This is a genomic window from Streptomyces sp. ISL-99, assembly GCF_018614005.1.
Lineage (GTDB): Bacteria > Actinomycetota > Actinomycetes > Streptomycetales > Streptomycetaceae > Streptomyces > Streptomyces flavidovirens.
On sequence record NZ_JAGGPC010000036.1, the window covers coordinates 1 to 56,168 of the forward strand.

Below are 56,168 nucleotides of genomic sequence, written 5' to 3' on the forward strand. Positions count from 1 at the left end.
GCGCACGCGCCGGCACTCAGCGCAGACCGGCCCCCAGCGCCGCCCACGGCCCGGCCGCACCGGCCCGTGTGGCCGCACCGGGTCGCCACCGGCCACACTGGCCCCGCGCGGCCCCACCGGCCCCGTCGGCCCGGTGGTCGCCCCTCCCGGGCGCAAGATCGAAAGGACGACGCCACGTGACCCACGACCACGACCTGGTGCTGCGGCCCACGGCCGCGCAGACGACGGCCGCGCTGAACCCGCCCCCCGGCCGCAACGGCGGCGACCTCGTCGTCGAGACCCTGACCGGCCTCGGCGCGACCACGGTCTTCGGGCTGCCGGGCCAGCACGCGCTCGGCATGTTCGACGCGCTGCGGCGCTCCTCCCTCTCGTACGTCGGCCTGCGCGTCGAGAACAACGCGGGCTTCGCCGCCGACGCGTACGGCCGGATCACCGGGGAGGCGGCCCCGCTGCTCCTCTCCACCGGCCCGGGGGCCCTCACCTCCCTCGCCGCACTCCAGGAGGCGGCGGCGGCGTCGGCGCCCGTCCTCGCGATCAGCAGCCAGATCCCGTCGGCCGGCATCGGCGGCGGCCGCCACGGCTACCTGCACGAACTCCGCGACCAGAAGGCGTCGTTCCGCGACATCGTGAAGTCGGTCTACACGGTCCGTACGGCGTCGCAGATCCCGTCGGCGATCGCCGAGGCGTGGGAGTCGGCCCTGACGGCCCCGCACGGCCCCGTCTGGATCGAGATCCCCCAGGACGTACTCCTCGCGGAGACGACCCTCCCCGTCGTCGCGGCGATGGACGCGACCCCCCGCGAACTGCCCCCACGCCCCGAACTGACAGCTGTGGCAGCCCACTTGCTGTCGAATGCCGCCCGTCCGGCGATCATCGCGGGCGGCGGTGTCGTACGGTCCGACGCCTCCGGCAAGCTGCTCGCGCTCGCGGAGAAGCTGAACGCGCCGGTCGTCACGACGTTCGGCGGCAAGGGCGCGTTCCCGTGGACGCATCCGCTCTCCCTCCAGTCCTGGCTGGAGGACCGCCACACGACGGACTTCCTGGAAGATGCCGACGTACTCCTCGTCGTCGGCTCGGGCCTGGGCGAACTGTCCTCGAACTACCACACGTTCAGCCCGCGCGGCCGGATCATCCAGATCGATGCCGACCTCGGCAAGCTGGAGTCCAACCACCCGGCACTCGGCATCCACGCGGACGCCCGCCTGGCGCTCTCGGCGCTGATCGAGACGGCGGAGGACCGCGAGGACGAGCGGGCACGCGAGCGCGTGCGCGAGGTCCTGGCGAAGGTACGCGAACGCATCGCCTCCCAGGACCTGCCCCTGGAGCAGCAGCTGCTCGCATCGATCCGCGAGGCCCTGCCCGCCACCTCCCCCAGCTTCTGGGACATGACGATCCTCGCCTACTGGGCCTGGTCGGCGTTCGACCCCCGCCACCCCAACACCATGCACTCGGCGCAGGGCGCGGGCGGACTCGGCTACGGCTTCCCGGCGGCGCTCGGCGCGGCGGTGGCGGACCGTACCCGTCCCGTACTCGCGGTCTCCGGCGACGGCGGCGCGATGTACTCGATCGCGGAACTCGCCACCGCGCGCCAGCACAACCTCCCGGTGACCTGGCTGATCGTGGACGACGGCGGTTACGGCATCCTCCGCGAGTACATGACCGACGCCTTCGACGAGGCCACCGGCACGGAACTCGCCCGCCCGGACTTCGTCGCCCTGGCCGAGTCCTTCGGCGTACCGGCCCACCGGACGACCCCGGAGACCCTGACCGAGGACCTGTCCAAGTCCCTGTCGACCCCCGGCCCTTCGGTGCTCGTACTCCCGGCCCTGCTCCGGATGTTCGCCCCGACGCACCTGTGAGCCTGAGAGGGCCACCGTGCGACCCGTACAACCTTTCCGTCCCTCGTGGGTCATTTGAAGCAGACGCACAAGGGGACGGGGACACCACACCATGACGCACAACCGAATAGCCCGCGCCGCGATCGCCGCCGCCGTCGCCGGGGGCGTGCTCGCGCCGCTCGTCGCCGCGGCGCCCGCCGCTGCCGCCACCGCGCCGACGGTGGCCTGCACCTCGCAGAAGGCGGGGCTCGCGGCCAAGCTGGTCAACGACATCACCGCGGCGCTCAAGGGACGGAAGTCCACGACCGCGATATCGCTGTACGACCGCACCACCAACACCACCTGCACCCTGCGCGCCACGCAGAAGTACGACTCCGCGAGCGTCGTCAAGGTGACCGTCCTCGCCGCGCTGCTGTGGGACGCCAAGAAGACCAACCGCTACCTGACGGCGCGTGAGACGAAGCTCGCCACCGACATGATCACCAAGTCGGACAACAACGCCACCAGCACCCTGTGGCGCCAGCTCGGCATGACGAAGATCAAGGGATTCCTGGCGGCCGCCAGGATGACCGACACCGTCCCGGGCACCGGCGGCTACTGGGGCCTGACCCAGATCACCGCGCGCGACGAGCAGAAGCTGCTCGCGCTGCTCACCGCGAAGAACACCGTCCTGAGCGACAATTCGCGCGCGTACACCCTCGGTCTCATGGGCAAGGTCATCGCCTCCCAGCGCTGGGGCACGCCCGCCGGCGCCCCGTCCTCCGCCAAGATCCAGGTCAAGAACGGCTGGTTGCCCCGCTCCACGCACGGCTGGCGGGTGCACTCCATCGGCGCGTTCACGGGCCGCGGCCACGACTACGCGATCACCGTGCTCACGCACGACAACCCCACCATGAACGACGGCGTGAACACCATCCAGGCCGTGTCCCGGGCCATCCACAAGGCCCTCAACCCGACGGCCTCCGCATCCACCCTGTACGCCCCCACGCAGACCCCGCGCGAGGCGATCCCGGCGGTGCCGGAGTCCTGACCGGGCGGCGGGGCACCTCCGCCCCAGGAGTCCATCGAAGGGGTCTGTGGTCCCAGGAGTACTGGGACCACAGACCCGTATTCGCCCCGGAGGGATGAAATCCGCACCTCACCGCGTTGGTGACTTCCGGCAGACCAGGACGACCGGGAGGCAGCAGTGGCGGCGGCAGATCAAGGGTGGGCACGGCGGCTGGCGGGTTATGCCTGGAGGTACCGGCGCAATGTCGTGCTCGCACTCGGATCGTCGCTGGGCGGCATGGCCGTCATGGCGCTCGTCCCACTGATCACCAAGGTCGTCATCGACGACGTCATCGGGACCAAGACCCGGTCCCTCGCCGTATGGACCGGGCTGCTCATCGCCGCCGCCGTCGTCGTCTACGCCCTCACCTACGTCCGCCGCTACTACGGCGGACGCCTCGCACTCGACGTCCAGCACGACCTGCGCACCGAGATGTACGGGACCATCACCCGCCTCGACGGACGCCGCCAGGACGAGCTCTCCACCGGTCAGATCGTCGGCAGGGCCACCAGCGACCTCCAGCTCATCCAGGGCCTCCTCTTCATGCTCCCGATGACCATCGGGAACTTCCTGCTCTTCCTCATCTCCCTCGTGATCATGGCGTGGCTCTCGCCGCTGCTCACCCTCGTCGCCGTCGCCGTCGCCCCCGCCCTGTGGTTCATCGCGAAGCGCAGCCGCATCCGGCTCTTCCCGGCCACCTGGTACGCCCAGGGCCAGGCCGCCGCCGTCGCGGGCGTCGTCGACGGGGCGGTGTCCGGCGTACGCGTCGTGAAGGGCTTCGGCCAGGAGGACCAGGAGACCGGCAAGCTGCGCGAGGTCAGCCGGCGGCTCTTCGCCGGACGCATGCGGACCGTCCGGCTGAATTCGCGCTACACCCCCGCCCTCCAGGCCGTGCCCGCCCTCGGCCAGGTCGCCATGCTGGCGCTCGGCGGCTGGCTCGCGACGCGCGGCCAGATCACCCTCGGTACGTTCGTCGCCTTCTCCGCCTACCTCGCCCAGCTCGTCGGGCCCGTGCGCATGCTCGCCATGGTGCTGACCGTCGGCCAGCAGGCGCGGGCCGGTGTGGAGCGCGTACTGGAGCTGATCGACACCGAGCCGTCCATCGAGGACGGGACCAAGGTGCTTCCCGCCGACGCCCCCGCGACCGTCGAGTTCGACGACGTGTCCTTCGGGTACGACGACGACCGGCCGGTTCTCGACGGCTTCTCCCTCGAAATCCGGGCCGGCGAGACCGTCGCCGTCGTCGGCTCCTCGGGAAGCGGCAAGTCCACCGTCTCGCTGCTCCTGCCCCGCTTCTACGACGTGTCCCGCGGCGCCGTCCTCGTCGGCGGGCACGACGTACGCGAGCTCACCCTCGACTCGCTGAGGGCCGCCATCGGGCTCGTACCGGAGGACAGCTTCCTGTTCTCGGACACCGTGCGCGCCAACATCGCCTACGGACTGCCGGACGCGACCGACGAGCAGGTCGTCGCCGCCGCCCGCGCCGCCCAGGCCGCCCGCTTCATCTCCGAGCTGCCGAACGGCTACGACACCACCGTCGGCGAACACGGCCTCACCCTCTCCGGCGGCCAGCGCCAGCGCATCGCCCTCGCCCGCGCCATCCTCACCGACCCCCGCCTGCTCCTCCTCGACGACGCCACCTCCGCCGTCGACGCCCGCGTCGAGCACGAGATCCACGAGGCGCTGAAGTCCGTCATGGCCGGGCGTACGACGCTGCTCATCGCCCACCGCCGCTCCACCCTCAACCTCGCCGACCGCATCGCCGTACTCGACGGCGGCCGGCTCGCCGACATCGGCACGCACGAGGAGCTCCAGGAACGCTCTCCCCTCTACCGGCGGCTGCTCACCGACCCCGACGAGCTCGGTGGCGTATCGCCCGGACACGTCCTCACCAAAGCACCGGAACCGGCCGACGACCGGACCGTGCAGGCCGAGCTGGACGCCGAGTTCGACGCCGAGCGCGGCATCACCCCCGACCTGTGGGTACGGGACGAGTCCTCCCCGGACACGGCGACCGACCACGCGCCCGGCATGCCCGCCACCCCCGAACTGCTCGCCCAGGTGGACGCGCTGCCGCCGGCCAACGACGTGCCCGACATCGACGAGACGCGCGCCGTCCAGCCCGAGGAGTCGTACGGACTGCGCCGCCTCCTGCGCGGCTTCGGTCTCCCTCTGCTGGTCAGCCTCGCGCTCGTCGCCGTCGACGCCGGCATGGGGCTGCTCCTGCCGGTCCTGATCCGGCACGGCATCGACGAGGGCGTCACCCAGCTCGCGCTCGGCGCGGTCTGGGCGGCGGCCGGGCTCGCGCTGCTGTCCGTCGTCGTGCAGTGGGTCGCGCAGACCGCCGAGATCCGGATGACCGGCCGGACCGGCGAGCGCGTGCTCTACTCACTCCGGCTCAAGATCTTCGCCCAGCTCCAGCGCCTCGGCCTCGACTACTACGAGCGCGAGCTGACCGGCCGCATCATGACCCGCATGACGACGGACGTCGACGCCCTGTCGACGTTCCTCCAGACCGGCCTCGTCACCGCCTTCGTCTCCGTCGTCACCTTCTTCGGCATCATGGTCGCGCTCCTCGTCATCGACGTGCAGCTCGCGCTGGTCGTCTTCGCGACCCTGCCGGTGCTGATCATCGGTACGTACTTCTTCCGCAAGTCGAGCGTCAAGGCGTACGAGCTGGCACGCGACCGCGTCAGTGTGGTCAACGCCGACCTCCAGGAGTCCGTGTCCGGACTGCGCATCGTCCAGGCGTTCCGGCGCGAGCGCACCGGCGCCGAGCGGTTCGCCGAGCGCAGCGACAGCTACCGGCAGGCGCGCGTGCGCGGCCAGTGGCTGATCTCCATCTACTTCCCGTTCGTCCAGCTGCTGTCGTCCGTCGCCGCCGCCGCGGTGCTGATCGTCGGCGCCGGGCGGGTGGACGCGGGCACACTCACCACCGGTGCGCTCGTCGCGTACCTCCTCTACATCGAGCTGTTCTTCGCCCCCGTACAGCAGCTCTCCCAGGTCTTCGACGGATACCAGCAGGCCACCGTCTCCCTGCGGCGCATCCAGGAACTGCTCAGGGAGCCCACCTCGACCGCCGCCGCCGACCGGCCCAAGGACGTCCTGTCGCTGCGCGGCGAGATCGCCTTCGAGGACGTGCGTTTCCAGTACGGCGGCAAGGGCGAGGAGGAGGAAGCGCTCAGCGGGATCGACCTGCGCATCCCGGCCGGCCAGACCGTCGCCTTCGTCGGTGAGACGGGGGCGGGCAAGTCCACCGTCGTCAAGCTCGTCGCCCGCTTCTACGACCCGACCTCGGGACGGGTCACGGCCGACGGCACCGACCTGCGCGACCTGGACATCACGGCGTACCGGCACCGCCTGGGCGTCGTACCGCAGGAGGCGTACCTCTTCGCGGGCACGGTCCGCGACGCGATCGCCTACGGGCGCCGCGACGCCACCGACGCCGAGGTGGAGGCGGCGGCCCGCGCGGTCGGCGCGCACGACATGATCGCGACGCTGGAGGGCGGCTACCTGCACGAGGTGGCCGAGCGCGGCCGGAACCTGTCCGCCGGTCAGCGCCAGCTCATCGCGCTCGCCCGCGCCGAACTCGTCGACCCGGACATCCTGCTCCTCGACGAGGCCACCGCCGCCCTGGACCTCGCCACGGAGGCCCAGGTCAACCAGGCGACGGATCGCCTCACCGGCCGCCGCACCACCCTGGTCGTCGCGCACCGCCTGACGACGGCGGCGCGCGCGGACCGGGTCGTCGTCATGGACCACGGCCGGGTCGTCGAGGACGGCACGCACGACGAACTGCTGGCCCTGGACGGGACGTACGCCCGCCTGTGGCGCACCTTCGTGGGCGAGGACGAGCCGGCGGCTGTCTGAGCACTGAGACTCGCCGCCCAGGCCTTCACGAGCTGTCCCGCACCTGCGCCCGGATGCTCCGCAACCACGCCGTACCCTCTGAGCGTCGTACGCACGTACGTACGCTCAAGTGGGGGAAGGGGATACGCGTGTTCGGTGGTGCGAGTGGGGCAAGTGCGGGCAAGGCGATGAGAAAACACCTGATGTACGGACTTGCCATCGTGATTGCGGCGGCGGGCCTGACCCTCGCGGGCCCCGGCACCGGCAGCGCGGAGGCCGCAACTGCCTGCTCGGGCCGCAAAGTGAAGACAGTCACCTTCACCACCGGCGAACTGCGCATCTACAAGAGCCGCCGCTACGCCTGCGCCATCACCGTCTCCAAGCGCCCCGGCGTACGGCAGATCATGTCGGTCACCATCCAGGCCCGCGGCAGCCGCGCCGCGAAGGACAGCGGCCGCTTCACCCACCGCGCCGGACCGGTGACGGTCTACGCCCTCAACCGGTGTGTGCGGGCGCACGGTTTGGTCGGGACGCGGAAAGCGTCCACTGGCTGGATTCTCTGCTGAGGCTGGTGGTACGGGAGTTGCCCCGCTAGGTTCGCCCCGTCGTCTGTGACTACAGGGGAGGGCGAATGCGCAAGGCGCGCAGCTTGCTGCTGTCGTTCGCGGTGCTCATAGGCACCGTAGGACTCGGCAGCGCACCGGCCGGGGCGGTCACCACCGCGGAGCCGGAAGCAGAGCAGCAGGAGCAGCAGCAGGACATCAAGGAGCGAATACTCGCGATACCGGGCATGAGCCTGGTCGAGGAGAAGCCGTACACCGGCTATCGCTATTTCGTACTGAACTACACCCAGCCGGTCGACCACCGGCAGCCGTCCAAGGGCACCTTCAAGCAGCGGATCACCTTGCTGCACAAGGACACGAACCGCCCGACGGTCTTCTTCACCAGCGGATACAACGTCTCGACGACACCGCGTCGCAGTGAGCCGACGCAGATCATCGACGGCAACCAGGTGTCGATGGAGTACCGCTTCTTCACTCCGTCCCGGCCGTCGCCCGCGGACTGGTCGAAGCTCGACATCAAGCAGGCCGCGAGCGACCAGCACCGCATCTTCACCGAGCTGAAGAAGATCTACCCCAAGAAGTGGATTTCGACGGGTGGCTCCAAGGGCGGCATGACCGCGACGTACTACGAGCGCTTCTACCCGCGCGACATGGACGGCGTCGTCGCGTACGTCGCCCCCAACGACGTGGTGAACAAGGAGGACGCGGCGTACGACCGCTTCTTCCGGGGCGTCGGCACCAAGGAGTGCCGCGACGCGCTGGGCGCCGTACAGCGCGAGGCACTTGAGCGGCGCGGCCCGCTGAGCGCCAAGGTGAAGGAGTGGGCGGACGCCAACAACGCCACCTTCGACACCATCGGCAGCCTGGACAAGGCGTACGAGTCCACGGTCCTCGACTTCGTGTGGGCCTTCTGGCAGTACAGCAAGGAGAGCGACTGCGCGGACGTGCCCGCGGCCGACTCCTCCGACCAGGTCATCTACGACTACGTCGACGCCATCTCCGGCTTCGCCGCCTACAGCGACGAGAGCCTGGCGACGTACACGCCGTACTACTACCAGGCGGGCACCCAGCTGGGCGCGCCGCAGGTCAAGTACCCGCACCTCGACGGCCTGATGAGGTACGGCCCGGACTTCTTCCAGCCGCGCGTCTACGTGCCGCGCGACATCCCGATGAAGTTCAGCCCGAGCGCGATGCGGGACGTGGACAGCTGGGTGCGGCACAACGCCACGCGGATGCTGTTCGTGAACGGGCAGAACGACCCGTGGAGCGCCGAACCGTTCCGCCTCGGCAAGGGCGCGCGCGACTCGTACGTCTACACCGCGCCCGGCGCCAACCACGGCGCCAACGTCGCGGGCCTCGTCCCGGAGGAGAAGGCGAAGGCGACGGCGGAGATCCTCGAATGGGCGGGTGTCGCTCCGGCCGCCGTCCAGAAGGACCCGGCGAAGGCCAAGCCGCTGGCGAAGTACGACGCGAAGCTGGACAAGCGTGACGTGGAGCAGAAGCAGACCCTGCGCCCGTAACGCCCAGCCGGCTGCGCCCGCCGACGGGGAACCGCGAACCGCGGAACCTCACACCCGGCGGGCGCAGCCCACCGCCTTGTCCCCGCCCAGCTGGACGTACAACTGCGTCGCGGGCGGGCACTGCGCCCGCCGCTGCACGGCGGCCACGACCTCGTACTCCGCCGCCATCTCGCCCGACCCGTCGCACGGCGTCTCCTTCACCTGCCCCTTGCGCGCGGTGTAGAGGCAGTCCCCGACGACCGTCCGCGGCCCGCCGCCCTTGCCCGGATCACCGGGATGCGGCTCCTCCAGATTGCGCATGCACGCGAACCCGCGCGGCACGGACCCGTCGCCGTCCTCGTCGAAGGCGGGCCTGCTTTCGGAGATGTGCAGGACGAAGTCCGTACGGGGCGGACACGCGGGCCCGTCGGCCTGGAGCCCCTCGTGCCGGGCCAGCACGCGGGCAGCGGCCTTCTCGCTCGCGCAGGACACCTCACGGAAGGCGCGCCCGCGCGAGCTGCATTCACCGATGCCGAGGAACGTGGCGCCGTAACCCGACGGGGTGACGCTGCCGGCGAGGTCGCTGCCACCGGCCGCACCTGATGACTTCTGGCAGCCGGTCAGCGTCGCCGCGACGCCCACCGCGACGAGCAGCAGCGCGCACGCCACCCCCCTGGACCGATCCGTGCGACGCATGCGAAACCCCCCGGTACGTCCACCCAGCGTGACCCGCCGGAGCGGGCGCACGCCAGACGCGCGGGGGGCTTTGCGCCACTTGGAGGTGGTGCGCCGGTGGTCCGGGCGTACGAGCGCGTACGCCTCATGCCTGAGCTAATACGTGAGCCCGTACCCGACCGGATACAGCACCTTCGCCGGATCGTCCGCACGCTGCACCGGAACGGGCAGTTTCCCTTCCGGCGCCTTCTGGCCGGCGAGGACGCGGACGGCCGCGCGCAGTTCGACATCGGTCCAGGAATACGCCGCCACGCTCGCGGCGAATCCGGTCCCCTTGAGCTGGGCGATGTCGTACGGATTGCGGATAGCGAGGGTGACGACGGGCACCCCCGTCGCGGCCAGCTCGCGGACGAGCGTGCGCTGCGGACTGCTCGCCGTGACGTTGTACGTCCCGACGACCACCACGTCCTTGCCCTTGGCCGCCGCCACCGCTTCCTTGATCTTCGCCTGGGTCGGGGTGATCCCGGTCGACAGGGCGGTGGCGGTGAAGCCGAGCTCCCTCAGGGCTCCGGCGACGGCGGTGGTGGGCGGCCCGGTGGTCCCGGTGGGGGACGCGGGGTCGGCCCCGACCACGAGCACGTTCCGGTGCGTACGACGACTGAGCGGCAGCAGACCGCCGTCGTTGGTGAGCAGGGTGGTCGTCGCCTCGGCGATCCTGTCGGCCGCGGTGAGGTGCGCGCGTACGCCGACGGTCCGGTCGACGCCCTGGTGGGAGACGTAGGGGTCGCGGAACAGCCCGAGCTTGGCCTTGAGCAGCAGGATGCGCAGGATCGATTCCTCGATCCGCTCCATGCTCAGTTCGCCGTCGCGGACCGCCTTGAGGACGGCGTTCCAGGCGACGGGCAGGTTCGGCGGGTTCAGGAGCTGGTCGCACCCGGCGAGGAGAGCGAGGACGGGCACGCGGTCGTCGCCGTACTTCTGGCGTACGCCGGCCATGGCGAGGGAGTCGGTGACGACGACTCCGTCGTAGCCGAGGCGCTCGCGCAGAACGCCGGTCAGGATCGGCTCGGAGAGTGTCGCCGGGGCCTCGTTCTTGTCGAGCGCCGGTACGACGATGTGCGCGGTCATGATCGAGTCGATGCCGGCGGCGATGGCGGCGCGGAACGGCGGGGCGTCCAGCTCCTCCCACTCCTCGGCGGTATGACGGATCGTCGGGAGGGAGTAGTGGCTGTCGTCCTTGGTGTCGCCGTGCCCGGGGAAGTGCTTGGAAGTGGCGGCGATTCCGGCGCTCTGGTAGCCCTTGACCTGCGCGGCGACCATCCCGGCGACGGCCTGTGGATCGGCCCCGAAGGACCGTACGCCGATGACGGGGTTGGCGGGGTTGACGTTGACGTCCGCGACGGGCGCGTAGTTCTGCACGATGCCCATGGCCGCGAGCTCGGCCCCGGCGATCTGCGCCGCCTTCCGCGCGTCGGAGCGCGACCCGCCGGCCCCGAGCGCCATCGCACCCGGCATGAGGGTCGCGGGCCTGCCGACGCGGGCGACGATGCCGTGCTCCTGGTCGGTGGAGATGAGGAGGGGGACGGGGGTGTCCTGCGCGAGGCCGGCGCGCTGGATTCCGTTGGAGAGATCGGCGATCTGGTGCGGGTCGCGGGTGTTGTGCGCCCAGGCGAAGTAGATGATGCCGCCGACGTGGTACTTCGCGACGAGTTCGGCGGCGGTCCTGACCCCCATCTCCTTCAGGTTGAGGTCGATGTCGACCTGGTCGGGCTCGGTCGCGGAGTGCCCGTAGGCCCGCATCACGAAGAGCTGGCCGACTTTCTCCTCCAGGCTCATCCGGGAGATGAGGTGCTTGAGACGGTCCCGGGTGGAGGCCGTGACGGACGCGTCGGACGCTTCGGACATGCCCAGGGCAGGCGTCGTGCTGATGGCGGTCGCGGCCACTGCGGCGGCGGTCGCGGTGAGCAGGGTGCGTCTGGAGGTGCGGTGGTCGTGCACGTGAGCTCCTTACGGCCGTACTCGACAAGGGAGTTGAAGGAAACTTCCAAGGAGTCACGGATATCCGGAAACTAACTGCCAGGTCAAGGGTGCGGCAGCACAAAGGAGCCCGTGTCGGAAAGGGGGCGAGGTGGCCGGAAAGTGCGACGGGCCGGGGGAGGGCGCCGCCACTGGCGCATTCGAGGGGGCGCACCAGTGGCGGCTGTGCTGCCGGCCGCAGGCGGTTGGAGAGGGGAGTCAGCGATCGCAGCCAGCAGCGAGTGCCGACACCGCTCTGCGGAGACTCACCAGCAGTACGCCGGTTTGACGGAACCGGCTGCCGGCAGGTTCCCCCGGATGCGCGGGTCTCCCGGAAATGGTGCGGATGCGTGGGGAGCGGGTCAGGTGGGGTGACGGGGAGCAGGGCTTCGCGGTGGTCTGGGGGCGTTGGTTGCGTCTGGGGTGGGGGTCGCCTTTGCCAAGGTTGGCGTCGGAGGCCCGCCCCTCAAGGGCGCTCCTGCGTCGCGTCGCCTGCGGCGATTGCGCTTCGCTTAACCCTTGACCGCCGGACCTCCGCCGCAATGCTTCTGGGGGGGCGGCCCCCGGGGGGAGCCCACGGCGACGGCCCGGCAAGTGGTTGCTCGTGCGCTGCCGGGCGACGGGTCCGGTGAGTGGGGCGCGTGAGGTCTAGGGGGTGGTGCGGCCCCTGGCTCAGCGGGTGCGGGAACGGCCGTTGGTGGGACCATCTCCTCATCCCAGCGGCTGGTCGTCCGCGCCTCCCATGCGGCGGACGCGGGAGGAAACGCTCCCGTGAGGGCTGAAAGCGATACGGCTGTGACGGGTGGGGTTCGTGGGGCGTTGGGGCGCGTCAAGTGCGGAGTTCGTTGCGTTTCCGCGGACGGCTCGCAGTTGCCAAGGGAACGCCCCGCCCACGCCCGGCCAGTGCCCCTGCCCCCTCTCAGCCTCGCAGTTGCTCTACGTACTCCCGGCCCGCCGCCAGCATGCCCGGCAGGTCCGGGGCCTGCGGGTACCAGCGCTTCTCGTACTCCCAGCACACCCACGCGTCGTCGTCGAGCAGCCCCACGCACTCGTCCAGCGGCAGCACTCCCGCCCCCAGCGCCACCGGCGTCGTGTCGTCGGCCGACGCGATGTCCTTGACCTGGGTGTATCCCAGGTGCGGGGCCAGTACGGCGTGTGCTGCCGCCGGGGCCTCGCCGCCCAGCCAGGTGTGCATCACGTCCCACAGCGCGCCCACGTTCTTGTGCCCCACCGGCCCCAGGACGCGCGCGGCCGCCGCGCCCGTGCGATGGGAGTCATGCGTCTCCAGCAGAATGCGTACGCCAAGGTCGGCCGCCGTCTCCGCCGCCAGGCCCAAGCGGCGGGCCGCCGTCGCGTCCGCCTCCTCCTGGCTCTGCTCGTCACCGCCGCCGGGAAAGACCCGTACGTACGGTGCTCCCAGGTCCCGCGCCAGCGCCAGCAGGCCGCGAAGCTCCTCGTGTACGGGCTCGTCCTCGCCCGGGGCCGCCACCCGCGCGTACCCCGCCACTGCCAGGATCCGCACGCCCGCGCCGTCGAACCGCTCGACCACGTCCGCCCGTTCCTCCACACCGATGCCCGGATGCACCGGCTCCTCGGGGTGCGCGCGCAGTTCCACGCCGTCGTAACCCGTCGCGTTCGCGAGCCGTACGACATCGCTCATCGGCATGCCCGGCACCCCGAGGGTGGAAAAGGCGTACTTCACAGTCATGCTCCTTAGATCTTCCGCGCCGCCGCCGGCACATCATTCGTCCACAGCACGACTTCCCGATACCCCGCCTCGTAAGCGAGATCGATCACCGTACGGACCAGCAGGTCGCCCGGATCGCGGACGCACGCGCGGACTGGACGGTCGCGTACGGAAGCTCCCTGCGGGGCAGGACTCGCCCATGACAGCAGCAGAAGCCATATGGCAGTTCACCGACGACCGCGGGCAGTTGTCGTCGGCCCCCACGTGGCCCACCAGGATCGTCGCCTACATCCAGGCCGGAGCCACCCTCTGGGACCACGGCTTACTTCCCCTGGGCATCTTCGGCTCCTACCACGACGGCGACGCTCCCGACCGTGCCAAGTCCGGGCACCTCCCCCTCGGCGCAGTCACCTACTTCGGCGCGGGCGCCTCCCTCGACCCCGACCGCCTGCTCTCCTCCGGAGCGGACCTCGTCGTGGCCGTCAGCTACGGAGGCGGTCACGTGTACGGAATCGAGCCGGACGCCGCCAAGCACCTGGAGGCGCAGGTCCCGGTCGTCGTACTGGACGTCGGGCAGGGCCGCTCGCTCGACGAGATCCGGGGACGCTTCGCCGCGCTGGCGGCCGCGCTGGGCGGTGCGGAGCCCCCGGTCGCCCTGGAGGCCGCGCGCGAGCGGCTCCGTACCGTCGCGACGGACGACGCACCCAGGGTCCTGGCACTCTCCCCGGCCGGTGACGACCAGGTCCACCTCGCGCGCCCCGACTCCTGGCCCGACCTGCGTGCCCTGGCCGCACTGGGCGTCCGCCTGGTGGAGCCGCCCGCCGGGGGCGGCGCGAACTGGTCCACCGTCGCCTGGCCCGAGGCTGCGGCGCTCGCCCCGCAGATCATCCTGGCGGACACCCGCGCCAACGCGGCCACGCTCGACCGGACCCGCACGGGCAACGCCCGCGTAATCCCCTGGAATCCGGAACTCCCGGCCAGCAGCGCAGCACATGCGGCCTTCTTCGGGCAGGTGGCGAAGGCGCTGGCGGCTGATCACTGACCCCCACCGGGGCGCCGGTTCACCGCCCACCCACGCGAGGGGGCGGGACGCGCAGGGGGTGGTGTTCGGGACGTAGAGCGTGATGTGTGCGCAGGGAGTGGGCGTCGTACAAGGAACGCCGGTCCGCGGCTGAATCATGCAGTCCCGAACGCCGCCCCCGGAGCGGCCCGCCCCCGCCCGAGACCCACCGGCGTCACCCCCGCGGAGCCCCCGTAGACCCCCGCACCATCAACTCCGCCGGCACCGAAGCGATACCCCCCGGCGGCGCCGCCTCCCGCCCCATCGCGAGCCGCCCCGCCCGCGCCCCCGCCTCGTACAGCGGCAGCCGTACGGTCGTCAGCGCCGGCATCGCGTCCGCCGAGAACGGCAGGTCGTCGAAGCCCGCCACCGACACGTCGTCCGGGATGCTCCGCCCCCGCTCCCGCAACGCCGCACACGCGCCCAGCGCCACCGTGTCGTTCGCGGCGACCACCGCCGTCAGCTCCGGCTCCCGCCGCAGAAGCTCCAGCGTCGCGTCGTACCCGGACTGCCGGTCGTACGGCCCGTGCACCGTCAGGTGGTCGACCGTTCCGCCCAGCCCCGCCGCGTCCATCGCGTCCCGATGCCCCTCCAGCCGATGCCGGGTGGTCGTACGCTCCACCGGCCCGGCGACGTACCCGATCCGCCGATGCCCCAGCGCCAGCAGATGCTCGGTCAGCCGCCGCGCCCCGCCCCGGTTGTCGAAGGCCAGCGCCGCCGCAACCGAACCCCCACCCCCCGGCACAGCCAACGGCGGCCGTCCGCACAGCACCACCCGCGCGCCCCCGTCCGCCAGCTTCGCGAGCTTCGCCGCGACCGCCGTCGAGTGGCCGGGGTCCTCGAGCGCGCCCCCGGTCAGAATCACCGCGGCGGCGCGCTGCCGTTGCAGCAGCGTCAAGTAGGTGAGTTCCCGCTCCGGCGATCCCCCCGTGTTGCAGACGATCGCGAGCTTCTCGCCGCCCGCCCGCCCCGCGCCCGCCCCCTCCGGCCCGCCGATCTGCGACTGGGCCGCCCCGGCCATGATCCCGAAGAAGGGGTCGGCGATGTCGTTCACCAGGATCCCCACGAGATCCGACGTCGCCGCGGCAAGCGCACTCGCCGGCCCGTTCAGTACGTAGTCGAGGTCGTCGACGGCGCGCAGCACCCGCTCCCTGGTCGCAGCGGCGACCGGGTAGTTGCCGTTGAGCACACGGGAGACGGTGGCCGGCGACACCTGGGCGCGGGCTGCCACGTCCGCCAACGTCACTGTCATCTGGTCGTCCTCCGGATGGGGTCTTGTACGAGCCGCGGTACGCAGGCTAGCTTCATAGCGCATAGAAAGCGCTTGCTATGGCCGTACGGAGGAAACTTACGTGACACGCAAGACAGTGCGCATCGCCATGAACGGCGTCACCGGCCGGATGGGATACCGGCAGCACCTCGTCCGCTCGATCCTCGCCATCCGCGAGCAGGGCGGCCTGGACCTGGGCGACGGCACGGTCCTGTGGCCGGAGCCCGTCCTGGTGGGCCGCCGCGAACACGCGCTCCAGGAGATCGCCGAGCACCACCACCTCACCCACTGGTCCACAGACCTTGACGCCGTCCTCGCCGACGAGACGATCGACGTCTACTTCGACGCGCAGGTCACGTCCGCCCGCGAGGAGGCCCTCAGAAAGGCCATCGCCGCGGGCAAGCACATCTATACGGAGAAGCCGTCGGCCACCGGCCTCGACGCCGCCCTCGCCCTGGCCCGCCTCGCCCGTGACGCCGGCATCAAGCACGGCGTCGTACAGGACAAGATCTTCCTTCCGGGCCTGCTCAAGCTGAAGCGCCTGATCGACGGCGGCTTCTTCGGCGAGATCCTGTCCGTCCGGGGAGAGTTCGGCTACTGGGTCTTCGAGGGCGACTGGCAGGACGCCCAGCGCCCCTCCTGGAACTACCGCGCGGAGGACGGCGGCGGCATCGTCGTCGACATGTTCCCGCACTGGGAGTACGTGCTGCACGAGCTGTTCGGCCGCGTCACGACCGTCCAGTCGCACGTCACGACGCACATTCCGCAGCGCTGGGACGAGCAGGGCAAGCCGTACGCCGCCACCGCCGACGACGCGGCGTACGGCATCTTCCAGCTGGAGGGCGGCGCGGTGGCGCAGATCAACTCCTCCTGGACGGTACGTGTGAACCGCGACGAGCTCGTGGAGTTCCAGGTCGACGGAACGCACGGCTCCGCAGTCGCCGGCCTGCGCAACTGCCGTATGCAGCACCGCAGTGCGACCCCCAAGCCGGTGTGGAACCCCGACCTCCCGGTCACTCACTCCTTCCGCGACCAGTGGCAGGAAGTGCCCGACAACGACACGTACGACAACGGCTTCAAGGCGCAGTGGGAGCTGTTCCTGCGCCACGTGGCGCTCGACGAGCCGTACACGTGGGACCTGCTGGCCGGGGCGCGCGGCGTCCAGCTCGCGGAGCTGGGCCTCAAGTCGTCGGCCGAGGGCCGCCGTTACGACGTACCGGAGCTGTCGCTGTGACGATCAGGCTGCCGCACGGTACGTACGAGCCCCGCTCCGAACCCCTCGCCCTCGCACCGCACGGCGCCCCCCTCACCTCCCGCGCGGTCTACTCGGCGGCGCATGTGGTGGCCGACCCGTACGCCGACGTATCGCCGGACTCGCCCGCCGCGGTCGACTGGGACGCCACGCTCGCCTTCCGCCGGCACCTGTGGTCGCACGGCCTGGGGGTGGCGGAGGCGATGGACACGGCGCAGCGCGGCATGGGCCTCGACTGGCCGGGGGCGGCCGAGCTGATCCGCCGCTCGGCCGCGGAGGCGGTGTCGGTGGGCGGGCAGATCGCTTGCGGCGTGGGCACCGACCAGCTCGCGCCGGGAGCCACCCACACGCTCCCGGAGGTCACCGCCGCGTACGAGGAACAGCTCGCCCTGGTCGAATCGACCGGCGCCCGCGCCATCCTCATGGCGTCACGGGCGCTTGCAGCCGCCGCCCGCGGCCCCGAGGACTACCTGGCGACGTACGGTCACCTCCTGCGCCAGGCGGGCGAGCCGGTGATCCTGCACTGGCTGGGCCCGATGTTCGCCCCGGCGCTCGACGGCTACTGGGGCAGTACGGACCTGGATGCCGCCACGGAGACCTTCCTGGAGGTCATCACCGCGCACCCCGACAAGGTCGACGGCATCAAGATCTCCCTCCTGGACGCCCAGCGCGAGATCGACCTGCGCCGCCGCCTGCCGAAGGGCGTGCGGTGCTACACGGGCGACGACTTCAACTACCCCGAGCTGATCGCGGGCGACGACCACGGCTTCAGCCACGCGCTGCTGGGCATCTTCGACCCGCTGGGTCCCCTGGCGGCGGAGGCGGTCCGTACCCTCGACACAGGCGACGCGAAGACGTTCCGCGCACTCCTCGACCCCACGGTCGAGCTGTCCCGCCACCTCTTCGAGCCCCCCACCCGCTTCTACAAGACGGGTGTTGTCCTCCTCGCCTGGCTCGCGGGCCACCAGTCGCACTTCACGATGGTCGGCGGCCTCCACTCGGCGCGCTCGCTGCCCCACCTGTCGCGGGCGTACGAACTGGCCGACGGCCTGGGCCTGTTCCCGGACCCGCTTCTTGCCGAAGCACGTATGAAGACCTTCCTGACCCTGCACGGAGTGGACCAGTGAGCGCCGTAACACCGAGCGACCTCTCCCGACTCTCCCTCAACCAGGAGACCATCAAGCAGTGGTCGCTGCCCGAGCTGGCCGAGGGGTGCGCGAAGGCGGGCGTCCCTGGCGTGGGTCTGTGGCGCGCCCCGGTCCAGGAGTACGGCGTCGAGCGTGCCGCCCGGCTGATGCGGGACGCGGGGCTGGCCGTCACCAGCCTGTGCCGGGGCGGGTTCCTCACGGCGGTCGGACGCGCCGACCGCACCGCCGCCCTGGCCGACAACCGCCGGGCCATCGACGAGGCCGCCACCCTCGGGACGGCCACCCTGGTCCTGGTGTCCGGCGGGCTCCCGGCGGGCAGCCGTGACCTGCACGCGGCGCGCGAACGCATCGCGGACGCGCTGGCGGAGCTGGCGCCGTACGCCGCCGAGCGGGGCGTACGCCTGGCCATCGAACCGCTGCACCCGATGTTCGCCTCGGACCGCTGCGTGGTGTCGACCCTGGGCCAGGCGCTCGACCTCGCCGAGCGCTTCCCCTCCGGCCGGGTGGGCGTGGTCGTCGACACGTACCACCTGTGGTGGGACGACCGGATCGCGGACGGCATCGCCCGCGCGGGCGACCGCATCGCCGCCTTCCAGCTGGCGGACTGGATCACTCCGCTGCCCGCCGGTGTACTGCTGGGGCGGGGGCAACTGGGAGACGGCGCGGTCGACTTCCGCCGTTTCCGGGAGCTGGTGGACGCGACCGGCTACGCGGGGCCGATCGAGGTGGAGATCTTCAACGAGACTCTCTGGTCCCGCGACGGCGCGGAAGTGCTGGCCGAAGTGGCGGACCGCTACGTCACGCACGTACTCCGTTCATGACCGAAACGCTGCGGCTGTGATCAATCTCTGATCATCCGGAGCCATCTTGTGTCCTTGCCAAATAAATCCAGATCTCCGTGCAACCGTCCTGCCCCTTCGCGGGTCCTACTTTGCATCAGGGCCTCTGGGGAGGGATCCGGGGGGATTCAGGGAGGCCTGTGCGGGAGGGGAATCTGAGAGGCCCGGTCGACGGACCGGGCCTCCTTGGTTTTCCGCTCACTCGGGCAGTGGCGCGGTGAGATCCACTTCAACGAGCTGTCCGCAAAAGCCGAGTTGTGTGACGCTCAGGAGCGTGCTGGCAGTGGTGAACGCCGGACCGATGACCGAGCCGGTGAGACGGCGCCACGCGGCGCCCAGGACGTCGGTGTCGTCGCTGCACACGTAGATCACCGAGCGAACGACATGCTGCGGTTGGGCTCCAACCGCGGCCAGTGCGTTTGCCGCGACCTGATCGATCTGCGCGTCCGGGGAACCCGAACCGACGAGGGATCCATCGGGGTCGAGTGGGCACTGTCCCGCCAAGTACGCCGTCCGGCCGGCCTCGACCACGGTGATGTGGTGATAGCCGGGCGTTGGTGACGGTCGGGGAGTTCGCCGGCCCGGCAGAGCGCAGACCCTCAAGACCGTCCTCGCGCCAGGCCCGGCGCCAGCGTTCCACCGACCGCACACTCACCCGCAGATCCTCCGCGACTGCAGCGGTCTTCTCACCCGCCGCGAACCGCTCGCCTGCCTGGAGCCGGATCTTCTCCCGAAATGCCCGACGCTCAGCGGTCAGGCACCCACCCTCCGGATAACGCATACCACCGGCATACCGCAGAGATCATGAACCGTCACTACCCGACGACAACCCGAAAACCTCAGTAGGAGTTCTTAGCCGGCCGTACCCGGGTTGTACGTCGGCATCGCGGATCCCCCGTCGCCGCGCGGGTCGCGCGCGGTGACGTCGAAGTCGCCAGCGGGCGGCGGCCCGAACTCATGGGTGGGGGAGGTGTCGCTGGGATTCCACTGGCCATCGGGGAGCCGGGCCGTGGGCGGTGCGACGCCGCCCGAGGCGGGCGCGGACATGGTGCCGACGGTGTCCATGCCTTCGAAGTCCTTCGCCGTGGCACGGTCGTTCCACTCATGGCCGTTCGCGGACGAGCGCAGATTCGTGGCTCCCGTACGCATCCGCTGGTCCAGCCCGGCCAGGGCCGGCTTCCAGCTGTCCGCGATGGTCTGCAGGGCTGCGCTGACCTGCCAGCCCGCCAGCGACGCCGCCGCTGTGGCAGATTCGCGTACGGCGGTGCCCGAAGGCCCCTTCATGTCCTGGGCCGTCCCGTCCTCCGCGTGCGCGGAGGCGCGCAGCTCGGCGGGGTCGACCTTGGGCTCTGACGACATGGGTCAACCCCTTTCAGAACTGCTGCTGCTCGGCGTCCGGCGGGAGCATGCAAGGGACGTTGGCGGAGAAGGACATGGAGTCGGGCGAGGTCTTCTTCGGTTTGTTCGTGTCGGCCATGACGGTGTACCCGTGCTCCTTGTGGCGCGCGGAGAGCGAGGCGCTGTAGTAGGCGTCCTGGTATTCGCGGTACCCGGCCATCTCGTAACCCTCCTTCTCCAGCCGGCTCTTCAACGCCCGGACTGCGGCGGTGTGCTGGGTGTGCGGCACCTCGGCGAAGACGTAGTAGGTGAGGGTGAACCGTCCGTCCTCGGCCACTTCGTCGTTCTTGCCCACGCAGTTGCGGAAGCGCGGGACCTCGGTGGAGCGGTCGATGTCGACACCCGCGATCCCGCCCATGTAAGCGGTGTAGTCCTGCGCCCACTTCAGCGCGGCTTGCCTGGTCATCCGGGGCAGCGGTGCGTTGATGTCCTTGCTGTCGTCGTCGGCGGGCATGCAGCCTCCTGTGATGAGTACGGCGACCGCGGTGATCGCGGCCCGGAGCGGAGTCGCTCTACCAGGGGAGGAGCGGAACATCGTTGTCCTCCTTGGGGGTCTCCGTCGGCGGCACACCGGCGATGATCTTCCCTTGGTTGTCCAGTGAGACGCTGCCCTCGTCCCAGTAAGCACTGTGGTCGCCCTCGTTGCTGACTTCGAAGTTGTGGCCGCCGAACGGTTCCTCCATCGGGTTCTCGCCCAGTGTCAGGTCGGAGGCGCCGTCGATGATGCCGTCGTTCCTCGATCCCCCGACCCATACGTGGTCCGGGTTCATCTGTAGGTCGGACGCCCTGTCGACGGTCATGCCGGGGCTTCCCGCCACGACGATCTCGTCCGCGCCGAGACCGTCGCCGCCCGCCGCGGCGGCGCCGACGACCGTCGATCCGTAACTGTGGCCGACGACGGTGGTGTGACTCGGCGGCCCTTCGTGGGAGGCCCGGGTGCCCTCGATGAACTGCCGCAGATCGGGGGCGGCATCCTCGGCGCGGCCCGTTCCACCGACGCTGTTGAAGTCGGTGGCTGAGGCTTCGGGGGCGTCGTAGCCCAGCCAGCTCACGGTCGCCACTGATTCATCCCGGCTGTGTTTCGTGCCGGCATCCTGGAGTGCTTCTATGCGGTTGAGCTGCCCCGGTACGCTGTCCATCTCGGTGTTGGTGCCCGGTACAAGGACCGCGGTGTGGTCGGCGGTGTCGGGGTTGCCCATCGCGATGATGGCCCGCCCGTCGCCCTTGGTGTCGTAGCCGAGGAGGTACAACTCCTTGCCCTTGGGAGCCGCGTCACCCTCGTCGAGCCGGTTCTGCAGGACCTCCATGTTGTGCATGCGCTTGCGCAACTCCTGCGGGTTGTCGTCGGGGTAGAGGTCGCTGGGGTGGCCCGCGAAGTGGAGGTAGGCGTTCTCCTGCGTGAGCGCCGTGCGGTTGGCGTCGTTGCGTACGGTGGTGGGCAGGCCGTCGGTGGCGCCGATCTCCCGCGGATAGAGCGTGGTGTACTCGCGCTGCTCCTCCGGGCTGAGGGCGTCCCACCACGTGGCGGCGGCCTTCGGGTCGTTCTCGGGGATCTGCGGCCCCTCGACGCCGATGGCCTTCATGGCCTCCTTCACGTCCTTTGTGGACTCCATGGTGCCGTTCGGCCCCTGGCCGTCCATGACGTCCCCGTTGAGCAGGGTCAGCGCCCGGTGCCCGTCGGCGCTCCCCTTGCGGGCCTCTTTCAGCGCCTCGTCGATCCACGACCGGTACTCGCCGAGCGGGCCGCTGCGGCCGTTGATGACCTGCTGGCTGTCCGGGTCGTTGCGGGGGAGCGAAGAGGTGGTGGGGTCACTGACCCAGCCGTCGTCGTCGACCTTGTAGTGGTTTTCCTCGGCCCGCTTCACGGCGTTGCGGAGCTTGTTCTGTGCGCTCTCCATCTCGAAGCGCACATCGTCCAGTACGACGGCTATCGCCATGCCTTCCGTCTGGACGATTCCCAGCCGCGCCTCCACATTCTCGAGAAACCGCAGGGCGCTGTCGGCGTCGTCACCCTTCCAGGTGGCGTGGAGCGGCCCTGTCACTTTGGTGCGGTGCCGGTCGACGGCCTCGTCCGCGCAGGTGGCGAGCTTCCGCCAGGCGGCTGCTGCTGCCTTCAGGTCGCTGAAATCCTGCTTCATCAGGCGTGCGAAATCCGATGCCATGCCCACCCCGCCTTGCGGGTGAGGGTGGTGGCGCGTGGCTGCGTTCCGGAGTTCCGTGAACTTCTCACCAAAAATACCCCCGTATTGACCCAACTACCTGGTGCAGGGCGGCTGGTTGAGGAATGAGTGTATCCGTGTTCGATGGGGCTGGTGAGACTGGTAGGGCGGTTGGATATTTGCTGCCGACGCGGTCCGCGCGGCACCGAACTGTGGGCCGGCCGTCAGCTGTCCAGGAAGGACAGGTCCAGGCGGCGGAGGCGTTCCGGGTCGTTGAGGGTGTCGATCGCGGTGACCTTCCCGTGCGCAATCGGAACGACATGACCGAGAGCGCCCGGCCCTCCGAGGTCGCGACGACTCCCACTGTCCCGTTGACCAGCGCGGGGTGTGCGTACTGCGCGAAGCGGGCGAAGGCGATGGCCTGCCCGGCCACCGTCCGCGCGCCGTGGCGTACCAGGCTCCCCAGCGCGCCACCGTCGGACCGCACCACCACATCCGGGTCGAGCACCGAGACCAGCGCCTCGCGCGAGATGTTCAAGATGAGTCTCGGCCTCCCGCAGCCGGCTCTGCAGTTCCTCGATCTGCGTGTTGATACGGGTGATCTTCGTATTCATGCCCGTGAGTCTGGTGGTCTCGCCACCAACACGCACGTGATTAGCCTGCTCGGTTCGGGTCTGAGCTTTCTCGTGACGGCCCAGGACCCGCAGGCCGGGCCGTGACGAGCGGACGTGTCAGGCGCCGATGCGGCCGTCCCTGACTGCGGTGACGAACGACGACCAGCCGTCAGCCGAGAAGACGAGCGCCGGGCCGTTCACGGCTTTGCTGTCCCGTACGGGCACGTCGGCGTAGCCACGCGCGACCTCAAGACATTCACCTTGGTCGCCGCCGCTGTAGCTGGACTTGTACCACCCGGCGAGGACGGACGAGTCGGAGACGGTGTGCTCACTGTTGACCATGTTTGTGTTCCTCTACTGCCGCCCTGACGAGGGCCAGTGACTCCTGCTGCGACATCGCATCGCTCAGTGCAAGAGCGTAGGCCGTCTGACTGGCGCTCACCAGGGCCGGATCGTCCATCAGGTGCCCGGTGAGCAGCCCTTCGACGTAGGCCGCCGGAGCGGAGTCCTCAAAGCTCATGATGGTGAGCAGACTCTGCTGGAGTGCGTGCGCCCCGACCCCGAACGGCAGCACATGCAGCCGCAGCCGGCCGGTCTCGGCCATGTCCGCGATCTTGCGTAGCTGTTCAGTCATGACGTGGGGTCCGCCGACCCGGCGCCTGAGCACGGCTTCGTCCAGCAAGGTCCATACGACCGGGTTCAACGGGCCGTCGAGAATCCGGGAGCGCTCTGTTCGGATGACAACGTCTCTGTCAAGTTCTTCCCGCGTGTGATTCGGCCGGTAAGCGCGGAACAGCGCACGCGCGTAGCTGTCCGTCTGAAGCAGGCCAGGGACCAGGGAGAGCGCGAATTGCTGGATCAACTTAGCCTGTTGCTCCAATTCGGCAACGGCCGCGAAGTGATCGGCGTACTTCGTCTCCAGATCCTGCAACCAGCGCGCGAAGAACCCTCCGTCCCCAGCGCCCGGTCGATCCGCTGCGCGTCATCAGGGTTCGGGAGCCGCCTTCCTGCCTCGAAGTGGCTGATCAGTGTCGGTGAGCACACCACCTGATCGCCCAGGGCCTCCTGGGTAAGGCCCGCCGCTGTCCGGCGGAGTCTCAGTTCCTCTCCGTACTTCTCACGTGGCGTACGCGACTTGCGGCTTTTCTCCATGCGGCCAACTCCCCGACCTGACGGGCGCGCTGTCAAGCTCCGACTACTGGCAGCGTAGCCAGGGGTGACGCCACTGTGTGAGGGGGTCGCTACAGAAAGCAGCGATCGCGCGTCAATGCGCAGACCAGTCCCCCGCGGCCGATGTGAACGGCCCGGGGGCATGGCCAACCTGAAGAAAGCAGGTCGACATGAAGGACTGTATCGCCCGTATCTTCGAGCCGCTGTCGCGGTTTCTGTTCCCCCTGCACGGGGAGGGCGGCGCACAACAGCGGGCGAGGCGGCGGGCGCTGTGGCTCGCGGTGCACGGGGTGGACGTCGGGCCTCGGCTGATTCATGGGGTGGAGGTCGCCGCGTGAAGAGTGAGCACCGGACGGTGCGACTGCTGCCGTGGGCCGGCCCGGAGGGTAAACCGTGCTACGTCCTCGGCGACGGCACCGGGTATGTGTCCCGCGTTGCGGACAACACCGAGAGCGTGCAGCTCGGCATGGCGGGCGATCTGCTCCGTCACGCGGCCGATCTGCTCGCCGACCGCAGGGCGACCGGCAGGCAGCTGCACTACCTCGCCAGCAGGCTGACCGAGTCGCTGCGTGACGTCAAGCGCGTCGCGGAAAGCAGGGGAGGGCTGCTGAGTCAGTTGATGCCCGACGAGGATGGAGGCCCCGAGGCTGAGCGAGGGCACGGCGACAGCTAGGTGATTGAGGGGAGGGCGACTCCCAACGGGAGTGAAGCACTCCTTCAGGGGCGGCCCATGCGGTTCACGGGGCGGGTGGTTCCGGTCGGCTTTAGCATGGGCGCTCTCGTCCGTACCCACCACCGAAGGAGCTGATCATGGTCCTCGAAGTGGACCCGGAGGCCTGCGAGAGAACCCCGGAGGCCGTCCGGGTGGCGCTGCAGCGACGCCCGGACTGGCTTCAGGCGTTCGAGCAGGAATGGCTGAGTGCGGCGGCCGATTTCGATCACGCGGCCCTGGACGGTGTACTCGACAAGTGGTTCCCCTTTGCCTGTGCCTGCGCGACTCCCGGCTACCTGGACGATGTAGAGCACACCATCAAGCGCATGGCGGAGGGCGACACCGAGGGGATGGTTTTCCGCGACGAGGAAGGCAACGCGTACGACGCGGACAATCATCCGGTGAATGCGAGGGGCGAGGGGTGAGCGCCTACGCGATCCGTTACGCGGACCGGGCTGCTCGGCGAAAAGCGGCGCTCTCCGCGCCTCAGCGCACTTCACTCGCAGAGCTTGAAAAGCGTCTCGCACTCAACCCATTTGGTCCGCCCGCTACGAGCAACAGAGACAACAGCTGGTCGGCGGCGTTCACCGGCGGATTTGTGACGTACGTCGTTTCGAACCGCCATATCGTGATCAATGTGGTCGACCTGGTGGCGCTCTGAGCGCCGCCCGCCCTCTGCGTACCGGGAGTGACAACCGAGTCGTCCACAGGCTTCCCGCCCTGTCGGACCCCGGCGGTACCGTCGGGTCATGTCCAGTCCAGCAGCAGCGGTTCCGGCGGCTCTCGCAATACTCGAAGGCGTCCTGGAGCGGATCACCTACGCCAACGAGGAGAACGGCTACACGGTCGCCCGCGTCGACACGGGCCGTGGCGGCGATCTCCTCACCGTCGTGGGGTCACTGCTCGGCGCGCAGCCCGGCGAGTCGCTGCGCATGGAGGGACGCTGGGGCTCCCACGCGCAGTACGGCAGGCAGTTCACCGTCGAGAACTACACCACCGTGCTCCCCGCCACGATCCAGGGCATCCGCCGCTATCTCGGCTCCGGGCTGATCAAGGGCATCGGGCCGGTCATGGCGGACCGGATCACCACGCACTTCGGTGTCGACACCCTGGACGTGATCGAGTCCGAGCCGAAGCGGCTGATCGAGGTGCCGGGGCTCGGCCCGAAGCGGACGAAGATGATCGCGGCGGCCTGGGAGGAGCAGAAGGCCATCAAGGAGGTCATGATCTTCCTCCAGGGGGTGGGCGTCTCGACCTCCATCGCGGTGCGCATCTACAAGAAGTACGGCGACGCCTCCATCTCCATAGTGAAGAACGAGCCCTACCGTCTGGCCGCCGACGTCTGGGGCATCGGCTTCCTCACCGCCGACAAGATCGCTCAGTCCGTCGGCATCCCGCACGACAGCCCGGAGCGCGTCAAGGCAGGCCTCCAGTACGCGCTGTCGCAGTCCACGGACCAGGGCCACTGCTACCTCCCGGAGGAGCAGCTGATCAGCGACGCCGTGAAGCTGCTCCAGGTGGACACCGGCCTGGTCATCGACTGCCTGGCCGAACTGGCCGCGGACGAGGGCGTCGTACGGGAGAAGGTGCCGCCCGCGGAAGGCGGCGAGGGCTACCCCGTCACCGCCGTCTACCTCGTCCCCTTTCACCGGGCAGAGGTGTCCCTGGCCGCGCAGACCCAGCGCCTTCTGCGCGCCCCGGAGGACCGGATGCCGGCGTTCCGGGACGTGGCCTGGGACAAGGCGCTGGCCTGGCTCGCGGGCCGTACGGGGGCGGAGCTGGCGCCCGAGCAGCAGGCGGCCGTCAAGCTGGCGCTGACCGAGAAGGTCGCCGTGCTGACCGGCGGACCCGGCTGCGGCAAGTCGTTCACCGTCCGCTCCATCGTGGAGCTGGCCCGCGCCAAGAAGGCCAAGGTGGTACTGGCGGCCCCGACCGGCCGGGCGGCCAAGCGCCTGGCCGAGCTCACCGGGACCGAGGCGTCCACCGTGCACCGCCTCCTGGAGCTGAAGCCGGGCGGCGACGCGGCGTACGACAGGGACCGCCCCCTGGACGCCGACCTGGTCGTCGTCGACGAGGCGTCCATGCTCGACCTGCTGCTCGCCAACAAGCTGGTGAAGGCCGTGGCGCCGGGCGCGCACCTGCTCCTTGTCGGGGACGTCGACCAGTTGCCCTCGGTGGGCGCGGGGGAGGTGCTGCGCGACCTCCTCGCCGACGGCGGCCCGGTTCCCTCCGTCCGCCTGACCCGGATCTTCCGCCAGGCCCAGCAGTCGGGCGTCGTGACGAACGCGCACCGCATCAACTCCGGGGTCCACCCCCTCACTCAGGGCCTCCCGGACTTCTTCCTCTTCGCCGAGGAGGAGACCGAGGACGCCGGGCGGGTCACGGTCGACGTGGCCGCCCGCCGCATCCCCGCGAAGTTCGGTCTCGACCCGAGGCGCGACATCCAGGTGCTGGCCCCCATGCACCGCGGCCCGGCCGGCGCGGGCGCGCTCAACGGGCTGCTCCAGCAGGCGATCACGCCCGCCAGGCCGGACCTCCCGGAGAAAAGATTGGGCGGCCGGGTGTTCCGCGTCGGAGACAAGGTGACCCAGATTCGCAACAATTACGAGAAGGGACAGAACGGGGTTTTCAACGGCACCGTGGGCGTAGTGACCTCGCTCAGCCCGGACGACCAGCGCCTGACGGTGCTGACCGACGAGGACGAGGAGGTTTTGTACGACTTCGACGAGCTGGACGAGCTGGCGCACGCGTACGCCGTGACGATCCACCGCTCGCAGGGAAGCGAATATCCGGCGGTGGTGATCCCGGTCACCACCGGGGCCTGGATGATGCTGCAGCGCAATCTGCTCTACACGGCGGTCACCCGGGCCAAGAAGCTGGTCGTGCTCGTCGGCTCCCGCAAGGCGATCGGCCAGGCCGTTCGTACCGTTTCGGCAGGCAGGCGGTGTACGGCGCTGGATCACCGGCTCGCCGGGCGGATCGTGAGGAGCCCTTCCGTGGCGCAAACCGCCCCATAGAGGGACTGTTCATGGCAAACGTCTCGCTCGACTTCCAGAACCGGGGGTAAGGGGGCAGGATGAGCAGGTTGGCGGCACTGAGTGCCGCGAATGGGCCTAATGGCCGACCCCGAGTGCACTCTGCTGAGCCAAATGGGGGATGGTAGAGACAGTCAGGGCACCTCGAAGAAGAGGCACTACGTCGGTGAGGGATGACGTGAGCGACAACTCTGTAGTACTGCGGTACGGCGATGGCGAGTACACCTACCCGGTGATCGACAGCACCGTCGGTGACAAGGGCTTCGACATCGGGAAGCTCCGGGCTCATACCGGGCTGGTGACTCTCGACAGCGGATACGGCAACACGGCCGCCTACAAATCCGCGATCACCTACCTCGACGGTGAGCAGGGCATTCTGCGCTACCGCGGATATCCCATCGAGCAGCTGGCCGAGCGCTCCACCTTCGTCGAGGTGGCGTACCTGCTGATCAACGGTGAACTTCCCAAGGTCGACGAGCTCGCCGCCTTCCGGAACGAGATCACCCAGCACACGCTGCTGCACGAGGACGTGAAGCGGTTCTTCGACGGCTTCCCGCGTGACGCGCACCCGATGGCCATGCTGTCGTCGGTGGTCAGCGCGCTGTCGACGTTCTACCAGGACAGCCACAACCCGTTCGACGAGAAGCAGCGTCACCTTTCGACGATCCGCCTCCTCGCCAAGCTTCCGACCATCGCGGCGTACGCGTACAAGAAGTCGATCGGCCACCCCTTCGTCTACCCGAGCAACGACCTCGGGTACGTCGAGAACTTCCTGCGCATGACCTTCTCGGTCCCCGCGCAGGAGTACGTGCCGGACCCGGTCGTGGTCGCGGCGCTGGAGAAGCTGCTGATCCTGCACGCGGACCACGAGCAGAACTGCTCCACGTCCACCGTGCGTCTGGTCGGCTCCTCGCAGGCGAACATGTTCGCCTCGATCTCCGCCGGCATCAGCGCCCTGTGGGGCCCGCTGCACGGTGGCGCCAACCAGTCCGTCCTGGAGATGCTGGAGGGCATCCAGGCCGACGGCGGCGACGTCGACAACTTCATCCGCAAGGTGAAGAACAAGGAAGACGGCGTGAAGCTCATGGGCTTCGGGCACCGCGTCTACAAGAACTTCGACCCGCGGGCGAAGATCATCAAGGCTGCGGCGCACGACGTTCTCTCCGCCCTGGGCAAGGACGACGAGCTGCTCGACATCGCGCTCAAGCTCGAAGAGCACGCGCTGGCCGACGACTACTTCGTGGAGCGCAAGCTCTACCCGAACGTCGACTTCTACACCGGTCTGATCTACCGGGCCATGGGCTTCCCGACCGAGATGTTCACGGTGCTCTTCGCGCTGGGCCGTCTGCCGGGCTGGATCGCCCAGTGGCACGAGATGATCAAGGAGCCGGGTTCTCGCATCGGCCGCCCGCGCCAGATCTACACGGGCGAGGTCCTGCGCGACTTCGTTCCGGTCGAGAGCCGCTGACCCTCTCAGCCCTCGCACAGGCGCAGTGCAGAAAGCGCCCCGCCGCCGATCCCCCCACGGGTCGACGATGCGGGGCGCTTCCCTTTTCCCGGATCGGATTCCCCCCACGGGATCCGGCCGGGCGTCTGTTGGGTGCGCAAGCTCCACACGCGGTCTGCCGGGACGCGTACGTACGGGAGGGCCGCTCATAGCTCCCCGGTGCACGTGTCCCGGCCAACGCTTGCCCGGAACGTCCCCCAAGACAGTTCCGCGAACGTCCCCCAAGACGTTCTTGGCATCGCCCACTTAGACTCGCGAGCGGGCCGAATGGTTACCCACAAATCTCAGTGACGTGCCTCACTTTGTGTGTGTCCTGTGAAGGTACGCAGCCGCAGGCTGTTTGTCACTACGAACACCGAGGAAAACGCCATCGCAAATCCGGCGATCATGGGGTTGAGCAGCCCGGCGGCCGCCAGCGGCAGGGCCGCGACGTTGTAGCCGAAGGCCCAGCAGAGGTTGCCCTTGATGGTGCCCAGCGTCCGGCGCGACAGCAGGATCGCATCCGCCGCCACCCTCAGATCTCCACGTACGAGCGTCAGATCGCCCGCCTCGATCGCGGCGTCCGTACCCGTGCCCATCGCGAGCCCGAGATCGGCGGTGGCCAGGGCCGCCGCGTCGTTCACGCCGTCACCGACCATCGCCACGCTGCGCCCCTCGGCCTGCAACCGCCTCACGACGTCGGCCTTGTCCTGCGGCAGCACCTCGGCGTACACATCGCCCGGGTCGATCCCGACCGCACGTGCCACCGACTCGGCGACCGCCCGGTTGTCGCCGGTCAGCAGGACCGGGGTGAGGCCGAGCTCCCGCAGGCGCGCCACCGCCTCCGCGCTGGTCTCCTTCACCGCGTCCGCCACGGCCAGGACACCGCGCGCCGACCCGTCCCAGGCCACCGCCATCGCCGTACGCCCACGGGCCTCCGCCGCCTCCTTGGCGTCGGCCAGCTCGGGCGGCAGCTCCACGCCCGCTTCGGCGAGCAGCGCCGCACGCCCGACGAGCACCTCGTGCCCGTCGACCAGGCCGCGCACGCCGAGACCGGGGACGTTCTCGAATTTCTCCACCTCGGGGAGCGGTCCCGTCCGCTGGGCGGCGCCTGCCGCCACGGCCTGCGCGACCGGGTGCTCGGAGGCGTGCTCCAGCGCGCCGGCCAGGCGCAGCAGCAGTGACTGGTCGGTGCCGGGCGCCGTGACGACGTCCTGAAGCTCCATCCGGCCGGTCGTGACCGTCCCCGTCTTGTCCAGTACGACGGTGTCCACACGCCGGGTCGACTCCAGCACCTCGGGCCCCTTGATCAGGATGCCGAGCTGGGCGCCGCGCCCGGTGCCGACCATGAGCGCGGTGGGCGTGGCCAGGCCGAGCGCGCACGGGCAGGCGATGATCAGCACCGCCACGGCGGCGGTGAAGGAGGCTGTCGGGTCGTCCGTGACCAGCAGCCAGGTGACGAGCGTGCCCAGGGCGATCAGCAGCACGACCGGTACGAAGACCGCGGAGACGCGGTCGGCCAGGCGCTGCACCTGCGCCTTGCCGTTCTGCGCGTCCTCGACGAGGCGGGCCATCCGGGCGAGCTGGGTGTCGGCGCCGACGCTGGTGGCCTCGACGACGATCCGGCCCGAGGCGTTCACGGTGGCGCCCGTGACGGTGTCCCCGGCGGTCACGTCCACGGGCAGGGACTCGCCGGTCAGCATGGACGCGTCGACCGCGGAGGTGCCCTCGATGACCGTGCCGTCCGTGGCGATCTTCTCGCCGGGGCGTACGACGAAGTGGTCCCCGACGGTGAGGGCGTCCACGGGGATGCGTACCTCCGTACCGCCTCTGAGTACCGTCACGTCCTTTGAGCCGAGTTCCATCAGCGCCCGCAGCGCGGAGCCGGCCTTCCGCTTGGCCTTCGCCTCCAGGTAGCGGCCGAGGAGGATGAACGTGACGACTCCGGCGGCGACTTCGAGGTAGATCGTCGAGGCGCCGTCGGTGCGCTGCGTCGCGGTCAGCTCGAAGCCGTGGCGCATGCCGGGCATGCCCGCGTGCCCGAAGAACAGGGCCCACAGCGACCAGCCGAAGGCGGCGAGCGTGCCGACCGAGACGAGGGTGTCCATGGTGGCGGCGCCGTGCCGGATGTTGGTCCAGGTGGCCCGGTGGAACGGCAGCCCGCCCCAGACGACGACCGGCGCGGCGAGGGTCAGCGAAAGCCATTGCCAGTTGTCGAACTGGAGGAAGGGGACCATCGCGAGCACGACGACGGGGAGGGAAAGGGCGAGCGAGACCAGGAGGCGCTGCCGCAGCGAGACGAGCTGGGGGTCGTCGCCGTGCCGGCGCTCGGCCGCCGTGTCCTGCGTCGGCGGGGCGGCGGCGGGCGGTGCGGGGCGCTCGGCGGTGTAGCCGGTCTTCTCGACGGTGGCGATGAGGTCCGCGACGGCCACCCCGTCGACGTAACTGACCTTGGCCTTCGCCGTGGCGTAGTTGACGGTGGCGTAGACGCCGTCCATCCGGTTGAGCTTCTTCTCGATGCGGGCGGCGCAGGAGGCGCAGGTCATGCCGCCGATGGAGAGCTCGACCTGGGAGGTGTCCACGGTCGGCGCCGGTGCCTCTTGCGCTGTGCTGGTCATGTGCTCGCTCCAGGGAAACAGGCTGGGCCGTACGGGAGCCAGTATGAACTGGTCCGGTACGGCCCGGCCGAAGAAGGTGATACGGGTGGTTCGGGCGGGCCTCAGACCTGGCCGACGAGTTCGTAACCGGCCTCGTCGACGGCGGCGCGTACGGCCTCCACGTCCAGCGGCGCCTCGGAGACGACCGTCACCTGCCCGGTGGAGGCCACCGCCTTCACCGAAGTGACACCGGGGATCTCCGAGACCTCGCCGGCGACGGCGCCCTCGCAGTGGCCGCAGGTCATCCCGCTCACCTGGTAGACAGTGGTGAGGGCGCCCACCTGGACCACGGCCGACGTGTCGTGGCAGGAGCCGGACGGCGAGCAGCAGGAGCCGGTCGCGGGGGCCTCGGTCTTCGTCTCGGTCTCGGCGGTCATGTCGGTTCTCCCTCTCGAAGGCTTACGCAGTCGTGGTGCTCCAGAAAGCCACGGGGATGCCGTGACTGTCTGACGCTGCCCAGACTATACCCCTAGGGGGTATGAATGCCACTCCTTCCCCCGGCGTTTCAGCGACTCGTCCAATAAACGCGCAGGACCCCGGAGCTGGAAGCTCCGGGGTCCTGGCAGACCTACTGGTATTTCGTCGCACCAGAGGGTCGAGTAACGCTTCCGCGTCGCTCTCAGATGCAGTTGGTCTGCACCGAGACGAGGCCGGTGACCTGCGAAAGGGGAAGGGAGGCCACGACGGAACCGGCGGCACCGGCGACGTCGCCGACGCTCGCGGAGGCGGCGTGACCGGAGACGTCGGCGCTGGCGCTGGCCATACCACCGGAGATGCTGTCCAGCGCGCTGTCGGAAAGCTCGCTGGTCTCGACCTCGGAGGTGAAGTGATTGCGCATTACTCGCCCTTTCATTAAATGCGATGGGGTTCCCGAAGTGGATGCAATCACGCCCGCGGGCCGCCCGGCAACTCACTCCCAGGTCTCCTTATGGTGCACACTTCGTCACCACAACATCCCCCTGACGTGCACTTTTGCCCTCACGAAATAGCCTGCTAATGACTGGCGTGGCATATCAGCAATGGGATGGCGTGAGATGTCTGGATCTTGCGTGTATCAATGCACAGGTGAAGTGAAAACGGCATTTAGCGGCTGAATCGGCCGAGCGCGGCGTCGGTCTCCAAGCGCCTGGAGACCGACGCCGCGCGTCTCATTCCCTGCGGCCTCGGTTGCCCGGGCGGCGTGACACCCAGGTGCGGATGGTGTCCGCGTACCAGTACGGCTTGCCGCTCTCCACGTGGTCGGGCGCGGGAAGCAGTCCGTGCTTGCGATAGGAGCGCACGGTGTCCGGCTGGACCCGGATGTGCGCGGCGATCTCCTTGTACGACCAGAGTCTTCGGTCAGTCATCTGTGGCACCTCCCTGCGCGCACCTCAGCGGCGGCCGGGGGGCCGTCGGGGGGGCTGGGGTGCGAACGCTGGCGATCACTCAGCCTGTGCTCGTTGAACGACGCAGGGTGATGTTCGGGGAGGGGCTGTCGTATGCCTGTGACGGAAGACCCGCGTAACGGAGACATGTGTGACAGGAGTTCAATGAATGTGACGTTTGCGGTCGGGGGGTCGCGGGCTACTAGGCGCCGCAGGAGCGCAGGAAGTGGCGCGTGCGCCGGGCGATCGGCAGCGGCTTGTCCGGCGGGCACGGGTACATGTCCTGCTCGACGATCGCGAACAGGTCGACGTCCAGCCGCCCGGCCGCCGCCAGTACGGGCTCCAGCGCCGGCACCCCGGCGGGCGGTTCGCACATCACGCCGCGCCCCACGGCGGGCCCGAACGGCACCTCGTTCGCGACGACTTCGGCGAGGATCTCCGGGTCCACCTGCTTGAGGTGGAGGTAGCCGATCCGCTCCCCGTACGTCTCGATGAGCTTGACGCTGTCCCCGCCGCAGTACGCGTAGTGACCGGTGTCCAGGCAGAGCGACACCAGCGCGGAGTCGGTCGCGTCCAGGAAGCGGGTGACGTTCTCCTCGCTGTCGATGTGGGTGTCCGCGTGCGGGTGGACGACGATCTTCAGCCCGTACCGCTCACGCACCTCGCGCCCGAGCCGCTCGGTCTGCCGGGCGAGCGTCCGCCACTGAGCGGGCGTCAGCGTGCGCTCCTCCAGCACCTCGCCGGTCTTGTCGTCCCGCCAGAACGACGGGATCACGACCAGGTGCTCCGCGCCCATGGCTCTGGTCAGCTCGGCGACGTCCGCGACGTGCCGCCAGGTGGCGTCCCAGACCTCCGGCCCCCGGTGCAGTCCGGTGAAGACCGTGCCCGCCGAGACGGACAGTTCGCGGCGGCGGGTCTCGTCGGCGAGGCGGGCGGGATCGGTCGGGAGATAGCCGTACGGGCCGAGCTCGATCCAGCGGTAACCGGCCTCGGCGACCTCGTCGAGGAACCGTTCCCAGGGCACCTGCCGTGGGTCGTCGGGGAACCACACTCCCCAGGAATCGGGGGCGGAACCGACCCGGATGCGGTTCGGTGCGGGTGATGGAGAGGTCATGGGCGCCAGCCTTCCGGCCGTCCGCGAAAGGTGTCAAGGGTTCGTCCGAATGTAAGGACAAACCGTTGACAGCATGCGCCGACGCCCACTAGACCTGGGTGCAGTCGCCGGACCGGAGGGACGCGCATGCTGCCCAATTCGTACGAGCCGTACGACCTGATCACGATGGGCCGGATCGGAGTCGACCTCTATCCACTGCGGGCCGGTGTCCCGCTGGCGCGGGTCGACGCGTTCGGCAAGTTCCTCGGTGGCTCCGCCGCGAACGTGGCGGTCGCGGCGGCCAGACTGGGCCGGCGCACGGCCGTCATCACCCGCACCGGGAGCGACCCCTTCGGTGACTACCTCCACGAGGCACTCAGGGAGTTCGGGGTCGACGACCGCTGGGTGACCGGGGTCGCCGACCTGCCGACGCCGGTGACGTTCTGCGAGATCTTCCCGCCGGACGACTTCCCGCTCTACTTCTACCGGCAGCCGAAGGCGCCGGACCTGGAGCTGCGGGCCCAGGAGCTGGACCTGGACGCGATCCGTTCGGCGCGGATCTTCTGGATGACGGGCACGGGCCTGTGCGAGGAGCCGAGCCGCTCGGCGACGCTCGCGGCGCTGGAGGCGCGGGGCCCGCGGGGGGCGGGTGGCGCGACGGTCTTCGACCTCGACTGGCGGCCCATGTTCTGGAAGAACGCAGCCTGGAAGAACGCAGCCTGGAAGAACGCAGCCTCGAAGAACGCGGACCCCGGCGAGGCCCGCTCGTACTACGCCGAGGCCCTTCGCCACGCCACCGTCGCTGTCGGCAACCTGGACGAGTGCGAAGTCGCCACCAGTGAGCGCGAACCGTACGCCGCCGCCCGCGCCCTCCTCGCCGCCGGTGTCGAACTCGCCGTCGTCAAGCAGGGACCCAAGGGCGTGCTGGCCATCCACCGCGACGGTACGACGGCCGAAGCCGCGCCCGTACCCGTCGAGGTACTCAACGGTCTCGGCGCCGGCGACGCCTTCGGCGGGGCCCTGTGCCACGGGCTCCTCGCCGGCTGGGACCTTGAGCAGACCATGCGGTACGCCAACGCCGCCGGCGCCATCGTCGCCTCCCGCCTCGCCTGCTCCTCCGCCATGCCCCGCCCGGCCGAGATCGAACACGTCCTCGCGGGCGGCCCGGTCCCCGCGCAGGAGCCCACGTCGTGACCACCGGCCTGCGCATCTCGGACCTCGTACGGGTACGGACCCACCACCCCGAAGCGATCGCCGAGGCCGCCGCCCGCCGCCCCCGCAGACCCCTGATCGGCCCGAGCGGGCGGCTCATGATCATCGCTGCCGACCACCCGGCCCGCGGCGCCCTCGGCGTCGGCGACCACGAACTCGCCATGGCCGACCGCCCCGACCTGCTGGAGCGGCTCTGCCTCGCCCTCTCCCGCCCCGGCGTCGACGGCGTGCTGGCCGCCGCCGACATCCTCGACGACCTGCTCCTCCTCGGCGCCCTCGACGACAAGGTCGTCATCGGCTCCATGAACCGCGGCGGCCTGTCCGGCGCCGCGTTCGAACTCGACGACCGCTTCACCGGCCCCCGCGCCCAGGACCTGGAGCGCCGCGGCTTCGACGCGGGCAAGCTGCTCCTGCGGATCGACTACGACGACGCCGGATCGCTGGACACCCTCCACGCCACCGCCCGCACCATCGACGCGATGGCCGAACGGCGGCTGCCGGTCTTCGTCGAGCCGTTCATCTCCCGCCGCGTGGACGGGAAAGTCCACAACGACCTGAGCGCCGGAGCCGTCACCCGTTCCATCGCCATCGCCTCCGGCCTCGCCGGCACCTCGGCGTACACCTGGCTGAAGGTCCCCGTGACGGAGAACCCCGACGACATGGCGCGGGTCATGGAGACCTCGACGCTGCCCGCCGTGCTGCTGGGCGGCGAGGTCGGCGCCGACCAGGACGCGGCGTACGAGAGGTGGCGCAAGGCGCTCCGGCTGCCGACCGTCCAGGGTCTTGTCGTCGGCCGGTCGCTGCTCTATCCGGCCGACGGGGACGTGGCGGGCGCGGTCGACACGGCCGTGGGACTGCTGCGGCGCAAGGCCGAGGGGTAGGGAGAAGGCATGACGGACAACGACAGGCACGTACTCCGGGCGGGAGCCGCCGCGCAGGGTCCGTACGCCCTGGACATCGACCCGAAGCGGGCCGGCTGGAGCCATTCGAGCCTGCGCGTGCTGGAGCTGCCGCCCGGCGGCTCGCACCCGCTCGCCGCCAGAGACAGCGAGTGGATCGTGCTGCCACTCAGCGGTGGTTGTACGGTGCACGTGGAAGGCGAAGCCGAGGGCTTTGAACTGCTGGGCAGGGAAAGCGCGTTCAAGTCGGTGACCGACTTCGCCTACGTGCCCCGTGACGCCCACGCCCAGATCACCTCCGGCGCGGGAGGCCGCTTCGCTTTGGCAGGAGCGAGGTGCGAGCGACGACTCCCCGCCCGCTACGGCCCCGCGCCGGAGGTACCCGTCGAACTGCGCGGCACCGGCAACTGCTCGCGCCAGGTCAACAACTTCGCGGCGGCGAGCGCCTTCGCGTGCGACCGGCTCATCGCCGTCGAAGTCCTGACCCCCGGCGGGAACTGGTCCTCGTACCCGCCCCACAAGCACGACGAGTACCACCCGGGCGTCGAGTCCGAGCTCGAAGAGATCTACTACTTCGAGGTCGACGGAGACGGCGACGGACCCGGCCGTGCCAGTGGCCTCGGCTATCACCGCGTCTCGCCGTCCCGCCCCGGAGGTACGGACATCCTCGCCGAGGTCCGCACCGGCGACGCCGTCCTCATCCCCGACGGCTGGCACGGCCCCTCCATCGCCGCGCCCGGCCACACCCTCTACTACCTCAATGTGATGGCGGGCCCAGGGTCCGGGGAGGAACGGGAGTGGCTGATCCGCGACCACCCCGACCACGGCTGGATCCGCGACACCTGGCCTTCGCAGCCCGTCGACCCCCGACTGCCGTTGTACGGACCCCAGGAGCAGGAGCGATGAGCACCAGCCGCCCGACCACCCGCCGCCTCACCACCGCCCAGGCCCTGGTCGCCTTCCTCGCCCGCCAGTACACCGAGCGCGACGGCGCCCGCCACCGCCTGATCGCCGGCACCTGGGGCATCTTCGGCCACGGCAACGTCGCCGGCATCGGCCAGGCGCTCCTCGAACCCGGCTCGGACGACATGCCCTACTACCAGGGCCGCAACGAGCAGGCCATGGTGCACGCCGCGGTCGGCTACGCCCGTCAGTCCAACCGCCTCTCCGCGCACGCCGTCACCACCTCCATCGGCCCCGGCGCCACCAACCTCGTCACGGGCGCCGCCCTCGCGACGATCAACCACCTGCCCGTCCTCCTCCTCCCCGGCGACACCTTCGCGACCCGCCCCGCCGACCCCGTACTCCAGCAGCTCGAAGTCCCGTACGCCGGTGACGTTTCCGTCAACGACTGCCTGCGTCCGGTGTCCCGGTACTTCGACCGGGTCACCCGTCCCGAGGCCCTCATCCCCGCCGCGCTCGCCGCCGTGCGGGTCCTGGCCGACCCGGCGCAGACCGGCGCCGTAACCCTCGCGCTGCCGCAGGACGTGCAGGCACAGGCGTACGACTGGCCGGAGGAGTTCTTCGCCGAGCGCGTCTGGCGGGTACGGGCCCAAGAGCCGGACCGGCGCGAGCTCCACGCGGCGGTGGAGGCGTTCCGCGCAGCCCGCCGCCCCCTGCTGATCGCGGGCGGCGGTGTCCACCACAGCGGAGCCGAGCAGGCCCTGGAGGCCTTCGCCGAGGCGACCGGCACCCCCGTCGCCTCCACCCAGGCGGGCAAGGGCTCACTGCCGTACGACCACCCCTCGGACGTCGGCGGCATCGGCCACACGGGCACCGCCACCGCCGACGAACTCGCCCGCACCGCAGACCTGGTGATCGGCGTCGGCACCCGCTACTCCGACTTCACCACCGCCTCCGCCACCCTCTTCCAGAACCCGGACGTCCGCTTCGTCAACCTCAACATCACCGGGTTCGACGCCCACAAGATGGGCGCGCAACAGGTCGTCGGTGACGCCCGCGTCGCACTCCAGTCCTTCAAGCACGCCCTGGACGGCCACCGCGTCCCCGATGCCTACGTCGCCGAATACCGCGCGGCCAAGGCCCGCTGGGAGTACCGCGTCACCGCCGCCTACGCCGCGCCCGACGGGGACGCACGGCCGACCCAGGTCCAGGTGCTCGGCGTACTCGACAGCCTCGTGACCCACGACGACATCCTCATCAACGCGGCCGGCTCCCTCCCCGGCGACCTGCACAAACTCTGGCGGTGCCGCGCCCGCGACCAGTACCACGTCGAATACGGCTACTCCTGCATGGGCTACGAGATCCCCGCCGCCATCGGCGTGCAGCTCGCCGCCCCCGGCCGCCCGGTGTGGGCACTGGTCGGCGACGGTACGTACCTGATGAATCCGACCGAAATCGTCACCGCCGTGCAGGAGCGCCTCCCCATCAAGGTCGTCATCCTCCAGAACCACGGTTACGCCTCCATCGGCGGCCTCTCCGAGTCCGTCGGCGCCGAGCGTTTCGGTACGGAGTACCGCTTCCGGGCGCCCGACGGCTCGTACACCGGCGCGCCGCTCCCGGTGGACCTGGCCGCGAACGCCGCGTCCCTCGGGATGCGGGTCCTGCGCGCCGAGACCGTGCGTGACCTGCGGGAAGCCCTTGCGGATGCGCGCCGGTCCGACCGCCCCACATGTGTCTACGTCGAGACGCGAACGCCCGACACAGTGTCGGGCGCGCCCGCCGCCCAGGCGTGGTGGGATGTTCCCGTGGCCGAGACCGCGACCCGCCCGTCGACGGTCAAGGCCCGGGAGGAGTACGACCGTCAAGCCGCTGCGCGACGCCGCCATCTCTGACCGCCCCCGCTGCACTACAAGGAGTACTGGGATGAAGACCGTCAACCACTTCATCGGCGGCAAGACCGTCGAGGGCGCGTCGGGCAACTGGGGCCCGGTGACCGACCCGGCCACGGGTGAAGTGACCACGCAGGTCGCGCTCGCCTCGGTCGAGGAGGTCGACGCCGCCGTCGCGTCGGCGAAGGCCGCGTACGCGACGTGGGGCACCTCCTCCCTCGCCGCGCGCACCGCGGTCCTCTTCCGCTACCGCGCGCTGCTGGACGCCCACCGCGACGAGATCGCGGCGCTGATCACCGCCGAGCACGGCAAGGTCCACTCGGACGCGCTGGGCGAGGTCGCCCGCGGTCTGGAGATCGTCGAGCTGGCGTGCGGCATCACGACGCAGCTCAAGGGCGAACTGTCCACGCAGGTGTCGAACCGTGTGGACGTCTCCTCGATCCGCCAGCCGCTCGGTGTAGTGGCCGGCATTACCCCCTTCAACTTCCCGGCCATGGTGCCGATGTGGATGTTCCCGCTGGCCATCGCGTGCGGCAACACGTTCGTACTGAAGCCGAGCGAGAAGGACCCGTCCGCGTCGGTGCGGCTGGCTGAGCTGGCGTCGGAGGCCGGGCTGCCCGACGGCGTACTGAACGTCCTGCACGGCGACAAGGTCGCGGTCGACGGCCTCATCAACCACCCGGACGTCGCGGCGGTCTCCTTCGTCGGCTCGACCCCGATCGCCCGCTACATCCACCAGACCGCCTCCGCCAACGGCAAGCGCGTCCAGGCGCTCGGCGGCGCGAAGAACCACATGCTGGTCCTGCCGGACGCCGACCTGGACGCGGCGGCCGACGCCGCCGTCTCTGCGGCGTACGGCTCGGCGGGCGAGCGCTGCATGGCGATCTCGGCGGTGGTGGCGGTGGGCGCGATCGGCGACGAGCTGGTCGACAAGATCCGCGAGCGCGCCGAGAAGATCAAGATCGGCCCCGGCGACGACCCCACCTCCGAGATGGGCCCGCTGATCACCGCCGCCCACCGAGACAAGGTCGCCTCGTACGTCACGGGCGCGGCCGCGCAGGGAGCGAAGGTGGTCCTGGACGGCACGGGCCACACGGTCGAGGGCTTCGAGAACGGCCACTGGATCGGCCTGTCCCTCCTCGACGAGGTCTCCACGGACTCCGACGCCTACCGCGACGAGATCTTCGGCCCGGTCCTCTGCGTCCTCCGTGTCGACACGTACGAAGAGGGCGTGGCCCTCATGAACGCGTCGCCCTTCGGCAACGGCACCGCGATCTTCACCCGCGACGGCGGCGCGGCGCGGCGCTTCCAGCTGGAGATCGAGGCCGGCATGGTCGGCGTCAACGTACCGATCCCGGTGCCGGTCGGCTACCACTCCTTCGGTGGCTGGAAGGACTCGCTCTTCGGCGACCACCACATCTACGGCAACGACGGCATCCACTTCTACACCCGCGGCAAGGTCACCACGACCCGCTGGCCGGACCCGGCGGACGCCCCGGCAGGCGTCGACCTGGGCTTCCCGCGCAACCACTGATCCCCCGGATCACGCTTGGGCCCGTACGGACGCTGATTCCGTACGGGCCTTCCGGCGCCCCGCCCGCCTTCCGGCGCCCCGCCCGCCTTCGGGAGCTCCGATAGATTTCGGTACGTGAAGCGGCATGAGGCGTACGAGGAGCTGCAGGGTCGTACCTTGCGGCGTGCGGTGGTCGAATCCGCCACTGCTTCCCTGGTGATGGAGGGCCTCCGCGGCTCTGCCGAATCGGACCGTGACGCAGAGGCTTACGTCGATGGTGAACTGAGCGCCGAAGAGGCGGTTGCCAGGGCAGTGGCACGCTACGCAAGTTCGACTGAGCGGCGCGCCGTTCCCTGACGCCTGTTCGCAGCGCTGTCAGTACGGCGTCCGGCACCGGGGCCGGCGGGTGATTTCCGCGACCAGTCCATTTCCACGCGTGCGCAGCTCGAACCACACGCCTTTGCCGGCCACCCCGCCGAGCCCGAGTGGCGCTCCGGGCGCGGCGCCCCACCGCCCGTCGGTGAGCACGTCGACCATCCAGAGGCCGCGGCCGCCTTCGCCGTCGGCATCCAGGTCCTTCATGACGGGAAGCTCTTGAGTGCCGTCGTAGACGGTGATGCGGATGTGGGCGGCCTCGATGGCCAGCCAGAGGAGGGAGCCGATGCCCTTGGCGTGGACGCAGGCGTTGGTGACGAGCTCGGAGGTGCACATGGCGGCGGCGTCGATGAGGTCGTCGAGCTGCTGGGAGTGGAGAACGGAGGCGACGAAGTCGCGGGCTATGCGGGGCGTGGTGTCCAGGGAAGGGCAGAAGAGCGTGTACGAGTGGGGGACGCCGCGGCCGTCGGGGGGCCAGGTGGGGGTTTCGGGCATGAGCCAGCAACTCCTATGGGGGTGAAGGATGTTGCCAGTCAGTGGCATTGCCCGGCCGTCCGGGTGCTCTTCCAACTGGCTTGGGCACAGCGAAGTTGAGGCAGCGTTAACCACCGCAACCAAGCGTGTTGGATGCGCAACCGACGGTAGTGGACAACATTGCTACGTAGCAATGTTGTCCGGCAAAGTTCCCCCTCTCGTTGTGGACCGTGGCAGGGTGAGCCGCGACACTCGACTGAGAGACGAGGGAAGGCCCATGCCGCCGAGGAGTAACCCCACGGCGCGCCAAGAGCGCCTGGGTGCAGAGCTGCGCAAGATGCGCGAGGCCGCGAATGTGACGGCACGCGAGGCTGCCGCGTTGCTGGGTTCGGGCGCGACTCAGGTGAGTCATCTTGAAGCGGGCCGCTTCGGTGCGAGCGAGGAGCGGATTCGACGACTGGCCGCGCACTATGCGTGCGGGGACAACCGGCTCGTCGACGAACTGGTGGCGATGGCGAACGATCGAGGGCAGGGCTGGTGGGAGGAGTACCGGGGAGTTCTCCCGCCCCGCTCCCTGGATCTGGCGGAACTGGAGAACAGCGCCCACTACCTGCGTCAGGTCGAGGTCATCCACATCCCCGGACTGCTCCAACTGGAGAGCTATATGCGGGCGATGTTTGCGTACGGCGTGCCGGAACTGCCCGCCACCGAACTGGAACCGAGGATCGCGTACCGGTTGCGTAGGCAGGAGGTCCTCACCGGCTCACGCTCCGTTCCGTTCGACGCGGTCGTCCATGAAGCGGCCCTACGGATCAAGGTGGGCAGCACCAAAGTCGGCCGCGCCCAGCTCGAACACCTTCTGGAGCTCTCGGAGATGGGCAACCTGACGCTGCGCGTGATCCCCTTCGACGTCGAAGGATTCGCGGGCTCCGGGTATTCGATGTTGTACGCAGGCGGCCCCGTACCCCAATTGGACACGGTGCAGCTGGACACTGCCCACGGCAGCATCTTCCTCGACGCGGCTCCCCAGCTTCAGAAGTACCGTTCGCTGTACAAGAAGATCGAAGCTGCGGCCCTGTCCGCCGCCGCGTCGCGAGACTTCATCCACCGCATCGCGCAAGACATGTGAAAGGCGGAGCCGTGCCCTCAACGACGACCGACTGGCAGAAGTCCTCGTTCTCCGGAACGGGCGACGACAACAATTGCGTGGAGATAGCCGCTTCCGGTGCGGACGTGCATCTCCGGGAGAGCGACGAACCGTCCGCGGTCCTCACGACCGTCCCCGCCGGCCTGCGGTCCCTCATCGCCGCCATCAAGACTGGCGCAGCCTGACCCGACGAAATGCCCAGCCAGGCGCTCCGGCGAAAAGTGCTGGCAGTCGCGTGGCAGGTACCGGCATGCTGGCCGCATGTTGATCAGGGAAGCCACCCCCGAGGACTGGCCTGCCATCTGGCCGTTCTTCCACGAGATCGTCGCCGCGGGCGAGACGCTCACGTACCCGCTCCACCTCGGCAGGGACGACGCCCGCGAGTTGTGGTTCCCGTCCGCTCCGAACCGTACGGTCGTCGCGGTCGACGATGCCGGTACGGTCCTCGGCACGGCGAAGATGAACCAGAACCACATGGGCAACGGCTCCCACATCGCCAGCGCCACCTACATGGTCGACCCGAAGCACTCGGGGCGGGGCGTGGGGCGGGCGCTGTGTGAGTACAGCGTGGCGTGGGCACGGGAGGCGGGGTTCCGGGCGATGCAGTTCAACGCGGTCGTGGAGACCAACGTCCATGCGGTGAACTTGTACAAGTCGATCGGCTTCGAGGTGATCGGGACGATTCCTGAGGGGTTCAAGCACCGCACCCAGGGCTATGTCGGCCTGCACATCATGCACATGGCCCTCTGATGCGCGAGATGCGGGAGATCCGCGCGCTGCACACGGAGACGACCATCACCGTCTACCAGGCGTACGCGCCGGCAATCGGCGTCCCGGCCGCCCGCGAAGGCCGGTTCCCCGCTACCTGGAAGCGGGAGCGGATGACGTGGATCAAGCCGTCGTTCCTGTGGATGATGTACCGCTGCGGCTGGGGCACGAAGCAGGACCAGGAGACCGTCCTCGCCATCGAGATCACCCGCGCCGGCTTCGACTGGGCGCTGCGCAACGCCTGCCTGTCGCACTACGCACCCGGCGTCCACGCCGACCAGGCGGCCTGGAAGCGCGAGTTGAGGCAGGCGCCGGCCCGTGTTCAGTGGGACCCGGAGCGCGACATACACCTCAATCCGCTTCCGTACCGCTCACTTCAGCTGGGACTCGCGGGGGAGGCGGCGGGGCGGTACGCCGACGAGTGGACGGTGTCCATCACCGACGTCACGCCGCTCGCCCACGAGGTCCACGCCCTGGTGAGGGCGGGAGACCCGGACGCCGCCGCGCGGCTCCTCCCGCAGGAGCGGGTCTATCCGGCGGTGGCGGAACTGCTCGCTCCGCTGGGCGGCGCGGCGTGAGAGCCGGCGTCCAGGGGAGCGGACCGCAGAGTTGAGGCGTCAGCGTACGTCGACGTAGTCGCCCGCTGCCACGACCGCCGGTGTGGTGGACGTGCCGGCGAAGTTCCAGCGCCAGTAGCCGTCGGAGGCGGCCGTGACGGTGGTCTTGAGGTTGCCCGTCGAGTCGCTCGTCAACGTCTTGACGGTCGTGTACGTGTTGCTGCCCGCCGGGCGGAACTGGAGTCGTACGGACTGGTTGGTGTAGCCCGCGTAGATGTACCGGTCCCAGTTGGCGCGGGCCAGTTTGCCCGTGACCGTGATCGTCTTGCCCTTGGTGACCGGCTCCGGCGAGGCGTTGACGCTGAGCGTGGAGCGCCGCTGCACGGGGTGGGTGCCGTAGGTCTCCCCGTAGTAGTCGCCGTCCTTGGCCGTGAGCTGGACGTCCACGTTCCACGGCCCCGCGAGGGTGTTTCGCGGCAGGTCGATGTCACTTTCGAGCCGGACGGTCAGCTTGCAGGTCGAGGTGGTGGCGCTGGAAGCGGTGCACGTCGGCGTGCCGTGGTACGTCCAGTAGTCGTCCCCCACTTCGCGGTCGATGCCGAAGAACCTGTGGCCGTTGGGGTTGATCCCCGAGTCGTCCGAGGCGGTCACCGAGATGGTGAACGACTCCGTCCGCGACGTGCCGAAGACGATGGCCTTGCCACCGTTCACGGAGACCTTCTTGATCTCCACACCGGTCTCCGCCGCGTACGCCGCCGGAGCGGTGGCGGTGGCGGTGAGAGCGGAGCCGGAAAGTACCAAGGCGCCGGCGAGAAGGGCGCCTGTGGATGCTACGCGCATGAATCCCCATATGGTTCGGGCCGCCCGCGACCGACCGCAAACCCCCCGGTCACGGGCATGACAGATTGCGCGTGAGGGTAACCCGGGCAGGCGCGACGCCCGCAACCGGGTGATCTTCCCGCCGGGCACGGCGACGCCTGGCCGCGCCCGGGGAAGTGGATCACGCGGCTAGAAGAGGGAGTACAGGAGCCTGTTGGGAGAGCCCGTGCGCGGGTCCTGGACCTTGTTGGGGGTGGCGTTGTTGACCAGGGCGTCGCGGACCTGGGCCGGGGTCGCCGTCGGGTTGGCGGAGACGTAGAGCGCGGCTACGCCTGCGGTGTGGGGCGCGGCCATCGACGTACCGGAGATGGTGTTCGTGGCCGTGTCGTTGTCCTTCCAGGCCGAGGTGACGTTCACACCCGGCGCGAAGAGGTCCAGGCACGTGCCGTAGTTGGAGAAGGACGCGCGGCGGTCGCTGCTGTCGGTCGCGCCGACGGTGATGGCCTCGGGGACGCGGGCGGGGGAGTAGTTGCACGCGTTGGCGGGCCAGCCGAGGATGTTGCCGTTTCCGGCCGCGACGGCGTAGCTGACGCCCGAGGCGATGGACTTCTTCACCGCGTCGTCGAGGGAGGTGTTCGCGCCGCCGCCCAGGCTCATGTTGGCCACGGCCGGCTTCTTCGCGTTCGCCGTGACCCAGTCGACGCCGGCGATGACGCCCGCGGTCGTACCGGAGCCCGCGCAGTCCAGGACACGCACCGCGACCAGCTTGACGGCCTTCGCGACGCCGTACGTCTTGCCGCCGACCGTGCCCGCCACGTGCGTGCCGTGGCCCTGGCAGTCCTGGCCGTTCTGGCCGCCGCCCACGGTGTCCGTGCCGACCGTGGCGCGGCCGCCGAACTCGCTGTGGGAGGTGCGGATTCCGGTGTCGATGATGTACGCCGAGACGTTCGACGCGGTGGTGTTGTAGGTGTACGTCGTGGAGAGCGGGAGGGCGCGCTGGTCCACGCGGTCGATGCCCCAGGTGGCGTTCGTCTGCGTCTCGTTGAGCCGGACCCGGGAGTCCTGTTCGACGTACGCGACCTTCGGGTCCGAGGCGAGCTTTGCGGCCCGCGCCTTGGACATCGTGGCGGAGAAGCCCTTGAGAGCGCTGCGGTAGACGTGCTTCGGCGTGACGCCCAGGTCGGCGGCGCGCGTCGTGCCGTCCTTCAGGACGACGATCCAGCTGTTTTCGACCGCCGTTGAGGCCGGGGCCAGGCGGAGGTCTCCGGTGGGCGCGCTCTGTGCTGTGGGAGGGCCTGCGAGCTGGAGACCGGCTGCGAGGGCTATGACGGGTATCAGGGCCCCTGCGCGGCGGAAAGTGGGTCTCATGTGTGGTGCACCTGACCTTTCGTTGACCGGATCGCGGGCAATTGCGGGGGTGCGGGTGGCGCGTGGCGCGTGGTGATGCGTCATGAGGCGTCGTGATGCGTCGTGGTGCATCGTGGTGCGGATGTGCAGCACAGGGTCTCGTGCTGCACACAAGGGCACAAGGTCGTGTTACCGGCGGAATCAAGCCAAAGAGATGCCTGCGGCCCGGAGGCGTCCGGCCACCGTCGCCCAGTCGGACGGAGAGACTGGTTCGAGGGGATTCGTGCCTACGTCCATGTCCTTGAAGCCACTGGAGGTCGACACGCAGACCAGTGCCCCTTCGCCGGACGGCGGCGCCAGTCGGCGCAGACCCGCCAGGGACGCCGCCGACGAAACCTCCGCCCACAGCCCGCCCGACGCCAGTTCCGCCCGCGCCGCAGCCATCTCCGCGTCGCTCACCCGCAGAGCCCGGCCGCCGCTCTCCCGCACCGCGACCACGCCCCGGTAGCCGCCCACCGGGCAGTCGATCGCGTACGCCGAAGTGGGTCCCACCGGCACCGTGGCGGCCGGGACGCCACGGTCCAGCGCCGCCGCGAGCGGGGCGCCGGCCGCCGGCTCACAGGCGTACATCCGGGGCGTACGGGAGGCGAGTCCCAGGCGGACCAGCTCCGCGAAGCCCTTCCACACACCGAAGAGCAGCTCGCCGTACCCCGTCGGAACGAACACGGCCGCCAGGACGCCGAGTTCGCTGTAGATCTCGTACGCGACGGTCTTGTAACCCTCCGGGCCGAAGGCGTGGCCGGTGTGCGCGGCGGTGGTGAGGTTGCTGACCGGGTGGAAGCCGAGGCGGTCGACGACCTGCCGCATCAAGGACCACCGTTCGTGCTCGGGTACGGGCAGCACGACCGCGCCGTACGCGTCCAAGAACGACTGGACGGCCGGCGGGGCGCCCGCCGACGCAAGCACCACACACCGCAGGCCGGCGCGCGCCGCGTACGCCGCCGCCGACGCGCCGTGATTGCCGGAGGAGGCCACCACGATGCCCTGCGCGCCCGACCCCACCGCCGCGCTGACCGTACAGCGGTTCAGCCGGTCCTTGTGGCTCCAGGAGGGGTTGCGGGACTCGTCCTTGATCCAGACGCCGTCGGTGAGTTCGACGAGCGGGGTGCGGCCCTCGCCGAGGCCAGGAGCGTGGAGGGGCGGCAGAAGTGGGGCCCAGCGGTCGATGCCGCCCTTGTCCCGCGTGGGTTGGAAGAGGGTGCCCGGCACGTCGTCGTACGCGTAGTCCACCTCGACGGGGTACGCCATGGATGGGGTGCTGGTGGCCGGGCAGCCGGCGGTGAGTACCGGCCAGAGCGGGTAGCGGACCTCGGGGTCGCCGAGCGAGCGCTGACCGGTCGCCAGCGAAGGGGAAGGGGAAGGGGAAGGTGCGGCGTCCGCGCTCGCGCTCGCACTCACCGGAACGTCCAGGTCAGCATGGCGAAATCACCGTCGTCCTTGGCCCGCGCCGAGCGGTACGTCGCCAGCGCCGCGTCGTTGTCGCGCTCCACGCCCACCCACATGCCGTAACAGCCGCGCTCCTTCGCGGCCTCCGCCAGCGCCTGCGTCAGGGCGCGGCCGATGCCGCGCCGCCGGTACGGCTCGTCGACGGACAGTTCGTACAGGCACATCTCGGTGCCCTTGTCCGGGTGGCTCATCTCGATGCCCGAGACCATTCCGACGGGCTCGCCTTCGACATACGCGATGAGCATCAGATGGCCGGGGGCGGCCAGGAAACGCTCGGCCCATTCCGGGCGGGCCGGGCCGTCGTAGAGGTGCTCGGCGGCGGTCAGCTGGGCCACTGTCGTCGCGCGGCGGACGACCGGTCGGGTGTCCATGGGGCTCCCTTCGCTACTCGCACTACTCCCACTGCGGTACGGGGCGGGGGCACCGTACTCCTTGAGTACTCCAGAGACTTCCATCCGGGGGGAGCTTCGGTTGTCATACCCGGGACCTAGGGTTCAGTTATGAAGCTACGCATTCCCCGCAGCCGGGCGCTCGCCGGTGCGGCCGCCGCGTTCGCCGTCCTTGCCGGGGGCGGTACGTGGACGGCCGTCGCCTCGGGCAGCGACGCGCCCGCCGTGCACCGCGAGGAACGGATCATGAACATGGACGGGGTGAGAATCGACACCTCGTTCTTCACGGCGGACGGCGCGGACGGCGCAGACAGCGCGGACGGCGCGGCCGGGAAACGGCCCGCCGTCCTCCTCGGGCACGGCTTCGGCGGCAGCAAGCGCGACGTACAGGCGCAGGCCGAGCAGCTTGCCCGCGACGGGTACGCCGTGCTGACCTGGTCCGCGCGCGGCTTCGGGAAGTCGACGGGAAAGATCGGGCTGAATGACCCGGACGGCGAGGTCAAGGACGTATCGCGGCTGATCGACTGGCTCGCCGAGCGCCCCGAGGTGCGGCTCGACGCGGACGGCGATCCGCGCGTCGGCGTCAGCGGCTCGTCGTACGGCGGCGCCATCTCGCTCCTCGCCGCGGGCCACGACAAGCGCGTAGACGCCGTCGCCCCGCAGATCACCTACTGGAATCTGGCCGACGCGCTCTTCCCCGACGGGGTCTTCAAAAAGCTCTGGGCCGGAATGTTCATCAACGCGGGTGGCGGCTGCGAGAAGTTCGAGAAGCGGCTGTGCGAGATGTACGAACGGGTCGCCGTCGCCGGAAAGCCGGACGCCGCCGCCCGTGATCTGCTGACGGCGCACAGCCCGTCCGCCGTGGGTGACCGCATCAAGGTGCCCGCGCTCATCGCGCAGGGACAGAACGACTCGCTCTTCCCGCTCGACCACGCCGACGCCATGGCGAAGGCGATCGACGGCAACGGCGCGCCCGTCGCCGTCGACTGGATCGCGGGCGGGCACGACGGCGGGCACCGTGAGTCGGCCCGCGTGGAGGGCCGGATCACCAGCTGGTTCGACCGCTACCTGAAGGGCGAAAAGGGCACGGACACCGGGCCCGCCTTCCGCGTCACCCGTACCGGAGGTGTCGACTCCACGGACGGCGCGGCCCGGCTGAGGGGCGCGACGAGTGACCGTTACCCGGGCCTGGAGGCCGGGCAGCGGCAGCTCAAGCTCGCGGCAGGCAAGCCCGAGCAGCACTTCACCAACCCGGCCGGGGCGAACCCGCCCGCCATCTCCGCCGTACCGGGGGTCGGGGCGCTGTCCCGGCTCTCCGGACTCGGCGTCGGGCTCTCCCTCGACTTCCCCGGCCAGAGCGCGCGCTTCGAAACCGCGAAGCTCGCCTCCGACCTGCGCGTCACCGGCTCGCCGACCGTGAAGGTCAAGGTGAAATCGGACCGCGACGACGCCGTCCTGTTCGGCAAGGTGTACGACGTGAGCGCGGACGGGCGCCAACAGGTGCTGCCCTCCCAGCTCGTCTCGCCGGTCCGCGTCAGCGGCGCCGGCGCGAAGGACGGCGCCACCGTCGAACTGCGACTCCCGGCGATCGACCACGAGGTGAGGGCCGGGCACCGGCTGCGCGTCGTCCTCGCGGCCACCGATCTCGGGTACGCGTCCCCGGCCGACCCGGCGGCGTACACCGTCTCCCTCGAAGGGGACGGGGCGCTCACCGTGCCCATCGCGACCGGTGTGAAGACCCAGGCCGCCCCGCTGCCCTGGTGGGTCTGGGGGCTGCCGGCGATCGGCGCGGCCGTCGCGGTGGCGCTGCTGCTGACCGCCCGGCGGCGGACAGTGGCGCCCGCGCCCGACCCGGTGCTCGCCGAGGTCCCGCTCCAGATCACCGACCTGACGAAGAAGTACGCCAAGTCCGCCGACCGGTACGCCGTACGGGACCTGTCGTTCCGCGTCGAGAGGGGCCAGGTCCTCGGGCTCCTCGGGCCGAACGGCGCCGGCAAGACCACCACCCTGCGCATGCTCATGGGTCTCATCACGCCCGACAGCGGCGAGATCCGGGTCTTCGGGCACGCCATCAGGCCGGGCTCGCCGGTCCTGTCGCGCGTGGGATCGTTCGTCGAGGGTGCGGGCTTCCTGCCGCACCTGACCGGACGTGCCAACCTCGATCTGTACTGGCAGGCCACCGGCCGGCCCGCCGAGGACTCGCGCATGGCGGAGGCCCTGGAGATCGCGGGGCTCGGCGACCCTTCCCCAAGCTCTCGGCTTCGCTCGAGCAGGGGAGACCCCATTGACCGCCCCGTACGGACGTACTCGCAGGGCATGCGGCAGCGACTCGCCATCGCCCAGGCCATGCTCGGCATGCCGGACCTGCTCATCCTCGACGAGCCGACGAACGGCCTCGACCCGCCCCAGATCCGCGAGATGCGGGACGTGATGATCCGGTACGCGGCGGCGGGACGCACCGTCATCGTCTCCAGCCACCTCCTCTCGGAGGTCGAGCAGTCCTGCACGCACCTCGTTGTCATGGACCGGGGGCAGCTGATGCAGGCCGGACCCGTCGCGGAGATCACCGGCGGCACGGACACGCTGCTCGTGACGACGGAGGGCGAGGTGAGCGAGGTGCTGGCCGAGAAGGTGGGCGCGCTGCCGGGCATCGGGTCCGCCGTACGCACTGACGAAGGCCTGCTCGTACGGCTGGACGGGGCATCGCCCAGCGCACTCATCGGCGAACTGGTCCGCCTGGACGTTCCGTTGACGGGTGTCGGGCCGAACCGTCGCCTGGAGGACGCGTTCCTCACCCTGATCGGAGGCTCCTCCGCATGAGTACCCATGTCACCGCACCGGCCACCGCACCGGCCACTGAGCCGGGCATTGAACCGGCCATCGAATCGGCCCCCGGCTACCGGGCCGGCCACACCCTGCCGCTGCGCGTCGAGGCGATGCGGCAGTGGCGCAGGCGGCGCACCATGGTCATGGCCGTGGTGCTCGGCGCGCTGCCGCTCATCCTGATCGCGGCGTTCGCGATCGGCGGCACTCCCGGCCGCGAAGGCGGCCGGGTGACGCTGATGGACACCGCCACCGCGTCCGGTGCCAACTTCGCGGCGACATGCCTGTTCGTGTCCGCGGGCTTCCTGCTGGTGGTGCCGGTGGCGCTGTTCTGCGGCGACACGGTGGCCTCGGAGGCCAACTGGTCCTCGCTGCGGTACCTGCTGGCGGCGCCGGTGCCACGCGCCCGCCTGCTGTGGAGCAAGCTCGCGGTGGCGCTGGCCTTCAGCCTCGCGGCGATGGTGCTGCTGCCGGCCGTGGCACTGGTGACCGGTTCGATCGCGTACGGCTGGGGCCCGCTGGAGCTGCCGACGGGCGGTTCGCTGCCGGCCGGCGACGCCATACCGCGCCTCGCGCTGGTCGTGGCCTTCATCTTCGTGTCCCAACTGGTCACCGCCGCACTCGCCTTCTGGCTGTCGACGAAGACCGACGCCCCGCTGGGCGCGGTCGGCGGCGCGGTCGGCCTGACGATCGTCGGCAACGTGCTGGACGCGGTGACGGCACTCGGCTCCTGGCGCGACTTCCTTCCCGCGCACTGGCAGTTCGCGTGGGCGGACGCGCTTCAGCCGCAGCTGGAGTGGGGCGGAATGCTCAAGGGCGCGGCGGTGTCGGTGACGTACGCACTGGTGCTCTTCGCGCTCGCGTTCCGGGGATTCAGCCGCAAGGACATCGTTTCCTGATCCCGCTCGGCCATGATGTGGGCCATGGCCACTCTCCTGATCGCCCTCGCCGTTGTCGCCACAGGGCTGTACGCCGGCTTCATGCTGATCTTCCTCACCGGCATCATGCCCGCCCTGGGGCGGCTGACGGACGAGCAGTTCGTGGCGGCGATGCGGCGTATCAACGAGGACGTACCGCGCGGGGTGTTCGTGTCGGTCATGCTCGCCTCGGTGGTCTTCCCGGCCGCCGCGCTGGCAGTTCCCGGCGACGACCGGTCGGCGGCGCAGTGGGTCCTGCTGGCAGCCGGCCTGGGGCTCGTAACCCTCAACCACCTGGTCACGATCGCCGGGAACATCCCCCTCAACAACGCCCTCGCCGCCTCCGAGCGGACCGGCAGCGCCGACCGTGAGGTCCGGAAGGCATTCGAGGCCCGGTGGAACCGCCTGCATCTCGTACGCACGCTGCTGGTTACGGCGGGCTTCGCCCTGGTGGTCGGCGCGTCGCTGGCATAAGGCTGCGGCTTCCCGCGAACGGCCTTACGAGAACGGCCAGTTGCGAGGAAGCCAACCGCAGGGCAACTACGGGCAACCAAGGGCAACCATTCGCCGTGCCCGAGTGTCTGGTGAGACATGTATGGAGCTGTCTGCGACCGCACGAGGGGACGACTTCAACGGCGACGGGTACGCGGATGTGGCGACAGCGGCGCCCTCGGCGACCGTCAACGGCCGCGCAAAGGCGGGCTACGTCGCGGTGATGTACGGCTCCGCGACCGGCCTGAGGCCGGCGTCCGAGCAGGTCTTCAGCCAGGCCACCGCCGGCATACCCGGAGTCGCCGAGGAGGGTGACGCCTTCGGCGCCGCGGTCACCACCGAGGACCTCGACCGCGACGGATACGCCGACCTGATCGTCGGCGCCACCGGCGAGGACGTCGGCACGGTCGAGGACGCGGGCATCCTGTCCGTCGTCTGGGGCGGCGCCAAGGGCCTGGCGGGCGGCGCGGTGCTGGCCGAGGGCAAGACGCTCCGAGAGCAGGTCGGAGAACTGGTCAAGGCAGGCGACTTCAACGCCGACGGCAACCCGGACGTCGCGACCATCACGGAGTCCCGCGAAATCCGCCTCCTGTCCGGACCGTTCGGCCGCGACGGCGCCGCCCGCGCCACGTCCCAGACCCCGGACACGGCGGGCGGCACCCGCTTCCTCGACACTTCGGTGGCGGATGCGAACGGCGACGGTACCGACGACCTCGTGGCCGCGGTGAACAGCAGCGAGGAGTGGGACTCCCGGTCCGTCTTCTACTGGCGGGGTACGCCGGACGGCTTCGCGCCGGCCGCCCCGGTCGTCGGCACGAACGGCTACAGCATCGAGGGCGGCGAGCACATCGCGGCGGGTGACGTGAACAAGGACGGTTACGCCGACCTGGTGGTCGGCCGCTCCGTCGACGGCTACGACAGCGGCGTGGACATCCCGATGGCCAAGGGCGGCATGATTACGTACGTCCCCGGCAGCGCGACCGGCCCGCAGGGCACCAAGGCGAAGATTTGCAACCAGGACAGCCCCGGCATCCCGGGCGCCGCCGAGGACGACGATGCCTTCGGCAGCTCGGTGTCGATCAACGACGTGAACGGCGACGGCTACGGCGACATCGCGATCGGCGTCTTCGGCGAGGCACTGGGCACGCTGAAACGCGCGGGATCGGTCACCGTCCTGCGCGGCTCGGCCACCGGCCCGACCGGCACCGGCGCCCAGGGCTTCAACCAGGACACGCCGGGAGTGACCGGCGTGGCCGAGACGGACGACTTCTTCGGCCTCGCGGTGAAGCTGGTGGACACCAACCGCGACGCCCGCGCCGAACTCGTCGTGGGCGCCCCGCGCGAGAACGCCGGTGCCGGCTCCGTCTGGGTCCTCCCCGGCACCACGGCGGGCATCACCGCCACCGGCTCCTTCACCTTCGGCGCCGCCACGCTCGGCACCGTGGCCTCCGCAGCAGCCCTCGGCTCCTCGTTCAATCGGTGACCCCCACGGGATAAGGCGGTGCCCCGCCGCGGCCGGTGCGCGGTGGGGCACCGCTGTTACCGGGGCACCTGTCGGGCCGGCCGGAAAGCGGACAATGAAAAGGGCCCCGATTCCCGTGACGAATTCACGAGATCGGGGCCCCCTCAGGGAAAGCCTCGGAAACTTCGGCGCTGGCGGCTCAGCGCTCCAGGAGGCTTAGAAGACGCCGCCGAGGAGGGCAAGCGCCGGGGCCTCGGAGTTGTCGACGATGGCGGACTTCTTCATGTCGTGGCACTGGTTGACGCGGGCCTCGTCGAGCACCTCGAGGACGGTGAGGACGTCGATGTCCTGGATGGTCGGGCAGATGTCGTCGATGATCTGGATGTTCTGCGAGGACGACTGCTCGTCGCTGGCCATCGCCGGGGAGGCGGCGAAGCCGGTGGCGGCAAGCGTGAGCAGGGAGCCGGCGAGCACCTTCTTGGCGTTCATGCGATTAGCCTTTCACGAGGAGGGGGGGAAGTTCCGGCACCGTGAGGCGCCGATGCAATACCTAACGTCGTAATCGCGAGAGAGTTTCGGTTGCGACGCGGGAATTCACCATTCGCCCCTTCTCCGCTTATCTCATGGATATGTGAATCGCCTCAGACGCGGCGAAGTTGCCGTCGGTATGCCCAGGGTGTCGGAACGGCGGAAGGTGTGGGACCAGTCGTACAGAAGTGCTACGGCTCAACGCCCCGATCGCATCGCAAAGAAAACCCCGGGTCTCGTGGAAGTTGTCCACGAGACCCGGGGTCTCTCCGGGGCGAACCCGGCGCTAAGCGCTGTGGCTCGGCGCCTTTAGCTTACGGCGCCGAGGAGGGCCAGCGCCGGGGCGTCGGAGTTGTCGACGATGGCGGACTTCTTCATGTCGTGGCACTGGTTGACGCGGGCCTCGTCGAGCAGCTCGACAACGGTGAGGACGTCGATGTCCTGGATGGTCGGGCAGATGTCGTCGATGATCTGGATGTTCTGCGAGAACGACTGCTCGTCGCTGGCCATCGCCGGGGAGGCGGCGAAGCCGGTGGCGGCAAGCGTGAGCAGGGAGCCGGCGAGCACCTTCTTGGCGTTCATGCGATTAGCCTTTCACAAGGAGGGGGAAGTTCCGGCGCCGTCAGGCGCCGATGCAATACCTAACGCCCTAATCACGGGGGAGTTGCGGTTTACGTGCAAATTCCCTCTCCCGCCGCGTCTCGCTCATCTCGCGAGACGCGAACCGAGACATGAAGAACGCCGGGCCTCGTGGAAGGCGTCCACGAGGCCCGGCGTCTCTCCCGGTGAACAGGGAGGAGGTGCTGCTATTCAGGTGATTGAGCGCCTTAGCGGACGGCGCCGAGGACGGCCGCCGCCGGGGCGTCGGAGTTGTCGACGATGGCGGACTTCTTCATGTCGTGGCACTGGTTGACGCGGGCCTCGTCGAGCACCTCGAGGATGGTGATGACGTCGATGTCCTGGATGGTCGGGCAGACATCGTCGATGATCTGGATGTTCTGCGAGAACGACGGGCCCTTGCCCTTCCCGTGCCCACCCTGATTGTTCGGGTCCTCGTAGGCCATCGCCGGGGAGGCGGCGAAGCCGGTGGCGGCAAGCGTGAGCAGGGAGCCGGCGAGCACCTTCTTGGCGTTCATGCGATTAGCCTTTCATGAAAAGGAGGAAGTCCGGCGCCGTTCAGGCGCCGGTGAATAGCTAACGCATTGCTTGTGGACGGGTCGCGGCGGGAGGGGGGGATTCACTCCCTTGCCGGATTATTAACACCCGTTGAGGGGTATGCGGTGGCGTGAATAGGAATTTCGTAAGATGCTCCCGACCCGCGTTTCGGTGGGACGCGTGCGGGATGATCTTGTCGCCCCGGGGTGGCAGGTGACCCGGGGTGGCCGATGTGCTGCGCTCAGGTCATGCGCCCGCGAGCCGGTGGCCCGGGGGGCCTCGTACGGGCGTGGCAGCCGCGGTGATCGCGATGCGGGGCCAAGGGATGGACCCTCCGTAAATGATCTTACGGAGGGTGGATCGCGCCTCTGGCCTGCGAAGAGCGCCCCCGGCAGGACTCGAACCTGCGGCCAAGCGCTTAGCCTCGGGCTTTCATGACGGTTGTCTGCCTGGCTTGTCGCAAGTCCCTGTCATTGCCCGTGAGCTGGGAAGTTCTGCCTCTGCCCAGGTGCCAGTTGGAGTGCCGGTGTGTGCACCTGTGGGGTGACTATTCCCGCGCCG

Annotated in this window: 52 protein-coding genes and 2 pseudogenes; 30 read left to right on the forward strand and 24 right to left on the reverse strand. The window is 69.8% G+C overall.

Annotation, left to right across the window (positions count from 1 at the left end):
- Positions 1–176: 176 nt before the first annotated feature.
- The 5 genes from J7E91_RS22325 (at position 177) to J7E91_RS22345 (ending at position 8,818) form a co-directional block, all read left to right on the forward strand.
- The gene (locus J7E91_RS22325) at positions 177–1,859 is read left to right on the forward strand and encodes a thiamine pyrophosphate-binding protein (protein WP_214907593.1); all 1,683 of its coding nucleotides are present in this window, start codon (positions 177–179) and stop codon (positions 1,857–1,859) included.
- A 91-nt stretch (positions 1,860–1,950) separates the two neighbouring features.
- A complete protein-coding gene (locus tag J7E91_RS22330) occupies positions 1,951–2,868 on the forward strand; it encodes a serine hydrolase (RefSeq protein WP_214907596.1) in 918 nt (305 codons plus the stop codon).
- 156 nt (positions 2,869–3,024) lie between these two features.
- Positions 3,025–6,756, forward strand: a complete 3,732-nt coding sequence (locus J7E91_RS22335) for an ABC transporter ATP-binding protein (RefSeq protein ID WP_214907597.1) — start codon at positions 3,025–3,027, stop codon at positions 6,754–6,756.
- 182 nt (positions 6,757–6,938) lie between these two features.
- Entirely contained in the window at positions 6,939–7,301 is a 363-nt protein-coding gene (locus J7E91_RS22340) for a hypothetical protein (protein WP_308376900.1), read from the forward strand.
- 65 nt (positions 7,302–7,366) lie between these two features.
- Positions 7,367–8,818 carry a S28 family serine protease gene (locus tag J7E91_RS22345; protein ID WP_214907601.1) on the forward strand — a complete coding sequence of 484 codons (1,452 nt, stop codon included), beginning with the start codon at positions 7,367–7,369 and terminating at the stop codon, positions 8,816–8,818.
- A gap of 48 nt (positions 8,819–8,866) precedes the next feature.
- Here the strand turns inward: J7E91_RS22345 and J7E91_RS22350 are convergent, their stop codons facing one another.
- From J7E91_RS22350 to J7E91_RS22360, 3 genes are all read right to left on the reverse strand, one after another.
- Positions 8,867–9,493: a hypothetical protein gene (locus tag J7E91_RS22350; RefSeq protein WP_214907604.1), complete on the reverse strand. Its 627-nt coding sequence runs from the start codon at positions 9,491–9,493 to the stop codon at positions 8,867–8,869.
- Between the two features lie 135 nt (positions 9,494–9,628).
- Entirely contained in the window at positions 9,629–11,470 is a 1,842-nt protein-coding gene (locus J7E91_RS22355) for a glycoside hydrolase family 3 protein (protein ID WP_214907606.1), read from the reverse strand.
- A gap of 937 nt (positions 11,471–12,407) precedes the next feature.
- Positions 12,408–13,190 (reverse strand): sugar phosphate isomerase/epimerase, encoded by a 783-nt coding sequence (locus tag J7E91_RS22360; protein ID WP_214907717.1) that lies wholly within the window; start codon positions 13,188–13,190, stop codon positions 12,408–12,410.
- A 184-nt stretch (positions 13,191–13,374) separates the two neighbouring features.
- On the opposite strand from J7E91_RS22360, the gene J7E91_RS22365 reads away from it, so the two are divergent.
- On the forward strand, positions 13,375–14,217 hold the full coding sequence (locus J7E91_RS22365; RefSeq protein ID WP_214907608.1) for an ABC transporter substrate-binding protein: 843 nt from the start codon (positions 13,375–13,377) through the stop codon (positions 14,215–14,217).
- A 193-nt stretch (positions 14,218–14,410) separates the two neighbouring features.
- On the opposite strand, the gene J7E91_RS22370 is transcribed toward J7E91_RS22365, so the two are convergent.
- Positions 14,411–15,487, reverse strand: coding sequence for a LacI family DNA-binding transcriptional regulator (locus tag J7E91_RS22370; protein ID WP_214907610.1), 1,077 nt, complete (start codon positions 15,485–15,487; stop codon positions 14,411–14,413).
- Between the two features lie 100 nt (positions 15,488–15,587).
- On the opposite strand from J7E91_RS22370, the gene J7E91_RS22375 reads away from it, so the two are divergent.
- From J7E91_RS22375 to J7E91_RS22385, 3 genes are read left to right on the forward strand one after another with little or no spacing between them, the layout of a single operon-like run.
- Positions 15,588–16,739, forward strand: coding sequence for a Gfo/Idh/MocA family protein (locus J7E91_RS22375; RefSeq protein WP_214907612.1), 1,152 nt, complete (start codon positions 15,588–15,590; stop codon positions 16,737–16,739).
- Entirely contained in the window at positions 16,736–17,884 is a 1,149-nt protein-coding gene (locus J7E91_RS22380) for a dihydrodipicolinate synthase family protein (protein WP_214907614.1), read from the forward strand. Before J7E91_RS22375 ends, J7E91_RS22380 begins: the two co-directional genes overlap by 4 nt.
- Positions 17,881–18,726: a sugar phosphate isomerase/epimerase gene (locus J7E91_RS22385; protein WP_214907616.1), complete on the forward strand. Its 846-nt coding sequence runs from the start codon at positions 17,881–17,883 to the stop codon at positions 18,724–18,726. Before J7E91_RS22380 ends, J7E91_RS22385 begins: the two co-directional genes overlap by 4 nt.
- Before the next feature lie 216 nt (positions 18,727–18,942).
- On the opposite strand, the gene J7E91_RS22390 is transcribed toward J7E91_RS22385, so the two are convergent.
- The 5 genes and pseudogenes from J7E91_RS22390 to J7E91_RS22410 all read right to left on the reverse strand — a co-directional run bounded on the left by J7E91_RS22390 (position 18,943) and on the right by J7E91_RS22410 (position 22,304).
- Positions 18,943–19,332, reverse strand: coding sequence for a RidA family protein (locus J7E91_RS22390; RefSeq protein WP_214907719.1), 390 nt, complete (start codon positions 19,330–19,332; stop codon positions 18,943–18,945).
- Positions 19,328–19,525, reverse strand: a pseudogene (locus J7E91_RS22395) (helix-turn-helix domain-containing protein); the annotation flags it as partial. The pseudogene J7E91_RS22395 and the gene J7E91_RS22390, both read right to left, overlap by 5 nt.
- 71 nt (positions 19,526–19,596) lie before the next feature.
- Positions 19,597–20,103, reverse strand: a complete 507-nt coding sequence (locus tag J7E91_RS22400) for a type VII secretion target (protein WP_214907618.1) — start codon at positions 20,101–20,103, stop codon at positions 19,597–19,599.
- A gap of 13 nt (positions 20,104–20,116) precedes the next feature.
- Positions 20,117–20,596, reverse strand: a complete 480-nt coding sequence (locus J7E91_RS22405; RefSeq protein ID WP_214907620.1) for a hypothetical protein — start codon at positions 20,594–20,596, stop codon at positions 20,117–20,119.
- A 58-nt stretch (positions 20,597–20,654) separates the two neighbouring features.
- Positions 20,655–22,304: an alpha/beta hydrolase gene (locus J7E91_RS22410; RefSeq protein ID WP_214907622.1), complete on the reverse strand. Its 1,650-nt coding sequence runs from the start codon at positions 22,302–22,304 to the stop codon at positions 20,655–20,657.
- A 299-nt stretch (positions 22,305–22,603) separates the two neighbouring features.
- Here J7E91_RS22410 and J7E91_RS22415 point away from each other — a divergent pair, with 299 nt between their 5' ends.
- Entirely contained in the window at positions 22,604–23,020 is a 417-nt protein-coding gene (locus tag J7E91_RS22415) for a hypothetical protein (RefSeq protein ID WP_214907624.1), read from the forward strand.
- 12 nt (positions 23,021–23,032) lie between these two features.
- On the opposite strand, the gene J7E91_RS22420 is transcribed toward J7E91_RS22415, so the two are convergent.
- Both J7E91_RS22420 and J7E91_RS22425 read right to left on the reverse strand, forming a co-directional pair.
- On the reverse strand, positions 23,033–23,257 hold the full coding sequence (locus J7E91_RS22420; RefSeq protein WP_214907626.1) for a DUF397 domain-containing protein: 225 nt from the start codon (positions 23,255–23,257) through the stop codon (positions 23,033–23,035).
- A pseudogene (locus J7E91_RS22425) lies at positions 23,244–24,067 on the reverse strand (Scr1 family TA system antitoxin-like transcriptional regulator). The gene J7E91_RS22420 and the pseudogene J7E91_RS22425 overlap by 14 nt, the downstream one beginning before the upstream one ends.
- Before the next feature lie 188 nt (positions 24,068–24,255).
- On the opposite strand from J7E91_RS22425, the gene J7E91_RS22430 reads away from it, so the two are divergent.
- The 6 genes from J7E91_RS22430 to J7E91_RS22455 all read left to right on the forward strand — a co-directional run bounded on the left by J7E91_RS22430 (position 24,256) and on the right by J7E91_RS22455 (position 29,300).
- On the forward strand, positions 24,256–24,423 hold the full coding sequence (locus J7E91_RS22430) for a hypothetical protein (RefSeq protein WP_214907735.1): 168 nt from the start codon (positions 24,256–24,258) through the stop codon (positions 24,421–24,423).
- On the forward strand, positions 24,420–24,758 hold the full coding sequence (locus J7E91_RS22435; protein WP_214907628.1) for a hypothetical protein: 339 nt from the start codon (positions 24,420–24,422) through the stop codon (positions 24,756–24,758). The genes J7E91_RS22430 and J7E91_RS22435 overlap by 4 nt, the downstream gene beginning before the upstream one ends.
- 137 nt (positions 24,759–24,895) lie before the next feature.
- Positions 24,896–25,222: a DUF6247 family protein gene (locus J7E91_RS22440; protein WP_251016094.1), complete on the forward strand. Its 327-nt coding sequence runs from the start codon at positions 24,896–24,898 to the stop codon at positions 25,220–25,222.
- Positions 25,219–25,458, forward strand: a complete 240-nt coding sequence (locus J7E91_RS22445; RefSeq protein ID WP_214907630.1) for a hypothetical protein — start codon at positions 25,219–25,221, stop codon at positions 25,456–25,458. Before J7E91_RS22440 ends, J7E91_RS22445 begins: the two co-directional genes overlap by 4 nt.
- A gap of 88 nt (positions 25,459–25,546) precedes the next feature.
- Positions 25,547–27,814, forward strand: a complete 2,268-nt coding sequence (locus J7E91_RS22450; protein WP_214907632.1) for an ATP-dependent RecD-like DNA helicase — start codon at positions 25,547–25,549, stop codon at positions 27,812–27,814.
- Positions 27,815–27,953: 139 nt separating this feature from the next.
- A complete protein-coding gene (locus J7E91_RS22455; RefSeq protein WP_214907639.1) occupies positions 27,954–29,300 on the forward strand; it encodes a citrate synthase in 1,347 nt (448 codons plus the stop codon).
- A 323-nt stretch (positions 29,301–29,623) separates the two neighbouring features.
- Here J7E91_RS22455 and J7E91_RS22460 read toward each other — a convergent pair whose 3' ends face one another.
- The 5 genes from J7E91_RS22460 to J7E91_RS22480 all read right to left on the reverse strand — a co-directional run bounded on the left by J7E91_RS22460 (position 29,624) and on the right by J7E91_RS22480 (position 34,453).
- Entirely contained in the window at positions 29,624–31,936 is a 2,313-nt protein-coding gene (locus J7E91_RS22460; protein WP_214907641.1) for a cation-translocating P-type ATPase, read from the reverse strand.
- A 101-nt stretch (positions 31,937–32,037) separates the two neighbouring features.
- On the reverse strand, positions 32,038–32,352 hold the full coding sequence (locus J7E91_RS22465; protein WP_214907644.1) for a heavy-metal-associated domain-containing protein: 315 nt from the start codon (positions 32,350–32,352) through the stop codon (positions 32,038–32,040).
- 242 nt (positions 32,353–32,594) lie between these two features.
- Positions 32,595–32,813, reverse strand: a complete 219-nt coding sequence (locus J7E91_RS22470) for a hypothetical protein (protein WP_214907646.1) — start codon at positions 32,811–32,813, stop codon at positions 32,595–32,597.
- 310 nt (positions 32,814–33,123) lie between these two features.
- Positions 33,124–33,321 (reverse strand): AlpA family transcriptional regulator, encoded by a 198-nt coding sequence (locus tag J7E91_RS22475; protein ID WP_028811527.1) that lies wholly within the window; start codon positions 33,319–33,321, stop codon positions 33,124–33,126.
- A 220-nt stretch (positions 33,322–33,541) separates the two neighbouring features.
- Positions 33,542–34,453, reverse strand: a complete 912-nt coding sequence (locus J7E91_RS22480; RefSeq protein WP_214907648.1) for a sugar phosphate isomerase/epimerase — start codon at positions 34,451–34,453, stop codon at positions 33,542–33,544.
- A gap of 126 nt (positions 34,454–34,579) precedes the next feature.
- Between J7E91_RS22480 and iolC the strand changes: the two genes are divergently transcribed.
- From iolC to J7E91_RS36170, 6 genes are all read left to right on the forward strand, one after another.
- A complete protein-coding gene (gene iolC / locus J7E91_RS22485; protein ID WP_214907650.1) occupies positions 34,580–35,626 on the forward strand; it encodes a 5-dehydro-2-deoxygluconokinase in 1,047 nt (348 codons plus the stop codon).
- Positions 35,623–36,525: a deoxyribose-phosphate aldolase gene (locus J7E91_RS22490; RefSeq protein ID WP_308376907.1), complete on the forward strand. Its 903-nt coding sequence runs from the start codon at positions 35,623–35,625 to the stop codon at positions 36,523–36,525. Before iolC ends, J7E91_RS22490 begins: the two co-directional genes overlap by 4 nt.
- A gap of 9 nt (positions 36,526–36,534) precedes the next feature.
- Positions 36,535–37,449, forward strand: coding sequence for a 5-deoxy-glucuronate isomerase (gene iolB / locus J7E91_RS22495; RefSeq protein WP_214907652.1), 915 nt, complete (start codon positions 36,535–36,537; stop codon positions 37,447–37,449).
- A complete protein-coding gene (gene iolD / locus J7E91_RS22500; protein WP_214907654.1) occupies positions 37,446–39,338 on the forward strand; it encodes a 3D-(3,5/4)-trihydroxycyclohexane-1,2-dione acylhydrolase (decyclizing) in 1,893 nt (630 codons plus the stop codon). The genes iolB and iolD overlap by 4 nt, the downstream gene beginning before the upstream one ends.
- A gap of 31 nt (positions 39,339–39,369) precedes the next feature.
- On the forward strand, positions 39,370–40,869 hold the full coding sequence (locus J7E91_RS22505) for a CoA-acylating methylmalonate-semialdehyde dehydrogenase (protein ID WP_214907656.1): 1,500 nt from the start codon (positions 39,370–39,372) through the stop codon (positions 40,867–40,869).
- A 114-nt stretch (positions 40,870–40,983) separates the two neighbouring features.
- The gene (locus tag J7E91_RS36170; RefSeq protein WP_214907658.1) at positions 40,984–41,205 is read left to right on the forward strand and encodes an antitoxin VbhA family protein; all 222 of its coding nucleotides are present in this window, start codon (positions 40,984–40,986) and stop codon (positions 41,203–41,205) included.
- A gap of 18 nt (positions 41,206–41,223) precedes the next feature.
- Here J7E91_RS36170 and J7E91_RS22515 read toward each other — a convergent pair whose 3' ends face one another.
- Entirely contained in the window at positions 41,224–41,718 is a 495-nt protein-coding gene (locus J7E91_RS22515; protein WP_251016095.1) for an ATP-binding protein, read from the reverse strand.
- Between the two features lie 217 nt (positions 41,719–41,935).
- Here J7E91_RS22515 and J7E91_RS22520 point away from each other — a divergent pair, with 217 nt between their 5' ends.
- The 4 genes from J7E91_RS22520 (at position 41,936) to J7E91_RS22535 (ending at position 44,190) form a co-directional block, all read left to right on the forward strand.
- Positions 41,936–42,826 (forward strand): helix-turn-helix transcriptional regulator, encoded by an 891-nt coding sequence (locus tag J7E91_RS22520; protein WP_308376909.1) that lies wholly within the window; start codon positions 41,936–41,938, stop codon positions 42,824–42,826.
- An 11-nt stretch (positions 42,827–42,837) separates the two neighbouring features.
- On the forward strand, positions 42,838–43,029 hold the full coding sequence (locus J7E91_RS22525; RefSeq protein ID WP_214907660.1) for a DUF397 domain-containing protein: 192 nt from the start codon (positions 42,838–42,840) through the stop codon (positions 43,027–43,029).
- 76 nt (positions 43,030–43,105) lie between these two features.
- Positions 43,106–43,594, forward strand: a complete 489-nt coding sequence (locus J7E91_RS22530) for a GNAT family N-acetyltransferase (protein WP_214907662.1) — start codon at positions 43,106–43,108, stop codon at positions 43,592–43,594.
- Positions 43,595–43,602: 8 nt separating this feature from the next.
- On the forward strand, positions 43,603–44,190 hold the full coding sequence (locus J7E91_RS22535; protein ID WP_214907729.1) for a DUF4291 domain-containing protein: 588 nt from the start codon (positions 43,603–43,605) through the stop codon (positions 44,188–44,190).
- 39 nt (positions 44,191–44,229) lie between these two features.
- On the opposite strand, the gene J7E91_RS22540 is transcribed toward J7E91_RS22535, so the two are convergent.
- From J7E91_RS22540 to J7E91_RS22555, 4 genes are all read right to left on the reverse strand, one after another.
- Complete coding sequence (locus J7E91_RS22540; protein ID WP_214907664.1) at positions 44,230–45,009, reverse strand: hypothetical protein; 780 nt, start codon at positions 45,007–45,009, stop codon at positions 44,230–44,232.
- 168 nt (positions 45,010–45,177) lie between these two features.
- Entirely contained in the window at positions 45,178–46,356 is a 1,179-nt protein-coding gene (locus J7E91_RS22545; RefSeq protein ID WP_214907666.1) for a S8 family peptidase, read from the reverse strand.
- A gap of 180 nt (positions 46,357–46,536) precedes the next feature.
- On the reverse strand, positions 46,537–47,793 hold the full coding sequence (locus J7E91_RS22550) for a pyridoxal-phosphate dependent enzyme (protein WP_214907668.1): 1,257 nt from the start codon (positions 47,791–47,793) through the stop codon (positions 46,537–46,539).
- Entirely contained in the window at positions 47,790–48,212 is a 423-nt protein-coding gene (locus J7E91_RS22555) for a GNAT family N-acetyltransferase (RefSeq protein ID WP_214907670.1), read from the reverse strand. Before J7E91_RS22555 ends, J7E91_RS22550 begins: the two co-directional genes overlap by 4 nt.
- 129 nt (positions 48,213–48,341) lie before the next feature.
- On the opposite strand from J7E91_RS22555, the gene J7E91_RS22560 reads away from it, so the two are divergent.
- From J7E91_RS22560 to J7E91_RS22575, 4 genes are all read left to right on the forward strand, one after another.
- A complete protein-coding gene (locus J7E91_RS22560; RefSeq protein WP_214907672.1) occupies positions 48,342–51,050 on the forward strand; it encodes an alpha/beta fold hydrolase in 2,709 nt (902 codons plus the stop codon).
- Complete coding sequence (locus J7E91_RS22565) at positions 51,047–51,952, forward strand: ABC transporter permease (RefSeq protein ID WP_214907674.1); 906 nt, start codon at positions 51,047–51,049, stop codon at positions 51,950–51,952. The genes J7E91_RS22560 and J7E91_RS22565 overlap by 4 nt, the downstream gene beginning before the upstream one ends.
- A 24-nt stretch (positions 51,953–51,976) precedes the next feature.
- Positions 51,977–52,444 (forward strand): DUF1772 domain-containing protein, encoded by a 468-nt coding sequence (locus J7E91_RS22570; RefSeq protein ID WP_214907676.1) that lies wholly within the window; start codon positions 51,977–51,979, stop codon positions 52,442–52,444.
- A 121-nt stretch (positions 52,445–52,565) separates the two neighbouring features.
- On the forward strand, positions 52,566–53,945 hold the full coding sequence (locus J7E91_RS22575; RefSeq protein ID WP_214907678.1) for an FG-GAP-like repeat-containing protein: 1,380 nt from the start codon (positions 52,566–52,568) through the stop codon (positions 53,943–53,945).
- A 195-nt stretch (positions 53,946–54,140) separates the two neighbouring features.
- On the opposite strand, the gene J7E91_RS22580 is transcribed toward J7E91_RS22575, so the two are convergent.
- From J7E91_RS22580 to J7E91_RS22590, 3 genes are all read right to left on the reverse strand, one after another.
- Positions 54,141–54,413, reverse strand: coding sequence for a hypothetical protein (locus J7E91_RS22580; protein WP_214907680.1), 273 nt, complete (start codon positions 54,411–54,413; stop codon positions 54,141–54,143).
- Between the two features lie 348 nt (positions 54,414–54,761).
- Entirely contained in the window at positions 54,762–55,034 is a 273-nt protein-coding gene (locus tag J7E91_RS22585) for a hypothetical protein (protein WP_214907682.1), read from the reverse strand.
- A gap of 245 nt (positions 55,035–55,279) precedes the next feature.
- Positions 55,280–55,588, reverse strand: a complete 309-nt coding sequence (locus J7E91_RS22590; RefSeq protein ID WP_214907685.1) for a hypothetical protein — start codon at positions 55,586–55,588, stop codon at positions 55,280–55,282.
- Positions 55,589–56,168: the final 580 nt, after the last annotated feature.

Coding starts and splice junctions, on each gene's coding strand:
- J7E91_RS22370 (WP_214907610.1), bottom strand. CDS start 15,487: ATGACAGTGACGTTGGCGGACGTGGCAGCCCGCGCCCAGGTGTCGCCG.
- J7E91_RS22420 (WP_214907626.1), bottom strand. CDS start 23,257: ATGGTCAACAGTGAGCACACCGTCTCCGACTCGTCCGTCCTCGCCGGG.
- J7E91_RS22350 (WP_214907604.1), bottom strand. CDS start 9,493: ATGCGTCGCACGGATCGGTCCAGGGGGGTGGCGTGCGCGCTGCTGCTC.
- J7E91_RS22470 (WP_214907646.1), bottom strand. CDS start 32,813: ATGCGCAATCACTTCACCTCCGAGGTCGAGACCAGCGAGCTTTCCGAC.
- J7E91_RS22560 (WP_214907672.1), top strand. CDS start 48,342: ATGAAGCTACGCATTCCCCGCAGCCGGGCGCTCGCCGGTGCGGCCGCC.
- J7E91_RS22405 (WP_214907620.1), bottom strand. CDS start 20,596: ATGCCCGCCGACGACGACAGCAAGGACATCAACGCACCGCTGCCCCGG.
- J7E91_RS22575 (WP_214907678.1), top strand. CDS start 52,566: ATGGAGCTGTCTGCGACCGCACGAGGGGACGACTTCAACGGCGACGGG.
- J7E91_RS22430 (WP_214907735.1), top strand. CDS start 24,256: ATGAAGGACTGTATCGCCCGTATCTTCGAGCCGCTGTCGCGGTTTCTG.
- J7E91_RS22480 (WP_214907648.1), bottom strand. CDS start 34,453: ATGACCTCTCCATCACCCGCACCGAACCGCATCCGGGTCGGTTCCGCC.
- J7E91_RS22585 (WP_214907682.1), bottom strand. CDS start 55,034: ATGAACGCCAAGAAGGTGCTCGCCGGCTCCCTGCTCACGCTTGCCGCC.
- iolC (WP_214907650.1), top strand. CDS start 34,580: ATGCTGCCCAATTCGTACGAGCCGTACGACCTGATCACGATGGGCCGG.
- J7E91_RS22535 (WP_214907729.1), top strand. CDS start 43,603: ATGCGGGAGATCCGCGCGCTGCACACGGAGACGACCATCACCGTCTAC.
- J7E91_RS22455 (WP_214907639.1), top strand. CDS start 27,954: ATGGTAGAGACAGTCAGGGCACCTCGAAGAAGAGGCACTACGTCGGTG.
- iolB (WP_214907652.1), top strand. CDS start 36,535: ATGACGGACAACGACAGGCACGTACTCCGGGCGGGAGCCGCCGCGCAG.
- J7E91_RS22530 (WP_214907662.1), top strand. CDS start 43,106: ATGTTGATCAGGGAAGCCACCCCCGAGGACTGGCCTGCCATCTGGCCG.
- J7E91_RS22460 (WP_214907641.1), bottom strand. CDS start 31,936: ATGACCAGCACAGCGCAAGAGGCACCGGCGCCGACCGTGGACACCTCC.
- J7E91_RS22505 (WP_214907656.1), top strand. CDS start 39,370: ATGAAGACCGTCAACCACTTCATCGGCGGCAAGACCGTCGAGGGCGCG.
- J7E91_RS22330 (WP_214907596.1), top strand. CDS start 1,951: ATGACGCACAACCGAATAGCCCGCGCCGCGATCGCCGCCGCCGTCGCC.
- J7E91_RS22565 (WP_214907674.1), top strand. CDS start 51,047: ATGAGTACCCATGTCACCGCACCGGCCACCGCACCGGCCACTGAGCCG.
- iolD (WP_214907654.1), top strand. CDS start 37,446: ATGAGCACCAGCCGCCCGACCACCCGCCGCCTCACCACCGCCCAGGCC.
- J7E91_RS22545 (WP_214907666.1), bottom strand. CDS start 46,356: ATGAGACCCACTTTCCGCCGCGCAGGGGCCCTGATACCCGTCATAGCC.
- J7E91_RS22465 (WP_214907644.1), bottom strand. CDS start 32,352: ATGACCGCCGAGACCGAGACGAAGACCGAGGCCCCCGCGACCGGCTCC.
- J7E91_RS22515 (WP_251016095.1), bottom strand. CDS start 41,718: ATGCCCGAAACCCCCACCTGGCCCCCCGACGGCCGCGGCGTCCCCCAC.
- J7E91_RS22555 (WP_214907670.1), bottom strand. CDS start 48,212: ATGGACACCCGACCGGTCGTCCGCCGCGCGACGACAGTGGCCCAGCTG.
- J7E91_RS22475 (WP_028811527.1), bottom strand. CDS start 33,321: ATGACTGACCGAAGACTCTGGTCGTACAAGGAGATCGCCGCGCACATC.
- J7E91_RS22450 (WP_214907632.1), top strand. CDS start 25,547: ATGTCCAGTCCAGCAGCAGCGGTTCCGGCGGCTCTCGCAATACTCGAA.
- J7E91_RS22570 (WP_214907676.1), top strand. CDS start 51,977: ATGGCCACTCTCCTGATCGCCCTCGCCGTTGTCGCCACAGGGCTGTAC.
- J7E91_RS22400 (WP_214907618.1), bottom strand. CDS start 20,103: ATGTCGTCAGAGCCCAAGGTCGACCCCGCCGAGCTGCGCGCCTCCGCG.
- J7E91_RS22440 (WP_251016094.1), top strand. CDS start 24,896: ATGGTCCTCGAAGTGGACCCGGAGGCCTGCGAGAGAACCCCGGAGGCC.
- J7E91_RS22365 (WP_214907608.1), top strand. CDS start 13,375: ATGACAGCAGCAGAAGCCATATGGCAGTTCACCGACGACCGCGGGCAG.
- J7E91_RS22340 (WP_308376900.1), top strand. CDS start 6,939: ATGTACGGACTTGCCATCGTGATTGCGGCGGCGGGCCTGACCCTCGCG.
- J7E91_RS22580 (WP_214907680.1), bottom strand. CDS start 54,413: ATGAACGCCAAGAAGGTGCTCGCCGGCTCCCTGCTCACGCTTGCCGCC.
- J7E91_RS22410 (WP_214907622.1), bottom strand. CDS start 22,304: ATGGCATCGGATTTCGCACGCCTGATGAAGCAGGATTTCAGCGACCTG.
- J7E91_RS22345 (WP_214907601.1), top strand. CDS start 7,367: ATGCGCAAGGCGCGCAGCTTGCTGCTGTCGTTCGCGGTGCTCATAGGC.
- J7E91_RS22540 (WP_214907664.1), bottom strand. CDS start 45,009: ATGCGCGTAGCATCCACAGGCGCCCTTCTCGCCGGCGCCTTGGTACTT.
- J7E91_RS22590 (WP_214907685.1), bottom strand. CDS start 55,588: ATGAACGCCAAGAAGGTGCTCGCCGGCTCCCTGCTCACGCTTGCCGCC.